This is a genomic window from Sphingomonas sp. (genome assembly GCF_050725575.1).
In the GTDB taxonomy this organism is placed as follows: Bacteria; Pseudomonadota; Alphaproteobacteria; order Sphingomonadales; family Sphingomonadaceae; genus Sphingomonas.
Map to the genome: position 1 here is coordinate 1 of NZ_JBOHHW010000032.1, position 56617 is coordinate 56617.

Below are 56617 nucleotides of genomic sequence, written 5' to 3' on the forward strand. Positions count from 1 at the left end.
GGGAGCGGGCCGGTACCGCTTTGAAATTCGCGTCTATCGCGAATCTTCAACCAGGCGCCTGGGCACCCGGATCAGCAGCTCAGGCGGCAACCGCCGTGGAGAGCTTCTTGCGGACGTCGCGCTTCAGGCGGCGCGCACGCAGCGACAGCTTGTCGTCGGTCGTCTTGACCAGCCAGTTGTCGAGGCCGCCGACATGCTCGACCGAACGCAGGCCATGCGTCGAGACGCGCAGCTTCACGCTGGTGCCCAGTGCTTCCGACATCAGAGTCACATTCTGCAGATTCGGCAGAAAGGTACGCTTGGTCTTGTTGTTGGCGTGGGAAACATTGTTCCCTACCAGCCGGCCCTTGCCGGTCAGCTCGCAAATCCGCGACATGATCGTATCCTGAAGGTCAGGGCCATGACGGCCCGGTAATCCCATGAAGGCGGCGCGGATACCCGAGACAGGGCAGTGCGTCAACCGATTCAGACTTTGGCGTGCAACCAACGGTGCGGATGCAACGTTTGGTTACGGTAACGATTCGATTGAGTCGATCTAGGAGAATGCCATGCGCGCGCTGTTGATCCTTGTTGGCCTTGCCGCCCTTGTCGTCGTCGGCTTGATGTCATTCGGCTTGCTGACATTCAAAGCCACCCCGGGTTCGCTGCCCACGGTCAAGCTCGAAGGCGGTTCTGCGCCGAAGGTCAAGGCCGATATGGCGACGATCTCGGTCGGGACGGAGAACAAGACGATCGACGTGCCGACGGTCGGCACCACCCAGAAGACGATCACCGTCCCGACGGTGAAGATGGATACGCCCGCAAGCAACGCTGCTGCCGAAGCGAAATAGGCCATAGCGGGCTGGTCCGGGCGCCGCCGGGCGGGCATAGGGCGATCATGTTCCCGATGCCTGCCCCGATGCGCGCCGCGCTCGATGTCGCACAATCTGCCGCTGGCGACGGCGAAGTCCCTGTTGGCGCGGCGGTCGTGCGCGCGGGCGAGGTGATTGCGGTTGCCGCCAATGCCCCGCGGACGCTTCACGATCCCACCGCTCATGCCGAAATTCGCGCGATTCGCGCTGCCGCGGCGCTGATCGGGTCGGACCGGTTGGAGGATTGCGATTTATGGGTGACGCTGGAGCCGTGTGCGATGTGCGCCGGGGCGATCGCTCATGCCCGGATCGCTCGGCTTTATTACGGTGCGGAAGATCCGAAAGGCGGCGCGGTAGCGCACGGCCCGCGCTTCTTCAGCCAGCCCACCTGCCACCACCGGCCCGAAATCTATGCGGGTATCGGTGAGGACGAGGCGGCGGCGCTGTTGAGGGATTTTTTCGCGGCGCGGCGTTAACGAAAAGGGCGGCGCTGCCAGGGCAGACGCCGCCCGATTCGCGCGATCGCCGGATGGGGCGGATCAGCGCAGATCGGTTTCCGGAATCGGCACAATCTTGATTTCGACCCGGCGGTTGGCGGCGCGGCCTTCTTCGGTATCGTTCGACGCGATCGGCTGCGATTCGCCGAAGCCGCGCGTGCCGATGCGCGCCGCCTGAACGCCGCGGGTGGTGAGATAATCGGCGACCGACACCGCACGCCGCTCCGACAGGCTCTGATTGTACACGTCGCTGCCGGTCGAATCGGTATGGCCGTACACATCGACATAGGTGCGGTTATAGTTGCCGAGCACCTGGCCGACCTGATCGAGCGTCTGGCGGAAGCTCGGCGCGACCACCGCGCTGTCGGTGGCGAAATTGATCCCCGACGGAATGTTGAGGATCAGATCGTCGCCCTGGCGGATCACCCGGACATCGGTCCCGGCGGTGCGGGCGCGCATCTCGCGCTCCTGCTTGTCCATATAGGCGCCAATGCCGGCGCCCGCGAGGCCGCCGATGCCGGCGCCAAGGATCTTCTCTGTCCGGTCGTTGCGTCCGCCGACCAGATCGCCGAGCAGATACCCGCCCAGCGCGCCGCCGATGCCGCCGATCGCCGCCTTTGACAGGCGCCGTTCGCCGGTCTCCGGGTCGGTGGTGCAGGCGCTGGTAGTCACCAGCGCGGCAAGGGTTGTGGCGAGCAACAACCTGGATTTGATCACGTAAATTCTCCCTTGAGGTCAGCCCGAAGCATTGGCCTGAATCAGGCTTCGTGCGACCGAACGGTCGGAATAACTCGTCCTGTCGCACGATTGTTCCGCATCCGATTTGAACGAAAGATGATCGCGCTGTTGTGAAACCGACAGATTCGCGTCAAAGGTATCGGAGCGTCATGGCACCGCTTCCCCCTTTTCCCTGGATCGACGTCGCGATCATCCTCGCGCTGATCGCGTTGAACGGCGTTTTCGCGATGTCGGAGCTGGCGATCGTCTCGGCGCGCAAGGCGCGGCTTGAGGCAATGGCGCGGACCGGGAAACGCGGCGCGCGGACCGCGCTGGCGCTCGCCGCCGATCCCGGCAAGATCCTGTCGACCACGCAGATCGGCATCACGCTGATAGGGATTCTCGCGGGCGCCTATTCCGGTGCGAGTCTGGGCGGACCGGTCGCGGCGCGCCTGCACTGGCTCGGCCTGTCCGCCGAAACGACCGAAACGATCGGTTTCGCACTGGTCATCACCATCACCACTTATGCCTCGCTGGTGATCGGCGAACTGGTGCCCAAGCAGATCGCACTGCGTGCGCCAGAGCCGATCGCGGCGTTGATGGCGGGGCCGGTACTGGCGCTGGCCTGGGGCACTGCGCCGATCGTGTGGCTGCTCGATTCGTCGAGCGGAATGCTCTTCCGCCTCATGGGCCTGAAGCGCGAGACCGAGGATCATGTCACGGCGGAGGAGCTTCACCTGATCGTCGCCGAGGCAAGCAAGTCCGGGGTGATTGAGGAGCATGAGCGCTCGATCATCTCGGGCGTGGTGCGGCTGGCCGACCGTCCGGTGCGCGAGGTGATGACGCCGCGCACCGATATCGACTGGATCGATGTCGGGCTCGACGCCGACGGTATCCGCGCCGCGCTGATGGAGGCATCGCACAGCCGCTTGCCGGTCGCCGAAGGATCGGTCGATGCGGTGATCGGCGTGGTCCAGGCGCGCGACGTGGCCATCGCGCTGCTCAGCGGCGCGCCGCTCGACCTGCGCGCCTTGATGCGACAGGCGCCGGTGATACTCGATCAGCTCGATGCGATGGATGCGCTGATTGCGCTGCGCGAAGCCGAAGTGCCGATGGCGCTGCTGCACGACGAATATGGCCATTTCGAAGGCATTGTGACGCCGGCCGACCTGCTCGCGGCGATCGCCGGTGAGTTCGCGTCGGACACTGACCCCGATGACAGCCCGTCGGTGGTCGAACGCGACGATGGCTCGCTACTCGTCGCGGGGCAGATGGCGGCTGATGCGCTGGCCGAACGGCTCGGCATCGACCTGCCCGAGGATCGCGATTATGCGACCGTCGCGGGCCTGGCGCTGGCGGTTTTCCGCCATTTGCCGGGCGAGGGCGAGAGCTTTGTCGAACAGGGCTGGAAGTTCGAGGTGGTCGATCTCGACGGGCGGCGGATCGACAAGCTGCTGGTCAGCGCGGCGAAGCGTAGAGGCTAAGGTACCTTTCGAGGGCTTGGCGCCGGACCGGCCCAGGCGTTCTTGTCCCGCTCTTTCTGATAGCCGCGAAGCGTCGGGCGCAAGCTCTTGTTTCGATCAGGACGGCTCCTGTTATCAATAACAGGAGCAAGACGCTGACGGATCCCTAACCGCCGAGCTTACCGAACTCCGCTTCATAGGCCGCACGGTCGCCAGCTGTCAGCAGTCTGGCCTGTTCGACCCAGCGGTCGCGGGCGATGCGGCCCTTGAACGTGCCGAGCTTGGCATCGAGCTCCTCGATGTCCGCCGGGCTCATCGCCGCGATCTGATCGACGCGAGTCACGCCCAGTTCGGCGAGCTGCGCGGCGAGCTTGGGACCCAGGCCCTTGAGCTGAGTGATGGCCCCGGCAAGCGTCGGTTCTACCGGCGTGTTCGCGACCATATCTGCCGCTAGCGATGCCGGGCTGGCATCGAAAGCGGCCGCTGCGACGATTGGTTCGTCGGCAAGCGGTGGAGGCGCTGGTGCGACAGGCGGCGGCGTCACCGTCTGAGGTGCGACCGGTTCAGGCATGGACGGCGCAACCGCGACCGGCGCGGCCGGCGCTGCGGTATCGACTGCCTCGCGATGCTCCTCGGTGACGGCCTGCGCTGCCCCGCGGTCGCGGTTACGCATGACACCCCACCAGATGCCGGCAAGCACGATCACCGCGAACACCGCGATGATGATCAGGTTCGTGGGAGTGATCATCGATTGGTCGGCCATGATTGATGCTCCATTGCTCTTTCGAGCCGATGCTAATTCAGCCCGATGCTAACTCAACCTGGCGGATAAATCATCATCCGACGCTGCGCTGGATCTCGCGCCAGCCGATATCGCTGCGGTTGAAACCGGTGGGAAAATCGATTGCCGCGACACCGCGATAGGCGGTTGCCTGCGCGGACGCGGCATCGGATCCGGTGCCGGTGACGGCCAGTACCCGTCCGCCCGATGCGACCAGCGTCTTGCCGTCGAGGCGCGTTCCGGCCTGGAAGACCTTGGCGCCGGCCGCCTCTGCCGCGTCGATGCCCTTGATCGCGCCGCCGCTCTCGGGCGTGCTGGGATAGCCATTGGCGGCCATCACCACGGTCAGTGCGGTGTCCACCGAAAATGGCGGCGTCGGATGGTTGGCCAGTCTCCCTTGCGCGACCGCCAGCATCAATTCGAGCAGGTCGCCCGCGAAGCGCATCATCAGCACCTGGCATTCGGGATCGCCAAAGCGGACATTATATTCGATCAGCTTGGGACCGTCGGTCGTCAGCATCAGCCCGGCATAGAGCACGCCCGAAAAGGGAGCGCCCATCGCTGCCATTGCCGCGATGGTCGGCGCGACGACCTCGTCGAGCGCGCGCCGTTCCAGTTGCGGTGTCAGCACCGGAGCCGGGCTGTACGCCCCCATGCCGCCGGTATTGGGACCGACATCGCCGTCACCGACGCGCTTGTGATCCTGTGCCGATCCGAATGGCACCATGGTCGTGCCGTCGGTCAGGACGAACAGGCTGACTTCCTCGCCCTCGAGAAATTCCTCGATCACCGCCTCGGCGCCCGACACGGAGAACAGGTCCATGATCGCGCCCTCGGCTTCTTCGCGGGTCGTCGCCACCGTCACGCCCTTGCCGGCGGCCAGGCCATCGGCCTTCACCACCACCGGAATGGTGAAATCGTCGAGCGCCGCCATCCCGCCTTCGCGCGACGTGACCTTGGCATAGGCGGCGGTCGGGATATTGGCGCGGGCGCACAGATCCTTGGTGAAGCCCTTTGACCCTTCGAGTTGCGCTGCCGCCTTGTCGGGGCCGAACACCGGCAAGCCCATAGTGCGGATATTGTCGGCAAGGCCGTCGACCAACGGCGCTTCCGGCCCGATCACCACAAAACCGATCGAATGGCGCAGACAGAAATCGATCACCGCGCGGTGATCGGCCGGGTCGAGCGCGACCAGCTCGGCATGCTCGGCGATGCCGGGATTTCCCGGCGCGGCATAGAGTTTCGTGAGCGCCGGCGATTGCGCCAGCCGCCATGCCAGCGCATGTTCACGGCCACCCGACCCAATCAACAGGACATTCATGGCCGACCCCATTTCCGACTTACCCACAACAGACATGGGGCGGCTCGTAGCCGAGGAGATCGCAGGCGACAACGCCGCGCCGGTCAGCGTCGGCGAATTGGCGATGAAGCTGAAGCGCGTGGTCGAGGGCGAGTTCGGCCATGTCCGGCTGCGCGGCGAGATTTCCGGCTACAAGCGCGTTGCCTCGGGCCATGCCTATCTCAGCCTGAAGGACGACAGCGCGGTGATCGATGGGGTGATCTGGAAGGGGCAGGTATCGGGCCTCGCTTTCCAGCCGCAGGACGGTGTCGAGGTGATCGCCACCGGTCGGATCACCACCTATCCGGGCCGGTCGAAATATCAGATCATCATCGAGCGCATGGAACTGGCCGGCGAGGGCGCGCTAATGGCGCTGCTCGAAAAGCTCAAGGCAAAGCTGGCGGACGAGGGGCTGTTCGACAGTGCATCGAAAAAGCCATTGCCGTTCCTGCCGCGTGTGATCGGCGTGGTCACCTCGCCGACCGGCGCGGTGATTCGCGATATCTTGCACCGGCTCGAAGATCGCTGCCCGACGCACGTCATCGTCTGGCCAGTCAAGGTGCAGGGCGATGGCGCGGCGGCTGAGGTTGCGGCGGCGCTGCACGGGTTTGATGCGATCGCGCCGGGTGGTCCGGTACCACGCCCCGACTTGGTGATCGTGGCGCGCGGCGGCGGGTCGATCGAGGATCTCTGGGCGTTCAACGAAGAAGTCGCGGTGCGCGCCATCGCCGCCTGCTCGATTCCGATCATCTCAGCCGTGGGACACGAGACGGATACGACGCTGGCCGATTTCGCCGCCGACCTGCGCGCGCCGACGCCGACGGCGGCGGCCGAAATGGCGGTGCCGGTGCTCGCCGATCTTAGGCTGACGCTCGATGGTCATGGCCAGCGGATGGAACGCTGCGCGCGGCGCTATCATGAGCGCGGCCGGGAGCGGCTCGATGCGCTGGTGCGGGTGCTGCCGAAGCGCGACGCGCTGCTCGGGCCGCAGCGGCAAAAGGCCGACGATATGGGCGCCCGGCTCGACCGCGGGCTGGAACGGCGCGTGACGCTGGCACGCGGCGCGCTCGACCGTGCCGGCGGGGCGTTGCGACTGTCGGTGCTGGAGCGCCAGCTGGCCGGCGCGCGTGACCGGCTCGACCGGACCTGGCGGCTGGTCGAATCGCTTAATCCCGACCGGCTGCTCGATCGCGGCTATGTCCGCGTCTCGGCGAAATTGTCCGGCGCGGTGCTGGCCAGCGCAGCAGCGGCCAGGACGGCCGGGGCCGTTACGCTCCATTTCCGGGACGGGGAAGTCGATGCGCGGGTTGAGCGCAGCGGCGGCAAGGCATATGTGAAGAACAATGACGCGCCCAAGCCCGACCAGCCGACCCTATTGTAACCGGACCCACGCACCATGTTGATGTCGAACAGCGATCGCCCCGCGCGGCTCCATTATATGGCCAATGGCTTTCGCGTGCTGGCCACCGGCGACCATGTCATCTGTGCAGTGTCGGGTGCGCGTATTCCGCTTGAGGACCTGCGCTACTGGAGCGTCGTCGCGCAGGAAGCCTATGCGACCGCCGAGATCGCGACCGAAGCGATGAGCCCGCCCAGATGAAGCGCATGCGGCGCTGGGCCGTGGGGGCGGCCGCGCTGATGCTGCTCGGAAGCTGCACCACGGCGCCAGAACGCGTCCAGCCGTTGCCGCCGTCGCCCCGGGCGGATAGGCCGACGCCACAGCAGCGTCTTAATCCGGGCCCGGTGACCTTCAGCTATAGCGGTCCACGCATGCAGGGCGCTGCGTTGATCGGCATCGCGCCGGCCGGCACCAGCCTGTTGACCTTCAACGGTGCTCAGGTGCCGGTGACTGCCGATGGCCGGTTCCTGATCGCCTTCGACCGCGACGCCGGCCCCTCGGCAACACTCGTCGCGACGCTCGAGGATGGCCGCCAGGTCAGCGATACACTGGTGGTCGCGCCGCGTGCATGGCTGATCGAACGGCTCAACACCTTGCCCCGCTTTCCCAAGCCCGAGCCGGAAATGGCGCGGCTGCGGCCGGCGGAACTCGCCCAGATCGCTGCCGCGCGCCGAATCCGATCCGATTCGTCAGGTTGGCGCCAGGCGTTTCTGTGGCCGGCAACCGGACGCATCACCGGCATGTTCGGGTCGCAGCGCGTCTATCGGGGTGAGGCCGGCGCCTATCATTCGGGCACCGATGTCGCCAAGCCGACCGGAACGCCGGTGCTGGCGCCCGCCGACGGCGTGGTGATCCTCGCCGCCGACCATCCCTTCACGCTGGAGGGCAATCTGCTGATGATCGATCATGGCATGGAGCTGAACTCGGCATTCCTCCATCTGTCGCGGATAGATGTCCGGATCGGCGAACGCGTCCGCCGCGGCCAGGTGATCGGCGCGGTCGGGATGAGCGGTCGCGCCACCGGCCCGCATCTTCACTGGGGCCTGAAATGGCGCGACGCACGCATCGACCCGCTGCTGCTTGCAGGACCCATGCCCCGCGCCGAATAGGGCGCGTAACAGCGGGATCAGGCCGCCTCCCGCGTTCAGATGACGCGCTTGACCCGAACTCCCGGCGAGCCACCGACCCGCAGCATATAGCTGCCGAGCGCCGCGCGTTTCACCACAACCTCGAGGCCGGCCTTCGGAAGGCGGTAGAACGGTTTGCTGTCGATCTGGCGCCAGACCGATCCATCGACCAGTCGGATCGTCCACCCGTTAATGTCCTCGCTTGCCGATGCGATCTTGGATTCGATCTGGGCGACCGCGTCGTCATCGTCGTCGCCGCCGAACAGCTTGATGCTCGGCAGGCTCAGCCCGAACAACGTGCGCTTCGCCTGGCGCACCTGCTCCTTGTCGACAATGACGAGCTCCTTCGACTTTTCGGCTGCGTCGAGTGTCGCGACTTCATTGTCGTAACAGGCCAAACGAGCCGCGGAGTCCTTGATTGCGCGGCAATCGACCAGTCGCTGAAAGGCCTGGGCACGGGCGGGCGGCTCTTTCTCCTTTGCCAGGGCCGGGCTGGTCACGAGTCCGATCAGCAGCGCGGTGTAAAACAGCTTCATCGTCTTTCTCCCCGGAAGTCATTCGGCCTTATCGTTCAATCTCCGGCATCCGCGCTATGTGGCAAGGACGCAACACCATTAAGTCAATTTGCCGCGTTTCAGGCAAATCCGTTTACAGCGCATTGCCGGAAAGGCACTCATCGCACCATCGCCCGATCTGACGAGAAAATCGCTCGCATATCGGGGACAGCCTCGCGGTCAGGGCCGCGGATGCGAAAGGAACAGGGACGTGAATAAATTTACCACCATCGCGAAGCTCAGGAACGGCGCGGCGCCGATCGTACTGGGCCTGGCGCTGATCTCCGGGCCAGCCTTTGCGCAGGCAGCCGATCCGCAGGCCGCGCAGCTTCCGGCGACCGCTGAAACCGACACCAGCACGCCGACGGACGACATCGTCGTTACCGGCTCGCGCATCCCGCAGCCGAACCTGGAAGGGGTCAGCCCCGTCACCCTCGTCAGCAGCCAGGACATCAAGCTCCAGGGCACGACGAGGATTGAGGATCTACTCAACTCGCTGCCATCGGTCTTCGCCAGCCAGGCCTCGACGATTGCAAACGGTTCCGACGGTACGGCATCGGTCGATCTTCGCGGGCTTGGTACCAACCGCACGCTCACTCTGGTCAATGGTCGACGCCTGCTGCCGGGCGATCCCAGTCCGACCAGCGGTTCCGCCGCTGACATCAACATCATTCCGGCTTCAATTCTGAAGCGCGTCGAAATTCTAACCGGCGGCGCATCCTCCACTTATGGTGCGGACGCGGTTGCGGGCGTCGTCAACTTCATCGTCGACACCGATTTCACGGGTGTTCGGATCGATGGCCAGTACAGCCTGTATCAACATAACAACCGGGATAAATTTATCAGCCCGCTACTCGATGCCAAGGGCTTCGACAATCCTAAGGGCAATGTCGCCGACGGCGGCACGATTGACGCAACGATTTCGATCGGCAGCAAGTTTGCCGATGATCGCGGCCATGCACTGGTCTATTTCGGCTATCGCAAGGCGAAGGCGATCACCCAGGACAAGCGCGACTATAGCGCCTGCGTGCTGCAGAATGGGGGTACTGGCAATCCGCGCTGCGGCGGCTCGTTGACCAACGCCAATGGCACGGTCGTGCTGTTCGACCCGAATCTCAACACTGCGTCGTCGACCGTCTATACGTTCCAGCCCGGTGGCGGGTTCGCCAACACGACGTCGCCGTATAACTTCGCGCCGACCAACCATTATCAGCGCCCCGACGAGCGCTATACGGCCGGCCTGTTCGCCAATTACGAAGTCAGCGAGGCGATCAAGCCTTATGTCGAGTTCATGTTCATGGACGATCGCACGGTTGCGCAAATCGCGCCGTCGGGCGATTTCGGCAACACGCTGACGATCAATTGCCCCATCGGGGGCGCTGGCGGCAATCCGCTCATGTCTGCCGCGCAGGCGGCCGTGATCTGCGCTGCCCCAAATCTGATCAACGGTTACCTTGGGAATTTCCCATTGGCTCAGTCGGCTCCCTATAACACCAATCCGGGTGCTGCGCCGCTCGTCTTCACCGATTCGAACGGCACGCAATATAATCAGGGCTTCATGCAGTTGCTGCGCCGCAACGTCGAGGGAGGCCCCCGCCAATCGGACCTGCAGCACACCAACTTCCGTGCCGTGATCGGCACGAAGGGCGATCTCGGCAAGAACTGGTCCTACGATACATATTATCAATATGGTCGGTCGAACTACACGCAGGTCTATTCGAACGAATTCTCGGTTGCCCGGCTCGGTCGTGCACTGAATGTCGTCGATGATCCGCGCACGCCGGGGGTTGTTGACCCGATCTGCCGCTCGGTACTCGATAACAGCGACCCGACCTGTGTTCCCTATAACGTCTTCGCTGGCGCTGGCGGAGCAAGCCCGGCTTCGGTCGCCTATCTCTCAGCGACCGGCTTCCAGAAGGGGCAGACCTCCGAACAGATTGCCAGTGCAACGGTCACCGGCCTGCTCGGCGATTATGGGATCAAATCTCCTTGGGCGAGCGACGGCGTTGCGATCAACCTTGGGGTTGAATATCGTAAGGAATCGCTGGAACTGCAGACTGACAACGCTTTCAGCACTGGCGATCTAACCGGTCAGGGAGGCAAGACGCTGTCAATTAATGGCAGCTTCCGCGTGATGGAGTTCTTTGGCGAAGCTCAGATTCCAATCGTTCACGATGGCTTCATTCACGACCTGTCGCTGAACACCGGCTATCGCTATTCGTCGTATAAGACGAGTTCGGACAACACCTATAAGACCAACACGTTCAAGATCGGGCTGGAATTCGCGCCGATCCGGGATATCCGGTTCCGTGGTGCGTTCAACCGTGCGGCCCGTGCTCCGAACATCCAGGAACTGTTCGCGACACCGACTGTCGGTCTGAATGGAGCTTCGGATCCCTGCTCCGGTCACACGATCACGGCGACGGAATATGGCTGCATTGCGCAGGGCCTGGCCGTCGGCGCCGGCACAGCTGCGAATCCTGCTGGACAGTATAATGGCTTGATTGGCGGCAACAGAGATCTGAGGCCTGAAATCGCTACCACCAAGACGCTTGGCCTGGTGTTTCAGCCGTCATTCTTGCCTAAATTCTCTCTGACGGTTGACTGGTTCGACATCAAGGTCGAGCAATCGATCAGCCCGCCTTCGCAGGATGCGGTTCTCAAGGATTGCGTTCTCAATGCAACAGCTACCTTCACCCCGCTTTCCTGCGGTTTTGTGAAGCGCGACGCAGCAGGTTCGATCTGGCTAACCCCGGACGGCTATGTGGATAGCATCCCCAACAATCGGGGCAACCTGAGAACAAGGGGTATTGAAGTCAGTTCTGCCTGGTCGACCGGTATCGGCAATCTGGGTAGCCTGAACCTCAGCATGAACGGCACCTATCTGCACAAATATACTCTCGATAATGGCGTGACCAAACTTTATGATTGCGCCGGCTATTATGGCCCGGTCTGCAGTTCTGGCGGAACTGTAAATAGCGGTGCGCCGCTGCCGAAATGGCGTCATAAGGCACGAGCCACTTTCAACTTCGCAGATGGTATCGGCATCTCCTTGCAGTGGCGGTACATCGGCAAGGTGCGAGCGGAAACGTTCTCGTCGAGCCAATCGCTTGGTAGCCCGAACCACTTCAATCCGGGTTCTGAGCTGAAGGCGATCAGCTACTTTGATCTGGCGACATCCTTCAATGTCGCGGACAAGTTCACCTTCCGTCTCGGCGTGAACAACATCCTCGACAAGCAGCCGCCCTACGTGACGAGCGGCAACGGCGGTGTCGACGGCACGAACCTGTGCCCGACTGGTCCCTGCAACGGCAACACCTATCCAGCGACCTACGACGCGTTGGGTCGTTACCTGTTCGCCGGTGTGACGCTCAACTTCTAAGTCACGTCATAAGACACATCCTGCGGGCCGGCAGATCCTGGATCTGCCGGCCCGTTTTTCGTCGACGCTTTCCCAAACGGGATTGCATTGGCACCGCAGGACGGTTCAAACAGTCAGGATGGCGAGCGCACCCCTGCTGGATTCTCATACGGTCGATATTCTGCGAAAGGCGATGAACGCGGCTCAGGCAGGCGACCTGCACGAGGCGCGGGCGATCGCCGAGGCTGGGCTTTCGTGCGATGGAGAACCCGTCGCGCTCAATGCCTTTCTTGGCATGCTCCGCGCGCGCGCTGGCGACATGTCGGGTGCGATTCGGCATCTGCGCGCGGCGCATGATCGTCGCCCGGGCGATACGACCATCGCGTGCAATCTGATCGCCGCGCTGCTCGACGTCGGCGATCAGGCGACGGCGCTTGACATCGCGACGCACGAGCTGGCGCTCGCCGATGCGACGTTAAGGATCGCGCGCTATCGTGGTTTTCTCTCACAATCGCTCGAATTATTCCCCGATGCGATCGACGCCTATGCCCATGTCGTTCGCTATGCCCCGCAGGATTTCGAAAGCTGGAATAATCTGGGAAATGCCCGGTCTGCGGTCGACGATCTTGAAGGCAGCGTGGTCGCGCTCCAGCGCGCGATGGATCTGAATCCGCTGGCGGCGCCGACGCGCCTCAATCTTGCGCTCGCGCTGCGAAAAGCCGGCAAAGCAGCCGAGTCCGAGACACTACTGCGTCGGACGGCGGAAGAATTCCCCGAAGACGCGCGAATCCTTTACGAGCTCTATGTTCAGTTCAAGATAGACGCTCGGCAGGAGGAGGCGCTGGAAGCGCTGGAACAGGCGATTACTCGCGATGCCGGAAATGCGGATCTGCAACTGAAGCTTGCAATCGAATGCGGGCTGGTGGAGCGCATCGAGGACGCCGAACGGGCCTTTCGCAATACTATCCGGCTCGATCCGCGGATCGTCGATGCCTATCTGGGCTTGGCGGTTCAATATGAACACACCAATAGAGAACATGAATTCGCGCCGTTGATTGCCCTAGCCGAGGCAAACGGAATTGACGAAGAGGTGCTGGCGTTTCTCCGCGCTTTGGAACATCGTCGCCAGTCGCGCTTCGAACAGGCGCTTGCCTGCCTGGCTCAGGTTCCGGCCAAGGTCGAGCCAGAACGGGTGGCCCATCTTCGCGGCACGATTCTCGACCGCCTTGGACGTGCGGATGAGGCTTTCGCGGCTTTTGTCGAAACCAACCAGCTGAACGAAGCCAACCCATCCGCGCCGGTGCAGCGCGCGGCGGAACTACGGGATCAGCTCCGGACGGAACTTGAATTGATGACACCGGCCTGGGTGAAGGCCTGGCCTGCCACGATTGCCAAGACGGATCGTCCCGATCCGACCTTCCTGGTCGGTTTTCCGCGATCGGGTACGACATTGCTCGACACGATATTGATGGGCCATCCCGACGTCATTGTGATGGAGGAGAAGCCCGCGCTGAATCATGTCGACAGGGAAGTCGGCGGTACTGCCGGAATCCCGGCATTGGACGAGCAGGACATTGCCGAAGCCCGACGGCGCTATTTCGAAGAAGTTGGTAAGGTTGTGCCGACCGACCCTTCCAGGCTGCTGATCGACAAGTCGCCTCTGTTCCTCAACAAGGCATTACTAATCCGGCGACTTTTCCCCAATGCGCGCTTCATCCTCGCGCTGCGGCATCCATGTGATGTGCTGCTCAGTTGTGTCATGAGCCACTTCCGTTTGAACTCGGCCATGTCCAATTTCCTCCGGCTGGAAGATGCGGCGGAGTTCTACGATCTCAATTTCCGGCATTGGGAACGCACGCGAGAACTGTTCCCGCTCAACATCCACACGATCGTCTACGAACGCCTGGTTGAGGACGTCGAAGCGGAAGTCCGGCCGTTATTCGATTTCCTGGGTCTCGACTGGCGCGGGGAAGTGCTCGACCATGTCGGCACCGCCAAGAGCCGCGGGCTGATCACCACCGCCAGCTACTCGCAAGTCACCGAGCCGATCTACAAGCGCGCCTCTGGACGATGGGAGCGGTATCGCCACCATCTCGAACCGATCCTGCCGACCCTGGCGCCTTGGGTCGAGAAATTCGGCTATTCGCTTTGAGCAATCCTGCCACTCTGGTGGCGGAGGCCGATCGGGCATCGGCCGCGCAAGATTTTCAGCGGGCGCAGGCGCTGCTGCGCGAGGCGGCGGATGTCGAGCCGGGTAACTTCGCTATCCTGATGCGCCTCGCCGGCGTGAGCCGCGCCATTGGCCAGCCACGTGTCGCACTCGATGCGGTGCACCGCGCGCTCGCGGTCGCGCCGCTTGACTTCGCAGGACTGCTGATGCGCGCCAGCCTGCTCGAACGGCTCGGCGATGCAGCTGCGGGTGAGGCCTGGAGCCATGCGCTCGCGCAAAGGCCTGACGGGCCCCTACCGCAGCAGTTCGCGGCAGTGGTCGCAGAAGGGGAACGCCGCTGTGCGGCATGGCTCGACGCGCGCGAGGCGCGATTGAAAGCGGCGATGGCCGGTGCCGAGCAGATAGCCGATATCGCAGAACGCAAGCGTATCGCGCGATTCCGCAGCAACGCACTTCGCCGCACGCAGCCCTTTCACAGCGAGCCGACGCATTTCCATTTTCCCGAACTGACCGAGCGTGAATTCCACCCTTCGGACCTGTTTTCCTGGATCGCCGATCTCGAGGCAGCGACCGATTCAATCGCCGCGGAGTTCGATACGGTCATGGGTGCCGAGCGCGCCGAACTGGTGCCTTATATCCAGTATCCTGATCATGCACCGATGCGGCAATGGCAGGCGTTGAACCATAATCCGGACTGGACCGCGATCCACCTGCTGCAGAATGGCCGGCGCATCGACGCCAATACACGCCATTGTCCGCAAACCATGGCGCTGCTCGATCGCATTCCGCAGCCGCGGATCGCCGGTTGCTCGCCCAATGCGATGTTCTCGCTGCTTGCGCCCGGAACCCGGATCCCGCCGCATACCGGCGTGGCCAACACCCGTCTCGTCTGTCATCTGCCGCTGATCGTTCCGGAAGGGTGCTGGTTCCGCGTCGGCGCGGAGACGCGCGCATGGCAGCGCGGTGAAGCATTTCTGTTCGACGACACGATCGAGCATGAGGCAATGAACCCAAGCGACCTTCTCCGTGTCGTATTCATCATCGATGCTTGGCATCCGGATCTGAGTACGGCGGAGAAGACGGCGGTCAAGGCGATGATGGAGGCTGAAGGCGCAGGAGCGACGGGCCTGTGACCTCCTGGTCAGGCGGGCCGTTCGCCGGGGATCTGAACGCGCTTGCCCAACATGCCCTCCAGGCACTGGACGACGGTAACGAAGCAGAATCGCTTCCTACCCTTGCTGCTGCCGCCGAACGTGTCCGCGACAACGCCCTGCTGTGGCAATGTACCGGCTTGTTATACCGGGCGTTGGATCGTCACAACGAGGCTGTCCTCGCCTTTGATCGCGCGGCGCGTCTTGCCCCCGCGGATGCGAAAATCGCCGAGGGCCGCGCGCAGATCGCACTTGAAGCCGGTTTTGACGCCGTGGCGTTGTTTGACCGCGCCCGCGCACTCAATCCCGGCAACGGCGGCGTCCATCTCGGCATGGCTGCGGCTCGATTCGCGGCGGGTGATAGCGCACGGGCCATCGCTGAACTCGATTCGCTGCTTGGCAGTAGCCCGGGTTGGGTGGAAGGGCATGCCAACCTCGCGCGATTGCGCACGATGATGGGTGAACGCGATATTGCCATGGTTTCGTTCGAGCGAGCTCTCGCCGACCACCCGCGGAATATGGCTTTATGGAAGTCGCTTGTCCTCACGCTGAGTGAGGGCGAGCAACATACAGCAGTATTGGATGTGATCCGTCGCGGCCGTGCGCAACTGGGCGACATTCCCTTCTTCGATACCAACGAAGCGATCGCGCTGTCAGAAGCCGGTGATGTCGTGCGTGCCGATGCGTTGTTCGCCCGTGCCTCCCTCGGCGAAGAAGAAGAAGTATTCGCGGTGCACCGCGTGCGTCATCTCCTGCGTACCGGTCGTGTTGGGCAGGCGCTCCCTCTGATCGACCGATGGACCGCACGCCCTGACGCAGTGTTGATCTGGCCCAATGCTGCCATCGCGTGGCGGATGGTCGATGACCCCCGCTGGCAATGGCTGGAAGGCGATGAGCGGCTGGTGTCGGTGATCGACCTAGGCGATCGTCTGCCAGATCTTGATCAACTGGCGGCCGCGCTGCGTGGCTTGCATCTCGCGCGAGCCCAGCCACTCGATCAGTCGGTGCGCGGCGGCACCCAGACTGACGGCCATCTGCTCCGGCGCTGCGATCCGGCGATCCAGGCGCTTCGCGCCGCTCTGATCGATGCGGTCGAGGCGCATATCGCCCGGCTTCCCCCAATTGATCCCGCACACCCTACGCTTCGCCATCGCCGCGACCGCGCGGTCCGTTTTTCGGGCGCTTGGTCCGTGCGCCTTGCCGGTGCAGGCCATCATGCGAACCATGTTCATCCGGCCGGCTGGCTTAGCTCCGCGCTGTATGTCGCATTGCCCGACGAGGCGGGGCGCGGCGGCGGAGACGCCGGTTGGCTGGCGCTCGGACAGCCGCAGGAGGCGCTCGGTCTCGACCTCTTGCCGCAGCGTATGGTTGAACCCCGGCCGGGGCGGCTGGTCCTGTTTCCCTCATGGATGTGGCACGGGACACGGCGCTTTGCGAAAGGGGAAAGGCTGACTGTCGCGTTCGATGTCGCCCCACCGCATTAAGCCGGGTTTTCATATATTGTTCGGCATGTCCGGTGTTAGAATAATCTGGGTTTTCACTTCGGTCTATTATAGCCTCAGGTCAGCCTTACAGCCTTGAAGGGACGGATAATGAATCGAATTGCGCTGGGAATATTAGCCAGCCTTGCACTGACGATGCCCGCAGTGGCCAAGGATCCCGCCCCGTCAACGACAAAGAAGGCTCCCGACCCGAATCAGGTAATTTGCGAGAAGCAGGAGGTTCTTGGTAGCCGTTTGGCGGTACGAAAAGTGTGCATGACGCGGAGCGAATGGGCGGCGCAGCGCCAGAGCGATCGTCAGCTAGTCGAGCGATCCCAACTCGGTTCGTGCCAGAAACAGTCCGGCTGCTGATGCTGCACAATCGGGTACCGGAATGCCGGAGCCCACCATGATGCGCGACAATTTTCGGTATCCACACCTCCCCGGCATCTTCCCGCGACCGCTAGCCGATCGCCAGCTCAAGCTTGCCATCGCCTTCATCGACCTTGACTGTCGCTCCGTCCTTCACCTCGCCACGTAGGATCAGGTCGGCGAGCGGATCCTGCAGGTAGCGCTGCACCGCCCGCTTCAGCGGTCGTGCGCCATAGACCGGATCATAGCCGACCCGTCCGAGCCACGCGCGGGCGGCATCGGTCAGGTCGAGTATTATCTTGCGATCGGCAAGCAGCTTGCCGATCCGGCTGACCTGGATATCGACGATCGGCGCCATCTCGCTCTGGCCGAGCCGGTGGAACAGGATGATCTCGTCGAGCCGGTTGAGAAATTCGGGGCGAAAATGGCCGCGAACGATCTCCATCACTTGCGGCTCGACGTCGCTCACCGGCTGACCATCGGCCAGGTTGGTAAGATATTGACTGCCCAGGTTCGAGGTCAGGATGATCAGCGTGTTGGAGAAATCGACCGTGCGGCCCTGGCCATCGGTCAGCCGGCCATCGTCCAGCACCTGCAACAGGATGTTGAATACATCGCCATGCGCTTTCTCGACTTCGTCGAACAGAATCACCTGATAGGGGCGTCGCCGAACCGATTCGGTTAGAACGCCGCCTTCTTCGTAACCAACATAGCCGGGAGGCGCGCCGATCAGCCGCGCGACAGCATGCTTCTCCATGAACTCGCTCATGTCGATGCGCACCATCGCCGAGGGATCGTCGAACAGGAATTCGGCGAGTGCCTTGGTCAGTTCGGTCTTGCCGACGCCGGTTGGCCCGAGGAACAGGAAGGATCCGAGCGGACGGTTCGCCTCCTGCAGCCCGGCGCGCGCACGGCGCACAGCGGTCGACACGGCATGGACCGCCTGTTGCTGGCCGATCACGCGTTTGCCGATCGCCTCTTCCATGCCGAGCAGTTTGGCGCGCTCGCCTTCGAGCATGCGGTCGACCGGGATGCCGGTCCAGCGGCTGACCACGGCGGCGATGTCGTCGGCTGTCACTTCCTCGCGCAGCATTGCGCCCTTGGTCGCGCCCGCTGCTTCATCGAGCTGGCGCTGCAGCTGCGGGATCGTGCCGTAGGACAGCTCGCCGGCCTTGGCGAGATCGCCGGCGCGCTGCGCCTGGTCGAGTTCGAGCCGTGCGGCGTCGAGCTTCTCCTTGATCTTCGCTTCGGCTGAGATCTTGTCCTTCTCAGCCTGCCAGCGCGTGGTCAGCTCGGTCGATTGCTGCTCGAGATTGGCGAGCTCGCCTTCGAGCGCTGCCAGCCGGTCGCGCGACGCGGCGTCGCTCTCGCGCTTCAACGCCTCGCGTTCGATCTTCAATTGGATGATGCGGCGGTCGAGCGTCTCGATCTCTTCCGGCTTGGATTCCACTTCCATACGGATGCGGCTGGCCGCTTCGTCCATCAGGTCGATCGCCTTGTCGGGCAGGAAGCGGTCCGTGATGTAGCGATTGCCCAGTGTCGCCGAGGCGACGATCGCCGCATCGGTGATGCGCACGCCGTGGTGGAGTTCGTATTTCTCCTTCAGCCCGCGCAGGATCGAGATTGTGTCCTCGACCGTCGGCTCGCCGACGAACACCGGCTGGAAACGCCGCTGCAGCGCGGGGTCCTTCTCGACATGCTTGCGATATTCGTCGAGCGTGGTCGCGCCGACACAGTGCAGCTCGCCGCGTGCCAATGCCGGCTTGAGCAGGTTCGACGCATCCATCGCGCCTTCGGATTTGCCCGCGCCGATCAGCGTGTGCATCTCGTCGATGAACAGCACGATGTCGCCCTCGGCCGACTTCACTTCGTCGAGTACGCCCTTCAGCCGCTCCTCGAACTCACCACGATATTTCGCACCGGCGATCAGGCTGCCCATGTCGAGCGACATCAGCCGGCGATCCTTCAGCGTGTCGGGCACATCGCCATTGGCGATGCGCAGCGCGAGGCCTTCGGCAATGGCGGTCTTGCCGACGCCGGGCTCGCCGATCAGCACCGGGTTGTTCTTGGTGCGGCGTGCGAGGATCTGGATCGTGCGGCGGATCTCCTCATCCCGGCCGATCACAGGGTCGAGTTTGCCGTCGCGCGCCGCCTGGGTCAGGTCGCGGGCGAACTTCTTCAGCGCGTCGAAACGGTCCTCGGCACCGGCGGAATCGGCGGTCCGTCCACCACGCACGGTGTTGATCGCGGTATTGAGTGCATCGGCGCGCACCCCGGCCGCCTGCAGCGCCTTGCCGGCGGCGGTGTTGAGCGACAAAGCAAGCGCGACCAGCAGCCGCTCGACGGTGACGAAGCTGTCGCCGGCCTTTGCGGCGATCTGCTCGGCTTGGTCGAGCACGCGCACCGCATCGTTGTCGAGGCCCGGCGTCTGTTGCGCGCCGCCACCCGACACGGCGGGAATCTTGGACAGTGCGAGGTCGGTTTCGCTGATCGCGCGCTTCGCGTCACCGGCGGCCGCGGTGATCAGTCCGGCCGCCATGCCCTGCTCATCCTCGAGCAGAGCTTTCAACAGATGCTCGGGCGCAATGCGCTGGTGGCTCATGCGGATCGCAACGGTCTGCGCCGATTGCAGGAAGCCCTTGGCGCGGTCGGTGAATTTTTCGAGGTTCATGTTGCTCCCATCTCCACTTGCTCGTGCGATATAGTGTTGCACTTATGCAACACAACCCGTCCGACCACCGCTTTGCCATAATGATTGGAGCGTAACGCGCCGCGCGCCGCAAGGTGTCTCAAATACGCCACGCAACCGGCATCGAACTGTCATCGCGTCTGCGTAATTGTGCAACGCACAACGACTAGGCGGCGGGCGACGCGCAGCTGCGCGCACCGCTCTGCCCAAGGGGATTTCATAATGCGTGTTCTCACCGCCTGCCTGCTCGCCGGCACCGCACTCGGCTGGCCGCTCGCCGCCACTGCTGCCGTCAGCGACGATGTCACCGCCGCGCCGGCTGCCTCTGCCCCCGATATCGCCCCTGCAGAACCGGACGCAAATGCCACTGAGGGCGACATCATCGTCATCGGTCGCGGCGAGACCCGCCAGGTGCAGCGTCTGGGTCAGGACGACATTGCGATCCTGACGCCGGGCACCAGCCCGCTCAAGGCGATCCAGAAGCTTCCCGGTGTGAACTTCCAGTCGGCCGATCCGTTCGGCGCCTATGAATGGTCGCAGCGCGTGTCGATCCGCGGCTTCAACCAGAACCAGATCGGCTTCACGCTTGACGGCATTCCGCTCGGCGACGGCACCTATGGCAACACCAATGGCCTGCATATCAGCCGCGCGATCAGCTCGGAGAATATCGGCGAGACGCGTGTGTCGCAGGGTTCGGGGTCGCTCGGGACTCAGGCGACCAACAATCTCGGCGGCACGATCGAATTCTTCTCGTCCGATCCGAAGCCGGATTTCGGCCTGTCGCTCAATGGCAGCTATGGCAGCAACAATACGGTCCATGCCTTTGGCCGCCTCGATACCGGCGAACTCGGCGACAATGGACCCAGCGCTTATGTGTCGTACAGCCATCTCGACACCGGCAAGTGGAAAGGCCGCGGCGCCCAGCGCCAGAACCAGGTCAATGCGAAGTTCGTCGCGCCGGTCACACCCGACCTGCGCCTTGTCGGCACGTTCAACTATTCCGAACGCCGCGAGGAAGATTATCAGGACATGTCGCTCGATATGATCAAGCGGCTTGGCTATCGCTGGGATAATATCACCGGCCAGTTTCCGCTCGCCATACGGGTCGCAGATGTTGCGAACAATATCGACAATGTAAACAACACGACGGGTGCGCCGGGAGCCGACGGCAAGTCGGACATCACCGGGCTTGCCCCGTCCAATCCGGCCGCGGGCAAGGTTTTCCCGACACCATTCGGCTCCATCGACGATGCCTATTACGACGCGGCGGGCCTGCGGAACGACTATGTCGCTTCGTTAGGTATCGAGACCCGCAAGGATGCGAAGGTCCATGGCCAGCTCAAGGCCTATTATCACGACAATCGCGGCCAGGGCATCTGGTTCACGCCTTATGTCCCATCGCCCTCGGGCGTGCCGATCTCGGTACGGACGACCGAATACAACATGCACCGCAAGGGCGTGTTCGGATCGCTCGGCACGGATCTCGGTGCTTTCGGCGACATCACCGTGGGCGGTTGGTATGAGCGCAACGATCTGCGTCAGGCGCGCCGTTATTACGGGCTCGACAGCCGCCTCGCGCCGACGCGCAACGCACTTGAGTTTCAAAGCGGCGCGTTCGCGACCGATTGGGACCTGCGCTATAAGACCGATACCGTACAATATTATGTCGAGGACAAGATCGCGATCGGCGATCTGACCATCAACCTCGGCTGGAAGGGCTTTGACGTTCGCGGCAGCTCGGACGCGATCAAGGCCGGCCCGCTTGCGACCGGTAAGGTCAAGACCACCGACTGGTTCCAGCCGCATGCCGGTTTCACTTACAAGCTGGGTGAGCGCGCCGAGCTGTTTGGCGGCTTCACTCAGGTGACCCGCGCATTCGTCGCGGCTGCCACCAATGGACCACTCGCCACCAGCCAGAACGGCTTCCAGAATCTCGGCAATCTCAAGCCTGAATCGTCGGACACCTATGAACTCGGCGTGCGTGGTCGGTCGGGCATCTTCACCGGGTCGCTCAGCGGCTATTATATCGATTTCCGCAATCGCTTGCTCGCCTTTGCCAATGGCGCGGGAATCCTCGGCAATCCGGCGATCCTGCAGAATGTCGGCGGGGTGCGCTCCTACGGCATCGAGGCGACCGGCCAGGTCAAGCTGCCGGGCGGGTTCGGCGCATTCGCCTCCTATGCCTATAACAACTCGACCTATCGCAACGACGTCTTCAACGCCGATGGTTCACTGGTCGGCGGCGTGGGCATCAAGGGCAAGACCGTGGTCGATGCGCCCAAGCATATCGCCTCGGGCGAGCTGACCTATGACAGCAACCTGTTCTTCGGTCGGCTTGGCGCGAACTATATGAGCAAGCGCTACTTCTCCTACAGCAACGACCAGTCGGTGTCGGCGCGGGTGTTGTTCGATGCGACGGTCGGCGTGCGGCTGAAGGTCGCCGGGGACCGCCAGGTCGAGCTGCAGCTCAACGGCACCAATCTGCTCGACAAGGACTATATCGCGACGATCGGTTCGAACGGTTTTGTCCAGAAGGGCGACAGCCAGACGCTGCTGGTTGGTGCGCCGCGTCAGGTGTTCGTGACGCTCAAGACCGGGCTCTGACCCACTGCCTCAACCCCTCCCCTTGCGGGAGGGGTTGAGAAGCGTTCTGCCTGCTGTACCGTGCCCGCAAATCATAAAAGCGGGGAGGACAGCGATGCGCAAAGTCTTGAAGAACGGTGCGCTTGGTCTCGCCGCGCTGCTTGTGCTGGTTGCGATCGGGCTCGCGGTGTGGGAGCCACTTCTCGCTGAAACGCCGGCACCGCCGCCGCCGCACAGCTATGACAGCGTCATCGCGCGCGACACATTCGGCGTGCCACATATCTTCGGCAAGACCGATGCGGATGTCGCCTATGGCGTCGCCTATGCTCATGCCGAGGATGATTTCGCGACCCTGCAGGAAGCGGTCGCGATGTCGCGCGGGCGGCTTGGCGCGATGCTTGGCGCGGACGGCGCGAAGGTCGATTATGCGCTGCATCTGCTCGGCGCGCGCGCGACGGTCGATCGCGATTATGCGAAGCAGCCCGCCGATGTCCGCGCGCTGCTCGACGGCTATGCCTCCGGGCTGAACCGCTATGCCGAGCGCCATCCGGACGAAGTGCGCCTGTCGCGGCTCTTCCCGGTCGATGGACGCGACATCGCCACTGGCTTCGTGCTCAGGACCCCATTCTTCTTCGGGCTCGATCAGGTACTGGGCGCCTTGTCCGGCGATACGCCCTTGCCGAAGGAAAGTGCCGGGCCAACGCCGGATTCACCGGATCCCACAGCGGTTCCTGCGGACACGCCAAGTGCCGGGGAGGAAAATCCGAACGGCTCGAATGCGTTCATTGTCGCGCCCAAGCGCTCGGCCGACGGCGTCACACGCCTGGTGTCGAACTCGCATCAGCCCTGGCGCGGGCCGGTCACCTGGTACGAGCTTGTGGTGCATTCCGGACAGGGCTGGAACTTCGCCGGTGCGACCTTTCCCGGCGTGCCGTTCCCGGTGCTTGGGCATAATGAGACGCTGGGATGGACCAACACCGTCAACCGGCCCGACCTGACCGACGTCTACAAGCTGGTGCTCGATTCTGCCGGCACGCATTACCGCTTCGACGGGAAGTGGCTGCCGCTGCAGCGCGCGCGGGTGTGGTTACATGTGAAGGTCGGACCGTTCGTGCTGCCGATCCCGAAGCTGGTGTACCGCGCGGTGCAGGGGCCGGTTATCGTCAACAAGAGCGGCGCGTTCGCGACGCGCTATGCCGGCGCCGATCAGGTGCGGATGATCGAGGAATATTACCGCCTGACCAGAGCGCGGGACTTTACCGAGTGGCAAAAGGCGCTGGCGATCCAGGGCGTGCCGGCGACCAATTTCCTCTATGGCGACGCCAAAGGGAACATCGCCTATTTCTACAATGCGAGCTTTCCCAACCGCAAGCCGGGCTATGATTATGCCACTGTCCTGCCGGGCGATACGTCGCGCGACCTGATGGCCGGGACGGTGCCCTGGGCGCAGGTGCCGCGCAACGTGAACCCGGCATCGGGCTTTCTGATCAACGCCAACAACACGCCCTACCAGGCCGCGGGGGCGGGGTCCGAGATCCGTCCGGGCGACTATTCGCCCCTGCTCGGGATCGAGACCGATACGACCAATCGCGGTACGCGCGCGATCGAGCTGATGGGCGCGGACGGATCGATCAGCCGCGCCGATCTGGAACGGATCAAGTTCGACACCGGCGTGAGCCGGCTCAGTTGGGCGGCGAAATGGTACGCCGATCTCGCAGCGGTCGATCCGAAGGGCGATCGCGCGATTATGGACGCCAGGGCGCTCATGGCGAAATGGGACTGGAATTTCGACGGCGAAGGCCCTGCTGATGCGCTGGCCGCGATCCTGCTGCGTGCCGGGCAGAAATGGCATTATCGCCGCGCCCCGCGGCTCGATCCGCGCGAGGAGCTGGGTAAAGCCGCGGCCTATCTGACGACGCATTTTGGCCGGCTCGATCCGCCGCTCGGCACCGTGCTCAGGCTGCGCCAGGGCAAGGTCGATCTGCCGCTTGACGGCGCGCCCGACGTGTTGCGCGCCGCATCGACCTGGGACGAAGCGCCAGATGGCCGGCTGGTGGTCAATCATGGCGACAGTTTCGTGATGTTCATCGAATGGGACAAGGCGGGACGTGTGCGCTCCGACTCGATCCAGCCCTATGGCGCGGCAACCACGCGGCCCAATTCGCCGCATTATGCCGATCAGGCGCCGTTGTTCGTGGCGCACAAGCTCAAGCCGGTGCACTTCGCCCCGGCATCGCTGCGTGGCAATGTCGAACGGGTCTATCGACCCTGACCGGAATGGATCGAAACGATGGGCCCTTGCGATTGCGCCGGATCGTTTGGGTGTTATAGTGTTACACAACGGTCTTAAGCCAAGGATTTCTCCCCAATGACTGCCAAGATTTTCGCGCTTTCCGGCGTAGCGCTGCTCGCGCTCGCAACTCCCGCGCTCGCGGCTCCCCAGGCGGCTTCAACCGCCGCCAAGCCTGCGCCGGTCGCCGATCTCGTCAAGCAGGTCGATATTCCGTACGAGGAATTCACGCTCAAGAACGGCCTTCGCGTCATCGTCCATACCGACCGCAAGGCGCCGGTCGTCGCGGTGTCGGTGTGGTACGATGTCGGGTCGAAGCATGAGCCTAAGGGCAAGACTGGCTTTGCCCATCTGTTCGAGCATCTGATGTTCAACGGCAGCGAGAATGCCCCGGGCGATTTCTTCGAGCCGCTGAAACAGGTCGGCGCGACCGACTATAACGGCACCACCTGGTACGACCGGACCAATTATTTCGAGACGGTGCCGACCCCGGCGCTGGAACGTGCGCTGTTCCTCGAAAGCGACCGGATGGGCTATCTGCTCGGCGCGATCACCCAGCGCGTGCTCGATGTGCAGCGCGGCGTGGTACAGAATGAAAAGCGCCAGGGCGACAATCAGCCTTACGGCCTGGTCGACTATGCCAAGACCGCGGCATTATTCTCCCCCGACCATCCTTATGGCCATGACACGATCGGTTCGATGGCCGATCTCGACGCCGCCAGCCTGGAGGATGTGAAGAACTGGTTCCGCGATCATTATGGCGCGAGCAACGCGATCGTCGTGCTGGCCGGCGATGTCGATGTCGCAACCGCCAAGCCGCTGATCGAGAAGTATTTCGGCGCGATCCCGGCGGGGCAGAAGACCGTCCGTCCCGCGGCGCCAGTCCCGGCCCTGGCCGCGCCCAAGATCGAGGTGATGAAGGACCGGGTCGCGACCACCCGCATCATGCGCACCTGGGTCGTTCCTGGTCTCGACAGCACGGATGCGACCGCGCTCGATGTCGCCGCCGGCGTGCTCGGCGGACTCGCCAGCTCGCGGCTCGACAATGCGCTGGTGCGCAAGGAGAAGCTTGCGGTCGCGGTGACGGCGGGCAACCAGACTTTTGCCCAGGTCGGCATGTTCGAAGTCAGCGCCGATGTCCGGCCCGGAGTTGATCCGGGGCTCGTTGCCAAGCGGCTTGACGAGATCGTGGCCGATTTCATCAAGAACGGTCCGACTGCCGATGAGGTGCAGCGCGTTGCGACCGGTGAAGTGAGCGACCGTATCGAAGGGCTGGAATCGGTCGGCGGGTTCGGCGGCAAGGCCGTCGCGCTGGCCCAGGGCGCGCTCTATTCGGATGATCCGGGTTTCTACAAGAAACAGCTCGCGACGCTGGCCAATGAGACGCCCGCCAATGTGAAGGCAGTGACCGCGAAATGGCTGTCGCGGCCGGTCTATGCGCTGACGATCGAACCCGGCGCCCGCGCCGCCTATGACGAGGCCAAGGCAGCCGAGGAAAAGCCCGAGGTTGCCGACGCTGCGCCGTTCAAGGGCACGCGCGGCGAGATGCCCGCCGTCGGCACGATCGCCGATCTCGATTTCCCCAAGGTCGAGCGCGCCAAGCTCAAGAATGGCATCGAGCTGATCTATGCGCAGCGCAATGCAGTGCCGATCACCCGCGCCGTGATCAGTTTCGACGCCGGCGTCGCCGCTGATCCCGCGACCAAGCTCGGCACTCAGCAGCTAACTCTCGGTATGCTCGATGAAGGCACCACGACCAAAGATTCGATCGCGATCGCTGAAGCGCGAGAACGGCTCGGCGCGGAGATCGGCACAGGAGCGAGCCTCGACCGGACCTTTTTGTCGCTGTCGACGCCGAGCACCAATCTCGGGCCGTCGCTCGACCTGTTCGCCGATGTGACGCTCAACCCGGCCTTTGCGCCCGCCGAAGTGGCGCGGCTGAAGAACCAGCAGCTCGCCGGAATCGCGTCGGAACTGACCAATCCCGGCGGCCTGGCCGGCCGCGCGCTGCCCAAGCTCATCTATGGCCCGGCCTCGCCCTATGCGAAGTCGGCGGGGCGCGGCGATCCAGTCGCGGTTGCGGCGCTGACGCGTGCCGATCTGGTGGCGTTCCAGCATGCGTGGCTGCGCCCCGAAAAGGCGAAGATCTTCGTCGTGAGCGATCGCCCGCTGGCCGAGGTGAAGGCGGCGCTCGATCAGCGCTTCGGCAACTGGAAGGGAATCGGCACCGCCGGGGTGAAGGACTTCAGCAAGGCATCGGCGCCGTCGGCACCGAAGATCCTGCTCATCGACCGCCCCGATTCGCCGCAGTCGCTGATCCTCGGCGCTGCGCCCAACAGCCTCAAGGGCACCGCCGAGCTGTTGCCGGTGATCACTGCCAATGATGCGCTCGGTGGCAGCTTCCTGTCGCGGATCAACATGGACCTGCGCGAGGACAAGCACTGGACTTACGGCGCGTCGGGCAATTTCAGCCGGTCGCAGAATGCCGCGCCCTATATCGTCTCGGCACCGGTCCAGGCCGACAAGACCGGCCCGTCGATCGCGGCGATCCGGCAGCAGGTCGGTGATTTCCTGACCACCAGGGGGCTGACCAAGGCGGAGTTCGATCGCACCATCATCGGCAAGACTCGGGAACTGGCCGGCAACTTCGAAACGTCGGGCGACGTGCTCAGCGCGATGCAGACCAATGACCTCTACAAGCGTCCCGACGATTATTACGCGACCATCACGCAAAAATATCGTGCGCTGACGCAAGCCGAACTTGACGCTGCGGCACGCGCGACAATTGACCCCAAGAGCTTCATCTGGGTGGTCGTCGGCGATGCCAAGATGGTCCGCCCCCAGCTTGACAGCCTCGGGCTGCCGGTGGAGGTGGTGCCCGCCGCGTCCATTGCGGGCGTGAAGTGATCCGATACCAACCAGTTCCGAGTTGAGGGAGAGACGTAATGGCCGATGTCGATGGCACCTGGGATACCGTTGTAAAGTCGCCGCTTGGCGATCAGAAAGCCACGCTCGTCGTGAAGAGTGACGGCAATAGCTGGACCGGCAGCAACACCGGCGCGATGGGTTCGGTCGACATCACCGATGGCGGTGTCGACGGCAACACCATCACCTGGAAGATGAGCATCGTCGTGCCGATGCCGATGACGCTCGATTGCACCGCCACGGTCGATGGCGACACGATCACGGGCAATGTCGGCGCAGGCGCGTTCGGCAGCTTCCCGCTGACGGGAACGCGCGCCGCCTGATCGGCCGCTTGCTGAGGTGAATGAAGGGCTCGCCACCACTGTGGCGGGCCCTTTTTCATGGACGCGGTTTCGATCCGGGCTGACCGGTCCATGCCGTTGGCGTCCGGCTCCTGTTACGTCCTGTTGTCGCCTGTGTTCGGCGTTATTTTTTCGCACCTGTTATCGTTGGATCGGAATCTGGATATCGGATTGTTTTCAACGGCTTGATGGTGCCGCTCCTGTTATTGGAAAACAGGACGGAACAGGAGCCATAACGGGAGCCGTTTTGATCGAAACAGGCGCTTGCGCCCAACGCTTCGCGGCCATGAGAAAGAGCGGAACGAGTGCGCCTGACCGACGTCTCATCCGGCTGTCGCCATGTCATATCCCGCAGCTTTGTTGAATCGCCGCTGGGCAGAGAATGCCTGAGTCCCAGACCTTAATCGCGCAAGAGCCGCGTGACATGGCCCATCTTGCGGCCGGGGCGGGTTTCCTTGCCGTAGAGATGCAAATGCGCACCCGGCTCGGCGAGGATGTCGGCCCAGCGATCGGCATCATGACCGATCAGATTGTCCATCACGACCCGCGGCGCGGCCAGGCCCGTATCGCCGAGCGGCAAGCCGCAGATCGCGCGGATATGATTCTCGAACTGCGAGCAATTGGCGCCTTCGATCGTCCAGTGCCCCGAATTGTGCACGCGCGGCGCCATTTCGTTGAACACCGGGCCGTCCGTACCGGCGAAGAATTCGCAGGCGAGGATGCCGACATAGCGGAGCGCCTCGGCAATACGGCCGGCAAGCGCTGCGGCCTCGTCCCACTGCGCGGCGATCTCGGCCGGGGCGGGCAGGGTCGAGCGCGCAAGGACGCCGTCCTTATGCTCGTTCCAGGGCGGCGGATAGCTGACGGTCGATCCGTCAGGGCTACGCGCGAGCAGGATCGAGAATTCATGGCTGAAGGTGACGAAACCTTCGAGGATCGCGGGCCGCTGGCCGATCGCTTCCCATGCCGCTTCGGCGTCGTCCGGCGTGCCGATCCGCACCTGGCCCTTGCCGTCATAGCCGAGCCGCAGCGTCTTGAGGATCGCCGGCGTGCCGATCGTGCCGATCGCGGCCTTCAGTTCGTCGAGCGTCGCGACCGCAGCCCAGGGCGCCGTGCGGCCGCCGATTGTGTCGACGAACGCCTTTTCGGTCGCGCGGTCCTGCGCGATGCCGAGCGCGGCGGGTGCGGGGTGGACCGGCACTTTGCCGGCGAGATATTCGACCGGTTCGAGCGCGATATTCTCGAACTCATAGGTCACCACGTCGCAGGCGGCGGCGAATTCGTCGAGTATGATGCGGCTGTGATAATCGGCGCGGGTAAAGCTCGACGCGGTCTGCGCCGCGACGCTTTCGGCATCGGGGGCGAGCACGCGGGTGTTGTAGCCGAGCTGCGCTGCGGCCACCGCGAGCATCCGGCCAAGCTGGCCGCCGCCAAGAATGCCGATGGTGGAACCGGGGGGCAGGACCGTCATACCGGGTCAGTCGCCACGCCATCGGTCTGCGCCGCGCGCCACGCCTGGAGCCGTTCGCTCAAGCTGGTATCGCCGAGTGCGAGGATCGATGCCGCGAGCAGGCCGGCATTGATCGCGCCGGCCTTGCCAATCGCCAGCGTGCCGACCGGGACGCCGCCGGGCATCTGGACGATCGAGTAAAGGCTGTCCACGCCCTTCAGCGCGGCGCTTTCGACCGGCACGCCAAGCACCGGCAAATGCGTCATTGATGCCGCCATGCCCGGCAGATGCGCCGCCCCGCCCGCGCCGGCGATGATGACTTTCAGGCCGCGGCCAGCGGCGCTGGTGGCATAGTCGTAGAGCCGTTTCGGGGTGCGATGGGCGGACACGACCTTGGTTTCGTGCGACACGCCGAGTTGGGTCAGAATGTCGGCGGCATGGCGCATCGTCTCCCAATCGGACGTGCTGCCCATGATGATGCCGATGCGTGGCGTATCCGCCATATCCATGCCCCGTCCCAAAGGAGCGGCCTGACTAGCGGCGGGATCGGGGGAGGGCAACCGTGCAGGATATAGGATGTACGTCACCCCGGACCTGTTCCGGGCCCACTTCTCCACCGGAGGCGCGGCGCGCGTTGCGCGGTGGACCCCGGAACAAGTCCGGGGTGACGGATAAGGCTACCGCTCGCTCAGATAATAGCGGTCCGTCGCGTTCAGATCGGCATCGAGCTCATAGACGATCGGCTGGCCAGTCGGAATTTCCAGCGAGGTGATCTCGTCGTCGGGAATGTTCGACAGATGCTTGACCAGCGCGCGGAGTGAATTGCCATGGGCGGAGATCAGCACGCGCTGCCCGGCCTTGAGCGCCGGGGCGATGCGTCCCTCCCAATAAGGCAGGACGCGCGCGATCGTATCCTTCAGGCTCTCGGTCGAGGGGATCGCGATGCCGGCATAGCGGCGATCCTGCGACAGGTCATACTCGCTGCCCGTCTCCAGCACCGGCGGCGGAATGTCGAAGCTGCGGCGCCAGATATGGACTTGCTCATCGCCGTGCAACGCTGCGGTCTCGGCCTTGTTGAGGCCGGTCAGCCCGCCATAATGCCGCTCGTTGAGACGCCAGTCCTTCTCGACCGGCAACCAGAGCCGGCCCATTTCCTCAAGCGCGAGGTTGAGCGTCTTAATCGCGCGGGTCTGCAGCGAGGTGAAGGTCTGGTCGAAATCCAGGCCCTTTTCGGCCATCAGCCGCCCCGCCGCGCGCGCCTCCTCGGCGCCCTTTTCGGTCACATCGACGTCCCACCAGCCGGTGAAGCGGTTTTCGAGGTTCCACGACGACTGGCCGTGGCGGATCAGGACGAGAGTGGGCATGGCATTCCTTACAGGGCGTCACCCCGAACGCGGTTCAGCGTGACGGCGTCAATGGGTCAGAGCGTGTCGATCACCTCAGCGAGCACTTCAAGGCAGCTATGCGCCAGCTTCTTGCTGCGTTCGGCCGACCAGCCGAATTCGGCATCGGCATTGGCGTCATGGTCCTTGAACGGCATTTCCAGCGTCATGCCGAGCGCGCCGAAGCGTTCGGCGACCTGATTGGTCGACATGCTCAGATTGGCCTGGCCGGGTGCCGCTTTGCCATAGCCGAGCTCGGTCTGGAAATCGGGCGTGTTGACCGCGAGGCGGCGGCCGAAATCGTAGAATTTCTCGCCCAGCGCGTCGGTCCAGGACGGAATCCCCTCGAACCCGGCAATGAAATTCGCGGCGATCGCTTCGTCGCCGTGCACGTCCATCGCGAAATCGACACCGCTCGCGTCCATGGCGTTGCGGACGCACAGCACTTCGGGGCTGCGCTCGAGCGACGGCTCATGCCATTCGCGGTTGAGGTTCACGCCCACCGCATTGGTGCGCAGATGGCCGCGGAACGTCCCGTCGGGGTTCATGTTGGGCACGACATGGAAGGTCGCCTTGGACAGCAGCTCGGCGGTCACCGGGTCGGTCGTGTCGGTCAGACGCTCCAGCGCGCCTTCCATCCACCATTCGGCCATCGATTCGCCGGGATGCTGGCGGGCATAGAGCCACGCCTGTTTCGGACCGCGCCCGATCGTCAGGCAATCGATCGCCCGGCCATCGATCGTGGTGCCGAGCTGGCGATGAATCATGCCGGGCTTGAGGGCCATGCGCGCGATCAGCGCGTCGTGCTGCTCCATCGTATAGGGCGCGAAATAGGCGAACCAGACCAGGTCGGTCTCGCCGGTCCAGTCGAATTCGAGCACGCCGCCCGCATAGCGCGTCACGTGCTGGCGCCAGCTCGTGCGGTCAGTCGAGACGCGCACCTTATAGTCGGGCCAGCCAAGCGGGTAGGCCGAATCGCCGGCGTTGAGGATGCGGAAGCTGAGCTTGCGACCCTTCGCCCCGGCAACGCGGAAATAGAACCATTGGTAGAAATCGGACTGGTGATCACGCACGATCTCCAGGTCGATTCGGTCCCCGTCGATGGCGAGGGTCTTGATGTTGCCGCCATCAAAGGCGGCGTTGATGGCGATGCTGGCCGGGATCGGCGTTGGGGTCGAGCTCATTTGACCGTGATAGTGCGACCCGATTCCCCCGGAAAGCCCCGGAACAGCGCATTGGCCAATTTACCCGCCGCGACATTCGCCTGCGCATCGACCGCGCGCACGTCCGCGCCGGTCTGAGCGCGGCCTTCCCAGATCACCGTGCCGTCGCTGCGCCGACGAATCTGCACCGACAATTCTGTCAGCACGATCTCGCGCGTCTTTGGCTTGCCGATCGGGAAGGAAATGCCACCGCCCAGGCTGACGCCGCCGCCGCGATAGCCGCCGCTGCCGACCCCGCCGCCCAGGCCGATCGAGACCGGAGAGCGCGCCGGCCCGACATCCTGCGCGGTGCGCGCGAAGCCGACCACCGCAAGATATTGCGCGGTGGCGCCCTGTGCCGGGGTGGTGAAGCCGGCCTGGAGCAGCTCGGTTTCCACTGCCGCGGCATAGGTCTTGAACTCGATGCTGGCCGAGCTGCCGCCGGCGAGCGGTTCGACCGCAAGCGATCCGTGCTCGAGCGGGGCGCCGAGATGGAAGCGCGTGACCTCAACCGGGCCGCTCGCCGTCGTCGTGGTACAGGCGCCCAGGGAGGATGCCGCCAGCGCGATCGCCAGTCCATATGCCACGTTCTTCATGTGCGAGCCTCTTATGCCGATTGTTGCATGTGTGTAACGCTTCGCCGCCCCTTGCCGGTTCCCCCGCCAGTTTCCCGGCCGGTTCGCCTTGACTTGGACGGCAGCCGACTATAGGCGCTCACGTCTTTCCGGCACCACCAGAATCGAAGAAGTTTCGACATGAAGATTCGCAATTCCCTGAAGTCCCTCAAGGACCGTCATCGCGACAACCGCGTGATCCGTCGTCGCGGGCGCACCTACGTCATCAACAAGACGAATCGCCGCTTCAAGGCCCGCCAGGGCTAATTGGCCGAACGTTTGAAGAACGGCACCGGCCCGCTCCCCACCCGGCCACCCACAGAATATACTGGATGGGTGGCCGGGTGGGGGAGTGGGCCGGTGCCGTCTGAACATTGAAGGGCCCGGCCGTCGTCGTCTTCGACGTCGGCAACGTCCTTTACGATTGGAATCCGCGGATTCCTTACGGGCGCCTGATCAAGGATGATCGGGCGCTCGATGCGTTCCTGCGCGATGTCGCGACCAAGGAATGGCATTTCCAGCATGACGCCGGCCGCCCCTTTGCGGAGACTTCGGCCGAGCTGAGCGCGCAATATCCCCATTATGCCGACATGATCGCGCTGTGGGGGCCGCACTTTCATGAACAGATTCCGCACATGCTGCCGGGCATGCAGGCGCTGGTCGAGGAACTCGATGCGGCGGGCGTGCCGCTTTATGCGATCACCAATTTCTCCGGCGAGTTCTGGCCGCCGTTCCGCGACCGCGAGGCGGCGATCTTCGACCGGTTCCGCGACATCGTCGTGTCGGGTGACGAAAAGCTGACCAAGCCCGACGCCGCGATCTATTATCTCGCGCTGGAGCGATTCGGCCTCAGTGCCGAGGAGACGGTGTTCGTCGACGATCGCGAGGAGAATGTGGTCGGCGCAACCGATGTCGGGATGGGCGGATTGCTGTTCACTGACGCGACCACGCTGCGCGCCGATCTGGTGAGGCTCGGCCTGCTCGGCTGAGGGGGATTCTCCCTGATCTCCCTGTTAATGGCCCGAACTATTTTATTTTGACCGTTCCGGCGGCTTTTTGGCCAAATTATTGACCATTTATCAGTGGCTTGGATTGATTCTCCCTGTTATCGATTAACAAGGAGAATCCGCCCGATAACAGGGAGATTCCGCTCCCTGTTATTTTCCTGGAACAGGGAGATGCTGCGGGGAAACAGGGAGTGTGCTTCACAGGCATTTCCATGATGAGAAAGAGCGCACCAACGCTCCTTGAGTGCCGGCGGGTGTGACGCTGGCATAACCCGGATGGAACTTGAATCGATCTTAATGCAGATCGCCGAAGGTGGCGGTTCTTGCCCGCCTCACTCGGTCGTCGCAGGAATCGTCCAGCCCTCATAGGTGAGGCCGTAGCCGCCCTCGATCTTGCGAAGCGTGCCGCTTAACGTCCTGAGAGCCTCATCATCCGATGTTCCGTGACAGTCCATCATGATAACCGGTACTCCCTCGTTGACGGTGATTTCTCCGATTTCCCAGCCAGTCCACACCATATCCAGCTGAAAACCCTCAGTAAGCACCCTCCGCCCGGTGAACCGGACCGTTATTGGACGACTGGCCGCGGGATTGTCGCCGGCTTCACGTAAAGCGCAGACGATGGCTGCGTCCGATTCACGTAAAGCATAGAGGCGAGGGTGAGTCATACCTTCACCGATTACCTGGTTGGAACGCATCAGTCACCGGACCAACCGCCCGCCCTTAGTCGGTATAACCCTTCAACTCATCGCCGATGATGCGCACGACGTGCAGCACATTGGTCGATCCGGGCGTGCGGAACGGCACGCCGGCGATCACGATCACGCGGTCGCCCGCCTTGGCGATATTGTGGCGCAGCGCCATGCGCTTGGCCTTGGCCACCATGTCCTCGAACGATTCGACGTCGCGGGTGTGCACCGCATGCGTGCCCCATAACAGGCCGAGCCGCCGCGCCGTCTCCACCTTGGGGGTCAGCACCATCAGCGGCACCGAGGGCCGCTCGCGCGCGACGCGGCGAGCCGTCGAGCCGGAGGTGGTGAAACAGATGATCGCCGCCACGCCGACCGTCGCGGCGATGTTCTTCGCCGCCTCGGCCAGCGCGTCGGCGGTGGTCGGATCGGGCCGGGTGACGGTGAAATGGATGCGGTCGCCGTGCATCGGATCGCCTTCCACCGCGACGCCGATCGAATTCATCATCGCGACCGATTCGACCGGCCAGGCGCCGGCGGCGCTTTCCGCCGACAGCATGATCGCATCGGCGCCGTCATAGATCGCGGTCGCCACGTCGGACACTTCGGCGCGGGTCGGCGAGGGCGAGGTGATCATCGATTCGAGCATCTGGGTGGCGACCACCACCGGCCGGCCGAGCCGCCGCGACACTTCGACGATACGCTTCTGCAGCGGCGGGACCGATTCGGGCGGCAATTCGACGCCGAGATCGCCGCGCGCGACCATTACGCCGTCGCACTGCTCGACAATCTCCTCCAGCCGGTCGATCGCCGACGGCTTCTCGATCTTGGCGAGCAAGGCCGCCTTGCCCTGGATCAGCAGCCGCGCCTCGGCCAGATCCTCGGGCCGCTGGACGAAGCTCAGCGCGATCCAGTCGACCCCCTGGTCGATCGCAAAGGCCAGGTCGCTGCGGTCCTTCGGGGTCAGCGCCGCCATCGGCACGACCACGTCGGGCACGTTCAGTCCCTTGTTGTTGGACAGCGCGCCGCCGACCTCGACCCGGGTGATGATCTGGTCGGGATCATGCTCGATCACGCGCAGCACCAGCTTGCCGTCATCGAGCAGCAGCCGCGCACCGGGTTCGATCGCGGCGAAAATCTCCTTGTGCGGCAATTCGACGCGGGTCGCATCGCCCGGCGTCTTGTCGCGGTCGAGCGTGAAGATCGCGCCCTTGACCAGTTCGGTGCGCCCGCCCTCGAACTTGCCGACGCGCAGCTTCGGGCCCTGCAGATCGGCCAGGATCGTGGTCGGGCGGCCATATTTCTTTTCGAGGCTGCGGATCGACTTGATCACTTCGATCTTCGATTCCTGATCGCCGTGGCTCATGTTGATGCGAAAGGCGTCGGCGCCGGCCTCGAACAGCTTGCCGATCATCTCGACGCTGTTGCTGGCGGGGCCAAGCGTCGCGAGGACGCGCACCTTGCGCGAACGGGGGCTGATGGCCTTGGTCATTGCTTCGCGTCCTCGGGGCTTTGCGGGCCTTGGCTCTAAAGCCTATCTCCGCCCGATCAACCGGGAGAATGACAAATGTCGCAACTAAACGAGATTGACGATGCCGAGGCTGCCGTAGCGTTCCGTCGCCTGGTCGCGCATCTGCGCCACCGCGATGACGCGCAGAATGTCGATCTGATGGGGCTGGCCGGATTTTGCCGCAACTGCCTGTCCGACTGGGTAGAGGAAGCCAGCGAAGGGCGGCTGAGCAAGGATGAGGCGCGCGAGGCGATCTACGGCATGCCCTATGCGCAGTGGAAGGCCGGGCATCAGGCCGAGGCGACGCCCGAGCAGCTTGAGCGGATGCGGCTCAGCGTCGCAAAAAATGCCGGCGGGGAGAGTTGATTGCGCGGCAAACACGGTTAGGGCTGACCCGCACGGCCAATCGATACGGACCGGACAATCAAGGGGTCAGGGGATGACAATGCACGGGATGCTGGTTTCGGCGATTGCGCTCGCCATGGGCGTGGCCACCACGGCGCAGGCACAGACCACGCCGCCGGCATCCAAAACGATCTTCATCCATGCCGGCCATGTCATCGACCGTCCCGGCCAGCCCGCGCGCGGCGCGACCACCATCGTGGTGCGCGACGGCAAGGTGATCGAGCTGCGCGACGGGTTTGCCGCGCCGGACACGGACGCCAGCGTGATCGACCTCAAGGATCGCTATGTCCTGCCCGGGCTGATCGACATGCACGTGCATCTGTGGGGCATTGGCGGCGACCCGATGCGCGCGCGGCTCGGCGAGCTCAATCGCGACGACAGCGACGACCTGATCGAGGCCGAGAAGAATATGCGCGTCACGCTGGAGGCGGGGTTCACCACGGTGCGCGATCTGGGCGGCAATCCGCGCGGCATCCGCGCCCTGCGCGACGGGGTCGAGGCGGGCGCGGTCGCCGGGCCGACGATCGTCAATGCCGGGCAGATGATCTCGGTCACCGGCGGGCATGGCGATGGCAGCAATGGCCTGGCCGAGGAGTTCGCCGAAGCGGTCCATGCGCATCAGATCAACACCTGCGACGGCCCCGATGATTGCCGCCGCGCGGTGCGTGCGCAGATTTCGCTCGGCGCGCAGGTGATCAAGTTCGCGGCGACCGGCGGCGTGCTGTCGAATGTCGCGGGCGGGCTCGGGCGGCAGATGACGCCCGAGGAAATGAAGGCGATCGTCGACACCGCGCACGCGTTCGGCCGCAAGGCCACCGCGCATTCGCATGCCCGCGAAGGGACCGAGGCCGCGCTTGAGGCGGGGGTCGATTCGATCGAGCACGGCACCTTCCTGGAGGAATCGACGATTCGGCTGTTCAAGCAGCACAATGCCTGGCTGGTCCCGACCATGATCGCGCCGATCTCGGCGCTAGCGCAGGCACGCGGCGGGCAATTGCCGCCGGCGACGATCGCCAAGGCCGAAGCGGCGGCCGCCGCGGCGGCCGCGAGCCACCGGCGCGCCTTTGCCGCCGGGGTGAAGGTCGCATTCGGCACGGATACCGGCGTGTCGCGCCACGGCGAGAATGCGAAGGAATTCGCGCTGATGGTCAAGGCCGGGCTGACCCCTGCCGCGGCGATCCGCGCCGCGACGATCGATGCCGCAGACCTGCTCGGGCGCAAGGACACGCTCGGCTCGCTCGAGCCGGGCAAATTCGCCGACATCATCGCGGTGACCGACGATCCGCTGGCCGATGTGACCCGGCTGGAGCAAGTCGATTTCGTCATGCGCCACGGCGTCGCGGTGAAGGTCGGCGGGGTTCGCCAGGCTTTTCCACCGAATTGATCGCAGCGCCGGTTGAGCCGCGCCCGGCGATGGCTTAGAGGCCCCGCCTCATCTCATTTCATCCTACCGGAGCATTTCCACTCATGAGCGACATTATCGCCGCCGACCAGCTACGCCTTCTGATTGAACGTATCGAGCGCCTCGAAGAGGAAAAGAAGGGCATCGCCGACGACATCAAGGACGTTTACGGCGAAGCCAAGTCGACCGGCTACGACACCAAGACGATGCGCCAGATCGTCCGTTTGCGCCGCATGGAAAAGCATCACCGCGACGAGGCCGAAGCATTGCTCGAGACCTACAAGATCGCGCTCGGTCTGGCATAAGGCGGGCCATAGACCGGGGCGGAACATCAGGGAGAGCCGATCATGATCCTCACCACCACCAGCCTGCTCGATGGCAAGACCGTGACGCGCTATCACGGCATCGTGTCGGCCGAGGTCATTGTCGGCGCCAATGTGTTTCGCGATCTGTTTGCCGGCGTGCGCGATTTCGTCGGCGGGCGATCGGGCGCCTATGAAAAGCCGCTGCGTTCGTCGCGCGAAACCGCGTTCCGGGAACTGGAAGCGGAAGCGCGCGACAAGGGCGCCAATGCGATCATCGGCATCGATGTCGATTATCAGGTGATCGGCAAGTCGGGATCGATGCTGATGGTGTCGGTGACCGGCACCGCGGTGACGGTCAGCGACGCCTGATCTTATCCCCGACTTGTCGAGCAAGGCTATTTTCCACTAGTCCGTGAGGACATTCAGCGCGGCCGTGACCCGGAAACGGCCCGAACGACGATCAGGACGACCATGGCAGGCCATTCCAAGTTCAAGAATATCATGCACCGCAAGGGTGCGCAGGATAAGAAGCGCAGCTCGCTTTTCTCCAAGCTGAGCCGCGAAATCACCGTCGCGGCGAAGATGGGCCTGCCCGATCCGGACATGAACCCGCGCCTGCGCATGGCGGTCAACGCGGCCAAGGCGGCGTCGCTGCCCAAGGACAATATCCAGCGTTCGATCGACAAGGCGAGCCGCAGCGATGCGGAGACTTATGAAGAGATCCGCTACGAAGGGTTCGGCCCGGGCGGCGTGTCGCTGATCATCGAGGCGCTGACCGACAACCGCAACCGCACCGCGACCAATGTGCGCACCGCAGTGTCGAAGAATGGCGGCAATCTCGGTGCGTCGGGATCGGTCAGCCACGGCTTCGACCGGATGGGCCTGATCAACTATCCCGCCGGCGCCGGCGACGCCGACACGGTGTTCGAAGCCGCACTCGAGGCGGGTGCCGAGGATGTGTCGTCGACCGAGGACGGGCATGAGATCTGGACCGCGAACGATTCGCTGCACGAAGTGGTGAAGGCGATCACCCCGGTGCTTGGCGAGCCGGAAGGCGCGAAGCTCGCTTGGCGGCCGCAGACCATGGTCGAGGTCGGTGAGGGCGATGCGGGACTGTTGTTCAAGCTGATCGACACGCTTGACGATGACGACGACGTCCAGACGGTGTGGGGCAATTACGAAGTCTCCGACGAGGTGATGGAGAAGCTGGGTTGAACTTAATCCTCCCCGGCACGGGGAGGGGGATCACCCGCTTTCTTGAAGCGGGTGGTGGAGGAGGTGTGCCGAGCAGCGTAGCGCTTGCGGAGAGCCCCCTCCACCATTTGCCGGAAGAGGCAAATAGTCCCCCTCCCCGTGCCGGGGAGGATTAAATATGATCATCCTCGGCTTCGACCCCGGGCTCGGCACGACCGGCTGGGGCCTGATCCGCGCCGAGGGCAATCGCTTGTCGCATCTCGCCAATGGCCGGCTGAAGACCGACAGCGCCGCGCCGTTGCCGCGCCGGCTCGCGCATCTCGATGCGATGGTCGCCGCGCTGATCGCGGACCATGCGCCCGACGGCGCCGCAGCCGAGGAAGTGTTCGTCAACGTCAACCCGCAATCGACCCTGAAGCTTGCCCATGCGCGCGGCGTCGTGCTGTGCGCGGCGGCGCGCGGCGGGGTCGAGGTCGGCGAATATGCCGCGCGCCTGGTCAAGAAGGCGGTGGTCGGCACCGGCACCGCGGAAAAGGCGCAGGTCCATGCAATGGTCGGCCGGTTGCTGCCCGGGGTGAAGATCGATGGCCCCGACGCCGCCGACGCGCTCGCGGTGGCGATCTGCCACGCGCATCATCTCGCGTCGGCGCGGCGTATTCCTGATCCGTCAAAATAAGCGCCGTCGCTCCCGCGAAAGCGGGGATGACGGGGAGAGCAAAATCAACCTATGGTTGAACCATGATCGCGCATCTCAAGGGCCGCCTCGACGCAACCGGTATCGACCATGCGGTGGTCGATGTCGGCGGCGTCGGCTATCTGGTCGGTGCCTCCACCCGGACGCTGGCGAGTATCGGCCCGGTCGGCGAAGCGGTGATGTTGCATACCGAAATGCTCGTGGCGGAGGATTTCATCCGCCTGGTCGGCTTCGCCACCGCAAGCGAGCGCGACTGGTTCCGCTTGCTGACCGGCGTTCAGGGCGTCGGCGCGCGCGTCGCGCTGGCAATCCTTTCCGCACTCGATCCGGCGGAGCTGAGCCGTGCGATCGCCGCGCAGGACAAGGCAATGGTCGCGCGCGCCAACGGCGTCGGGCCGAAGCTTGCCGAACGCATCGTGCGCGAATTGAAGGACAAGATCGGCGGTGTCGCGATCGGCGGCGCGTCGCCGATCGTGCCGAGTGGCGCTGGCGCGGATGCGGTGTCGGCGATGCTCAATCTCGGTTTCCGCCCGGCCGAAGCCAATGCCGCGGTCGCCTCGGCGGAAGAGGAACTGGGTATCGGGGCAACGCTCGATGCGCTGGTTCGCCTGGCGCTGCGCAAGGCGGCGAAGTGAGGCGGAACCTTGTCGTGCCGTATCGATTATGGCGTGTCATGAAGCTGCGTTTCATCATCGCCGGAATGCTCGCGCTGGTCGCCGCGCCGTGCTTTGCCGACACGCCCGCATCGACGCCGGCGCCGTCCGTGACGCTGCCCGCGCTTGGCGCCGACTGGATGCCCGATCCCGACCCGAGCGACGCGGTCACTGACCCCGATCTCTGGCCGCGCGGCAATGCTACCGCGGCGGGTCTCGACGACATGATCCATGATGAACGGCTGTCGGCGCATCTGACGAGCAATGAGCGTTCGGGGGGTGGGCGTATCCTGCGGTCGGTAACCGGCGGATATCTGGTCGTCCCGCTGCTCAGAATTCACCTTCCGCACCGCTGATCGCGGGACGTTCGCCGCGCATCGGCGATTGCCGCGGATGTGGTTGCGATGCCGGTTGTCAGCGTTATGCGACAGGCATAGCCTCCCGCGCTCCACAGGCGGAGACGACGCATGAAGCGACTCGTATTGGCGGCAACCAGCATGTTGCTGATCCTTCCCGATTTGGCGCTTGCCGTTCAGACGGCGCCCGAGCGAAGGCCCGCGCCGCCGCAGACGAGGCCCGCCCCGCCGAGCCGGCCGCATGTGCAACCGCCCCGCCCGGGCGCCGGCGGCCCGCAAATCCAGCCGGTACGGCCCGGCCGTCCCGGACCCGGCAATGGTGGGCCGCAGATCCAGCCGCCCCGTCCCGGCCGGCCCGGCCCCGGCAATGGCGGCCCGCAGATTCAACCGCCGCGTCCCGCCCCGGGCAATGGCGGGCCGCAAATCCAGCCACCCCGGCCCGGGCGTCCCGGCCATGTCAGGCCACCGCGCCCGCCACACCGCCCCGGCGCGGGACGCCCGCCGCATTTCCGGCCGATCCATGGGCCCGGATTCCAGTATCCGCGCGGCTATCGCTATCGCCGCTGGGCGATCGGCCTGTTGCTGCCGCGCCTGTTCCTGTCGACCCGCTATTATTACAGCGACTGGTACGGGCTCGGCGTCGGCGCGCCGCCGCCGGGCTATCGCTGGGTCCGCTACGGCCCGGACCTGCTGCTGGTGCAGACGCGCACCGGGCGTATCGCCGATGTGATCTATGGTGCTTTTTATTGAGGCAGGCGGATCGGCATCGATCGCAAAGAGGGGGCGGCCGGCACATATGCCGGCCGCCCTTTTTCGTCAGGCGCCGACCTTCTTCGCCAGACCGGCCGCGATATCCTTTGCGGTTGCGTTGTCCGCGCTCGCCAGGGTGATGATGACGAACTTGTCCTCGCCGATAAAGACATTCAGCTGATTGATGCCGGGCACAAAGAATGCCTTTTTGCCGAGGCCGGCAATATCCTCGACCGGCTTGTCGGAAAATGCCTTGATCGAGGCCGCGGTGGCGTTTTTGGCGGCGTTCATCGCGCCGTCGCTATTGTCCGCGATCGGCGACCAGCGTGCCATGAAGCTCGCTCGCCCGCCGCCCGCCAGCGTGTAAGTGCATTCCGAAGTCGCGGCGCTGCTCCCGTCGGCCTCATGCACCAGGCTGAGCTGGGCTTCGGTGACCTGGGCGCCGAGCGCGGCGCCGACCGCCGCCTTGTCGAGCAGGGCACAGGCGTCGGTCGCGTTCCAGTTGGCGGGCGGCTTAGTGCCGCCGCCGGTGCTGCCGCTCGCGCTGGTCTCCGCGGTGGCGGTGCCGTTGGCCGTGCCGCCCCCCGGGGGTGCATCGCAGCTGGCAAGCAGCATTGTGCCGCACAGGCTCACAAGCACCATGGTCATGTCGATCGGCTTCATACCGTCTCTCCCCTTATCCGCTGCGGTGGTGCGCCCAAGAGATGCAGCGGGGCGAACCTAGGCCGGGGCGCTTGTCGACGAAAGCGATTTGCCGTCGCGCTCGACAGCGGGGCGTGCCTCCCGCTACGACCGCGTTCGTGACCGATGCCGACCGTTTCCTGACGCCCGAGCGCAAGCCCGAGGATATCGACGCCGCGCTGCGCCCCAAGTCGCTTGACGAATTTGTCGGGCAAAAGGCGGCGCGCGAGAATCTGCGCGTGTTCATTGCCGCCGCGAAATCGCGCGGCGATGCGCTTGACCATGTGCTGTTCTTCGGGCCGCCCGGCCTGGGCAAGACGACGCTGGCGCAGATCGTCGCGCGCGAAATGGGCGTCGGGTTCCGCGCCACGTCCGGCCCGGTGATCGCCAAATCGGGCGATCTCGCCGCGTTGCTGACCAATCTCGAGGATGGCGATGTGCTGTTCATCGATGAGATTCACCGGCTGGCTCCGGCGGTCGAGGAAGTGCTCTATCCGGCGATGGAGGACCGTGCGCTCGACCTGATGATCGGCGAGGGGCCAAGCGCGCGCAGCGTGCGGATCGACTTGCCGCGCTTCACCTTGGTCGGGGCGACGACGCGCCAGGGACTGCTCACCACGCCGCTGCGCGACCGGTTCGGCATTCCGGTGCGGCTCAATTTCTACACTGTCGATGAGCTCGAACGGGTGGTCGCGCGCGCCGCGTCGCTGCTTGACCTGCATGTTTCGGGTGATGGCGCGCATGAAATCGCGCGCCGCTCGCGCGGTACGCCGCGGATCGCCGGGCGGCTGCTGCGCCGGGTGCGCGATTTCGCCAATGTCGCGGGCACGCCAGTGGTCGATGCGCGGGCGGCCGACGCGGCGCTCAACCGGCTTGAAGTGGATTCGCTTGGGCTCGATGCGATGGACCGGCGCTATCTGATGATGATCGCCGATGTCTATCGTGGCGGTCCGGTCGGGGTGGAGACACTGGCGGCGGGCCTGTCCGAGCCGCGCGACACGATCGAGGAAGTGATCGAGCCCTATCTGATTCAGCTCGGCCTGATCGCGCGGACGGCACGGGGACGGTGCCTGAATGCGGGCGGATGGAAGCATCTCGGGCTCAACCCGCCGGCCAATTCGCAGGACGGATTGTTCGACTAGCTGGTCCTCCCCGTGCCTGGGAGGAATCGCGCGCTGAATTGTGGCTCCCCGCGTAACAATCTGATAGCGCTGGGGCCATGCCGACTGCCGCCAACTCCGCCCGTGAAATCCTGGTTCGATTGCACGACGTGATGGCGTCGCGCACGGCGGCGCAGGCGAAGCTCAATTCGGTCGTCGGAATCGTTGGCGAGGCGATGACCAGCGAGGTATGTTCGATCTATCTGCTGCGCGACGGTGTGCTTGAACTCTATGCCACCCGCGGCCTGGCGCAGGAGGCGGTGCATGTCACCAAGCTCGCGCTCGGCGAAGGACTGGTCGGCACGATCGCCGAGCAGGTCGAGACGCTCAATCTCGACGAAGCGGCCAGCCATCCCGATTTCGCCTACAAGCCGGAAACGGGCGAGGAAAAATTCCACAGCTTTGCCGGCGTGCCGATCATCCGCCGCGAACGCGCGGTCGGCGTGCTGTGCGTCCAGCATGCCGATCCGCACAAATATGATGATGTCGAGATCGAGGCGCTGCAGACCGTCGCGATGGTGCTGAGCGAGCTGATCGCCAATGCCGATCTGGTCGATGCCGCTGGTGCCGCGACGCTGCGGCCGCAATCGACCGCGGCGATGCGCATCGACGGGCTCAAGCTGGTCGAGGGCATGGGCAGCGGCTACGCCGTGTTCCACCAGCCGCGCATCACCATCGAACATACCGTCGCTGAGGATATCGATGCAGAGCGCCACCGCGTCTATGCCGCGTTCGACAAGATGCGCGAGCAGATCGAGCGCATCGCCAGTCAGGCCGAATTCGGCGTCGGCGGCGAACATGACGAGGTACTGCAGACCTACAAGATGTTCGCCTATGACGAGGGCTGGAGCCGGCGCATCAACGAGGCGATCGATTCCGGCCTGACCGCGGAAGCGGCGATCGAGCGCGTCCAGCAGCGCACCCGCCAGCGCATGCGCCAAATCGACGATCCGCTGCTTGCCGACCGGATGCACGATCTGGAGGATCTGTCGAACCGGCTGCTGCGCATCGTCTCGGGCCAGATGGGCACCGCGGCGCAAGGCGGGCTCCGGCAGGACACGATCCTGATCGCGCGCAATCTCGGGCCCGCCGAGCTGCTTGAATATGACCGCCGCCGGCTGAAGGGCGTGATCCTTGAGGAAGGCTCGCTGACCGCGCATGTCACGATCGTCGCGCGGGCGATGGGCGTGCCGGTGCTTGGCCGGGTCAAGGGCGTGCGGCGCTCGATCGCCGAGGGTGACATGCTGCTGCTCGACGTGACCGCGGCGAATGTCTTCGCGCGGCCGTCGCCGGCGATGGAGGAAGCGTTCGAGGCAAAGCTGCAGCTGCGCCAGAAACGCCGCGCCGTGTTTGCCGCGTTAAAATCGGAATTGCCCATCACCACCGACGGCCACCGTGTGACGGTGATGGTCAATGCCGGCCTGCGTGACGATGTCGCGGCGCTTGACATGACCGGGGCCGACGGCATCGGCCTGTTCCGGACCGAGTTCCAGTTCCTCGTCTCCGCCACGCTGCCGCAACGCGAACGCCAGCAGCGGCTCTACCGCGAAGTGCTCGACGCAGCGGGTGACCGGCCGGTGATCTTCCGCACCGTCGATATCGGCGGCGACAAGGCGCTGCCCTATCTGACCCAGGAGGATGCCGAGGAAGAGAATCCGGCGATGGGCTGGCGCGCTTTGCGGCTTGCGCTCGAACGCGACGGGCTGATGAAGGTACAGGCGCGCGCGTTGCTTGAGGCGGCGGCGGGGCGGACGCTCAACGTGATGTTCCCGATGGTGTCCGAGCCATGGGAATATGAAGAGGCGCGCGCCCTGTTCGAGACGCAGCGCGACTGGTTCGCGCAGCGTGGTCGCAAATTACCCAACGAGATTAATTACGGCGCGATGCTTGAAGTGCCAGCGCTTGCCGAGCAGCTCGACATTTTGCTGCCCAAGCTCGATTTCCTGTCGATCGGCACCAATGACCTGACTCAGTTCCTGTTCGCCGCCGATCGCGCTAATCCCAAGCTGGCCGAACGCTATGACTGGCTCAGCCCGGCGATCCTGCGCTTCCTCGCCCGGCTCGTCCCGCCGACCAGCGAGGCGGGCGTGCCGCTTGGCGTGTGCGGCGAAATGGGCGGGCGGCCGCTTGAGGCGATGGCGCTGATCGGGCTCGGCATTGACCGACTGTCGATCACCCCGGCGGCGGTCGGACCGATCAAGGCGATGGTCCGCTCGCTCGACCGTGCGGCGCTGATGGCGCACATGAAAATCCTTTTAGCGGCGCCGCCGCGCGACATGCGCGGCGCGTTGACCGCCTGGGCGGTGAAAAGCGGCGTCGAACTGGCATGATTGTGTGACAGACCGGGTAGCCGGGGCGTTGACACTGCCGCAACCCTTTGTGAGACACGTCTGCAATCGCAGGAAAAACCATCGGGGCCGCACTTTCCTGCCGGAGACAATCATGACCGACGTCGAACCCGGCGAGGAAGCCACACTTTTCCCCAAAACGGCGGGGGAAAGGCTGCGTGACGCGCGCGAGGGCCAGGGCCTGTCGCTGGCCGAAATCGCGTCGCGCACCCGCATCCCGATCCGGCAGCTCGAGGCGATCGAGACGAGCAATTTCTCCGCCCTGCCCTCGGTCACCTATTCGGTCGGTTTCGCCAAGGCCTATGCCCGCGCCGTCGGCCTCGACGAAGTCGCGATCGCGCGCGAAGTTCGCGGCCAGAATGACGAAGGCGTGCGGCGCACCGAATATGAAGCCTATGAGATCAACGATCCGTCGCGCAACCCGACCGGCGGGGTCGTGATCATTAGCGTAGCGCTGACGGCGTTGCTGATCCTCGCGGTCGGGCTGTGGTACGGCACGACCTGGTTCCGCGGTGAGGATTCGGCCCCGCTGGCCACGGTGGTCGAAAACGAGGTTGTGCCGGTGCCGGTGGCCGAGCCGACACCGGCCGCTCCGGCCGGCGGTCAGGTCACGCTGGTGGCGACCGACGAAGTCTGGTTGCGCGTCTATGACGCGACCAAGAAGACCCTGTTCGAAAACACCATGAAAGCGGGCGACCGTTATGACGTGCCGGCCGATGCCAATGGCCCGATGATCAATATCGGCCGGCCCGACAAGTTGCAGGTGCTGCTCAACGGGTCGCAACTGCCACCGCTGGGCGACGGCAGGGTGGCGATCAAGGATATCGGGATCAGCGCCGCCGTGCTCAACGCGCGGGTCAACGGCGTGTCGGTGCCGACACCGCCCACGGCAACGCCGTCGAACGATACAACGCCGGCAACCGCGTCGCGGCGCCGCACCGAACCGCGCTCGGCGGTGCCGGGAGCGGTTCCGACACCCGCGGCAACGCTTGCGCCGCTCCTCCCTCCCGCATCGGCCGCCTCGCCCGCGACCGCTCCTTAAGGCTGGCGACAGGATGACGATGTCAGCTATACCGCCCCATTCACTGCACCGGGGGGTGTCATGCGTAACTATCTGAAGACGGCAATATTATTGATCGGGGTGGCGACCATTCCGGGCAGCGCCGTCGCGCAATCGGCGGTCGAGAACCGCGTCGAGCGGCTCGAAGGACAGATGCGCGCGGTTCAGCGCAAAGTCTTTCCGCCCCAGGGCCAGGGCGGCAACAACCAGATGATTCAGCCCGATATCGCGCCGAACGACCTGTCGACGCCTTCGACCGGCGCGCCGTCGGGCAGCGCGATCAGCGACCTGACCGCGCGGGTCGATGCACTCGAATCGCAACTGAGCGGCCTGACCGGCCAGATCGAACAGCTTCAGTTCAAGGGCCGGCAGCTCGATGAGGGCTTTGCCGCCTATAAACGCGCGACCGATGCGCGGTTGACGGCACTTGAGGGTAATGCCGCCCCGACCGATACCGCAACGATCGACACGCCGCCGGTCGCCGCGGTGACCCCGAAACCGACGACGCCCAGGCCGGGTGCAAGCAAGCCCGTGACGCCGCCGGCCGCGACGCCTGCGGCGGCCACGAAGGATCCGGCGCGCGCGCAACGCGTCGCGGCGATCGAGAAGCCGGCGACCGACGATGCCGGCGAGGACCTGTACAATTACGGCTATCGGCTGTGGGAGGCGAAATTCTATCCCGAGGCCGAGGTGCAGTTCAAAACGCTGATCAAGGATTATCCGCAGCATCGTCGCATCAGCCGGGCGCAGAACATGCTTGGCCGCTCCTTGCTCGACGGTGGTAAGCCCAACCTCGCGATCCTCGCTTTCTACGACAATTACCGCAAGATGCCGAAGGGCGACCGCGCGCATGAGAGCCTGTTCTACCTCGCCCAGGCGCTGGTGAAGCTCAACAAGCCGGCGGCCGAAGTCTGCAAGGTCTATGACGAGCTCGAGGATGTCTATCCCGACAAATTGTCGCCGCAGATGAAGGCCGATGTCACGCGCGGACGTGTCACCTCCAAATGCAAATGAGGTGACGGCGACTGCCGACTGGATCGCGCGCGCCGCGCACGATCTGGCGGCGGCGCTGCGGCGGCCGGTCGAGGGTGACGATCGCATCGCGCTCGCCGTATCGGGCGGGCCGGACAGCATGGCGATGCTGGCGCTGCTTCATGCAGCCTTTCCGGGACAGGTCATCGCCGCGACGGTCGATCACGGCCTCCGGCCCGAGGGCGCGGCCGAAGCGGCGATGGTGGCGGATTATTGTGCCGGGCGCGGCATCCCGCATGCCGTTCTGACGCTCGCCACCGCGATCGGCCCGGCCAATATCCAGGCCGCGGCGCGCGATGCCCGCTATCTGGTACTGCGCGGTTGGGCGGCGGGAGCCGGCGCGACGATGCTCGCCACCGCACATCATGCCGACGATCAGGCGGAAACCTTCCTGATGCGTGCCGCGCGCGGGTCCGGCCTGGCCGGGCTGGCGGCAATTCGCCCGGCCCAGCCGATCGGCGATGGCGGTATGCTGGCCCGCCCCTTTCTCGGCTGGCGCCGCGCCGAACTGCGCAGTGTTGCCGAAGCCTGGTCGCTGCCCTTTGTCGATGACCCGAGCAATGCCAATGCGCGTTTCGACCGGGCGCGCTTTCGCGCCCTGTTGCGCGACGCGCCATGGCTCGATGCCGGGCAGATCGCGCTGTCGGCGGGCTATCTCGCCGAAGCCGATCACGATCTGCGCGCGCTCGAGGAGTGGCTCTGGGCAAGCCGGGCGCAGTCGAATGACGACGATGACCTGCGCATCGATGTCGGCGCCCTGCCGCGTGAGGTTCGCCGCCGTCTGGCGCGAATCGCCATTGCCAGGGTTCGCGACAAGATGGGTATCACCACGCCGAAATGGTCGCCCGCGACCAATATCGAGGCGTTGCTCGATGCCCTGGACGATGGCAAATCGGCAACCCAAGCGGGCGTCATGGCCTCTGCAAGGGGCCAAATCTGGCGATTCCGCCCGGCTCCGGCGCGCCGATTACACCGATAAACCCGACTCCTGCGCTTGTTCCATTGCCATTAACCTCGCACCGCCTATCTTATGATCTCGAAAGGTATGCGCAGCGATGAACGATAACGAGAAACAACCCGGCCCCGACAATGGTGGTCCCAACCCGTGGATGAAGAGCCTGCTCATCTGGGGCGGCATCCTGGTCGCGCTGGCGTTGTTTGTGATGACGATCGACACCCGCAGCCAGCCGGCCGCCGGCAGTGCGATCGCTTATTCCACGTTCCTCGACAAGGTCGAGGAAGGTACGGTGAAGGAGGTCAATGTCGCGGGCGACGTGATTTCCGGCACGCTGCGCGACGATACGCGCTTCCGCACCTATGCGATGGCCGATCCGCAGCTGACCGACAAGCTGCGCGCCAAGAATGTCGTGATCACCGCCAAGCCTGAGGAAGGTCCGGCGATCTGGCAGGTCATCCTGATCCAGTCGCTGCCGTTCCTGCTGTTCCTCGGCATCGCTTTCTTCGTGCTGCGCCAGATGCAGAAGAATAGCGGTTCGGGCGCAATGGGTTTCGGCAAGTCGCGTGCGAAAATGCTGACGCAGAAGGAAGGCCGCGTGACCTTCGACGACGTCGCCGGCATCGACGAAGCGCGCGAGGAGCTGCAGGAGATTGTCGAGTTCCTCAAGGACCCGACCAAGTTCGCTCGGCTCGGTGGCAAGATCCCCAAGGGCGCGCTGCTGGTCGGCTCGCCTGGTACCGGCAAGACCTTGCTCGCTCGCGCGATCGCGGGTGAGGCGGGTGTGCCCTTCTTCACCATTTCCGGGTCGGACTTTGTCGAAATGTTCGTCGGCGTCGGCGCAAGCCGCGTGCGCGACATGTTCGAGCAGGCCAAGAAATCGGCGCCGTGCATCGTCTTCATCGACGAAATCGACGCAGTCGGCCGCCATCGCGGCGCCGGCCTCGGCAATGGCAATGACGAACGCGAACAGACGCTCAACCAGCTGCTGGTCGAGATGGACGGGTTCGAGGCGAGCGAAGGCATCATCATCGTCGCGGCGACCAACCGCCCCGACGTGCTTGACCCCGCCTTGCTGCGGCCGGGCCGCTTCGACCGCCGCGTGACGGTGCCGCTGCCCGATATCGAGGGCCGGGTGAAGATCCTCGAAGTCCATATGAAGAAGGTCCCGCTGGCCCCCGATGTCGATTCGCGCACGCTCGCGCGCGGCACGCCGGGCATGTCGGGCGCCGATCTCGCCAACCTCGTCAACGAGGCGGCGCTGATGGCAGCGCGGCTCGGCAAGCGCCTGGTCGCGATGGCGCAGTTCGAGGTCGCCAAGGACCGCGTGATCATGGGCACCGAGTGGAAATCGCTCGTCATGACCGATGATGAAAAGCGCATGACTGCCTATCATGAGGCGGGCCACGCGCTGGTGCGCGTCCATGAACTGGCGTCGGACCCGATCCACAAGGCGACGATCATTCCGCGCGGCGGTGCCCTGGGCATGGTCGTGTCGATGCCGGAGCGCGACAATTACTCCTATCACCGCGACAAGATGTATGCCGATCTGGCGTCCGTCATGGGCGGCCGCGTCGCCGAGGAAGTGATCTTCGGTCACGACAAGGTGTCGTCGGGCGCGTCGAGCGACATCAAACAGGCGACCAAGCTCGCCCGCGCGATGGTCACGCAATGGGGCATGTCCGAGACGATCGGCCCGCTGCAATATGAAGAGCAGCAGGGCGAGACGTTCCTCGGCTATTCGCAGACTCAGCGGCACAACATGTCGAATGAAACGGCGTTGGCGATCGACGGCGAGATTCGCCGGCTGGTCGAGGGCGGGCACAAGCGCGCGACCGAGCTCATCACCAAGCATGTCGATCAGCTCCACGCTATCGCGGGGGCGCTGCTCGAGTTCGAGACGCTGACCGGAGAGGAGATCAAGGCATTGGTCGCGGGCAACCAGATCGACCGTGACAGCGGCCCCAAGGCACCGTCGGTGCCGGTCGGCGGCACCTCGATCCCCAAGACGCGGCGCCCCAAGGGGCCGTTCGGGAATCCCAGTCCCGTCGGCGCCTGACCGGCGTCGGCACGGTGTGACGAAATAGCCCCTTTCCGGCCCAGGCCGGGAAGGGGTTTTTCGTGGCTTAGCGTTTCATCCAGCCGCGCTGGATCGCGGGAATGACTGACAAGAGTTACCTAAAATCTTCTGGCTCTAGCCCGAAACGGTGCTGACGATCGCCGCGAAGAACAGGAATGCCGCGACATAGGCGGAGACGACCAGCGCCCCTGTCCGCCACAGCGCGCCCGACCGGGTGAGCCCGTAGGCGCCCTTAAGCTGCTTGTACATGTGCAGTGGCGGGCCGAACAGGATGACCAGGACAATCAACGCCGTTGGCAGGCCGATAGCATTGGCGATGCTCAGCCCGACCATGCCCAGCGTCATCGCCGACAGCGAATAGATCGCGAAGATCGCATGGTCGTAGGGCCCGACATCGCGGCGGAACGCGAACAACAGCCAGATGAACGGCAGTGAGATCGGAATCAGCGCCCAGCTATATTTATAGGCGCTTGACTGCACCTTGTAGAAGAACAACCCGGGTTCCTTGGCCGCTTTTTTGACTCGCGTGTCGAGCCATCCATTGCCTGTTTTGGCCAGTTGGATGGTCGTCACCGGGTCGGCCAGCTTTCCCTCGGTGATGGTGTTTGCGATGGTCAGGCCTTTGATGTCGCCACGTACATCCTCCAGCCGTTCGTCGATCCGTTCGGTGTTGCCGCCGCGCGCGACCGCCGCCGCGCGTTGCTCGACCAGTCGCGCCTCGCGCTTCTTTTCCTTGTCGATCTCGGCGCGCACCTCAGCCTTGTCGAGTTCAGTGCCATTATGGTTCACCGTGCCGTGCCCGAGCGGCCCGCCGATCGTGCCGAACGTCGCGACCATCAGGAAGACCGAGAACAGAAACAGCGCTAGCGGCGAGACGAATCGCGCCCGCTCGCCGGCGATATACCGGCGCGTGAGCGATCCGGGCCGCCCGAACAGCATCGGCAGCGTGCGCCAGATCTTGCCCTCGAAATGGAACACGCCGTGCAGCAGGTCGTGGAACAGCGAGTGGAGATTGCGGTGCACATGCGCATTCTGGCCGCACTGGTGACAATGCTCGCCAATCAGCGTCGTCCCGCAATTGAGGCACGAGCCGTGCGCGGCCCCGTCATGCGCGCCGGTCGCTCCCGGATCGATGGCGTGCCCGGCCAGTGCACCGGTAGCGATGTCGCCGACTGCTTCGATTTCCCCCGTCATGGCGCAGCGAATAGCATCACGGCCGGCAAAGGCGATAGGGGTTTGGTCCAGCGTGACGGGCGTGATAGCGGTGCCCCCATGGCTGATAATGCGCCCATATTCGACCCTGTCTCGCTGATCGCCGAGATGGGCATTCGCGCCCGCCGAGCTGCGCGCACTGTTGCCGCGTTGCCGAGCGCGACCAAGGCGCGCGCACTCGATGCGGCGGCGGACCGGCTGCGCGGGGCGACGGCGGAGATTCTGGCCGCGAATGCGCTCGACATGGCGCACGGACGGGAAATCGGCCTGTCGGAGGCGATGCTCGATCGGCTGATGCTCGATGCGGGCAGGATCGACTCGATGGCGGCGGGCGTGGCGGCGATCGCCGGTCTGCGCGACCCGGTCGGCGCGCTGATCGATGAAAGCCGGCGGCCCAATGGCCTGGTGCTGCGCCGCGTACGCGTGCCGATCGGCGTGATCGGCATCATCTATGAAAGCCGTCCCAACGTCACCGCCGATGCGGCGGCACTGTGCGTGAAGGCGGGCAATGCCGTCATCCTGCGCGGTGGATCGGAAGCGGCGCACAGCAATCGTGCGATCCATACCGCCTTCGTCGCCGGCCTGGCCGAGGCCGGGCTGCCCGTCGATATCGCGCAGCTTGTGCCGACCACCGATCGCGCCGCGGTCGGCGCGATGCTCACCGCCGAGGGGGTGATCGACCTGGTCGTCCCGCGCGGCGGAAAGAGCCTGGTCGCACGCGTCCAGGCCGAAGCGCGCGTGCCGGTGCTCGCGCATCTAGACGGCATCAACCATGTCTTCGTCCATGCCGCCGCCGATCCGGCGATGGCGGAAAAGATCGTGGTCGATGCCAAGATGCGCCGCACCGGTATTTGCGGCGCGATGGAAACCTTGCTGATCGACCGCGACTATTCCGGCGCGGCCCGCCTGACGGCGGCGCTCGCGGCGGCGGGTTGCGAGGTGCGCGGCGACCCGGCGGTGCGCGCACTCGATGCATCGGTCGCGGCGGCCGAAGCGGCGGACTGGGACACCGAATATCTCGATGCGATCGTTTCGGTGGCGATCGTCGACGGCGTTGACGGCGCGATGGCGCATATCGCCACGCATGGCTCGCACCATACCGACGCGATCGTCACCGCGGACGAGTCGGTCGCGGACCGGTTCATCGCGGGCGTCGATTCGGCGATCGTGCTGTGGAACGCCTCGACTCAGTTCGCCGATGGCGGCGAATTCGGCCTGGGCGCGGAAATCGGGATCGCCACGGGCCGCCTGCATGCCCGCGGCCCGGTCGCGCTCGAAGGACTGACGACCTATAAATGGGTGGTGCGCGGCACGGGGCAGGTGCGGGGTTGATCGCCTGTATCGAATGTATACATTAAATACATGGGCAAGACTTCAGTCGTCACCACCCGCCTCGATGAAGAAACGCTGGCATTGGTCGACAAGATCGCCGCGGCGCAGGGACGCAGCCGCGCCTGGTTTGCGGCCGAGGCGATCAAGCGGGCGGCCGAGAGTGAGGCCGAATTTCTCGCCTTTGTGCAGGCGGGCATCGAGTCGGCCGATCGCGGGGAATTGACGCCTCAGGATCAGGTGTTCGCCGATCTCAGGCAGCGAAGGCGGCAGCGCAGCGCCACATGAACGCCGAATGGTCCGATCTCGCGATCGTCGATCTCGAGGCGATCGACGATTATTGGATGGTCTATTCCGAAGCCGCGGCGGAAGACGTGACTGACAGGACCGAACAAGCGGCACAGTTTTTGACGACGATGCCGAAGGCCGGCCCCGCGCTGCGGCGAGAGGAGGTCCGGAAATGGCGGGTTGGCTCGACCCCCTATGTCTTGATCTATCGCGTGCTGGCTGAAAGGATCCAAGTCCTGCGCATCCATCATGGCCGCCAGGACTGGAAACGCGATTGACCCGTATCGGCCTGCTTGGCGGCTCCTTCAATCCGGCGCATCGCGGTCACCGCGCGATCAGCCTGGCTGCGCTCGATGCGCTTGGGCTCGACGAAGTGTGGTGGCTGGTTTCGCCCGGCAATCCGCTCAAGGACAAGGCTCGCGACATGGCGCCTTTGGCTGTCCGCCTTGCCTCGGCGCGGGCGATGGCACGACATGCGCCGATCCGGCCGAGTGATATCGAGACGCGGCTCGGCACGCGCTACACCGCTGACACGCTGCGCAAACTGGTCCGGCTTTACCCGAAAAAGCGCTTCATCTGGCTGATGGGTGGGGACAATCTCGCGCAATTCGACCAGTGGCGCGACTGGCGTGGCATCGCGCGTGAGGTTCCGATTGCGGTCATTGCGCGTCCGGGGTATGAGCATGCTGCCCGCGCGGCTCCCGCGATGGGTTGGTTGCGGCGCTTCATCCGGCCCGCATACCAGGCAAAGAGCTGGACGACGTGGAGAATGCCGGCACTCGTGCTGTTGCGATTCCGCCCTGACCCCACCTCGGCGACCGGCCTGCGCAAGACCGATCCCGCCTGGCAACGGCGTTTTCTGCCGCAATCCGGATCAACACGCTCATCATAGGAATCGTTTTGGCTTCAACTTCACCCGCCATTCGCGCGACCGACCCGGAAGAGGTCGAGGCACTGCACAAGCTGGTTCTGGCTTCGCTCGACGACGATCAGGCGGTCGATACGATCTCCATCCCGCTCGCCGGCAAATCGTCGATCGCCGATCATATGGTGATCGCGAGCGGTCGCTCGACGCGCCAGGTCGCCTCGATGGCGTCCAAGCTCGCCGAGAAAATCAAGGGCGAACTCGGCCGCACCACGCGGATCGAGGGTCTGCCGACCGCCGATTGGGTGCTGATCGACGCCGGCGATGTGATCGTCCATCTGTTCCGCCCCGAAGTGCGCAGCTTCTACAATCTCGAACGGATGTGGGCGTTCGGCGACGCACCCCCGGTGCCGACTGCGCCGGCGCTTGATGCCGACGTCGAAACTGATTCCGACGATTAGGCCTTGCTGCTCCATATCGTCGCACGGGGTCGCATCGGGAAGAGCCCCGAAGCGGAACTGGTCGCGCGCTATCTGAAGCGATTGTCCTGGCCGACCAGGGTGACCGAGCTGCCGGATATGGGGGGCAAGCTGCCGGCACTTGAGTCACAAACCAGGATCGTCATGCTTGACGAGACCGGCGACGTATTGCCCTCGCGGGTTTTTGCCGAGAAGCTCGGGCGTTGGCGCGACGATGGCGTGCGTGAGGTGCGTTTCATGATTGGCGCGGCTGACGGCTTCGATGACGCCGACCGCGCCGGCGCCGATTTGCTGCTCTCGTTCGGCCGCGCGACCTGGCCGCATATGCTCGCCCGCGCCATGCTCGCCGAACAATTATGGCGTGCGACCAGCATCCTTGCCAATCATCCCTATCACCGCGAAGGATAGGCGGCATGCGGAGGGGCGCGAAGCTTTGGGGATTGATCGCGGGGGCAGGCGCGCTCGGCCTGGTCGCCCAATCGCTGCCGGCGCAGGATCAACGCCAGCGCCTCGCCGAGGCCAAGGCCCAGTCCGAGGCGGCGGCGCAGCGCTCCGCCCGGCTTGAGGCGCAGGCCGCGCATGAGCAGGATCAGGCGCGTCAGGCACGCGCGCAGGAGGCCGCCGTTGCGGCGCGCATTCAGCAGGCCGAGGCCGATATCGCGGCGGGACAGGCGCGACTCGAGATCATCCGCCGCCAGCTCGCGGAGCAGCGCGCGCGGCTTGCGCAGCGCCAGGGGCCGGTCGTCCGGCTGGTCGCGGCGCTGCAGTCGCTGGCGCGGCGTCCCGCGCTGATCAGCATCGTTCAGCCGGGTTCGGTCGGCGATATCGTCCATGTCCGTGCGGTCCTGTCGAGCACGCTGCCGGTGATTCATGCCCGTACCGCCGATGTCCGGGCCGATCTGGCGCGCACGCGCCGGCTTCAGGCCAGTGCCGCGCTGGCGACTCAGGCGCTGGCCGGCAGCCGCACCCGGCTCGAGGAACAACGGCTCGCCTTGACCCGGCTCGAGGCCGAGCACCGGCTGCGCTCGCGCGCGCTCGGGCGCGACGCGTTGTTCGAATCGGATCGTGCGATCGCGCTGGGCGAGCGCGCCCGCGATATCGTCGACCTGATGGGCACGCTGGGCAATCAGGCGGCGGTGCGCGAGAGCCTCGAATCGCTTCCCGGCCCGCTGCCGCGCCCGCCGCGGCCGGGCGAGACCGCGTCGCCGGTCGATACCGTGTCCTGGTCGCACGCGTCGCCGCCCTATCGCTTGCCGGTGGTGGGCAAGATCGTCACCGGCCTGGGTGAATTGTCGGATGCCGGCGTGCGCTCGCGCGGGCTGACCATCGCAGCCGCAGCCGACGCGACCGTGGTGGCACCGGCAGCGGGGCGAGTCGCTTATGCCGGTCCCTTCCGGGGTTATGGCACGATCGTCATCCTCGAT

The 56617-nt window shown here is 64.6% G+C and carries 54 protein-coding genes (1 of these 54 cut by a window edge); 38 read left to right on the forward strand and 16 right to left on the reverse strand.

What is annotated here, in order from left to right; all coding sequences use genetic code 11:
- Window positions 1-79 precede the first annotated feature (79 nt).
- On the reverse strand, window positions 80-376 hold the full coding sequence (gene rpmB / locus ACRECS_RS18605; RefSeq protein ID WP_034160912.1) for a 50S ribosomal protein L28: 297 nt from the start codon (window positions 374-376) through the stop codon (window positions 80-82).
- A gap of 172 nt (window positions 377-548) precedes the next feature.
- Between rpmB and ACRECS_RS18610 the strand changes: the two genes are divergently transcribed.
- Both ACRECS_RS18610 and ACRECS_RS18615 read left to right on the forward strand, forming a co-directional pair.
- Window positions 549-830: a hypothetical protein gene (locus ACRECS_RS18610; protein WP_431584436.1), complete on the forward strand. Its 282-nt coding sequence runs from the start codon at window positions 549-551 to the stop codon at window positions 828-830.
- A 47-nt stretch (window positions 831-877) separates the two neighbouring features.
- On the forward strand, window positions 878-1327 hold the full coding sequence (locus ACRECS_RS18615) for a nucleoside deaminase (protein ID WP_431584437.1): 450 nt from the start codon (window positions 878-880) through the stop codon (window positions 1325-1327).
- Window positions 1328-1390: 63 nt separating this feature from the next.
- Here ACRECS_RS18615 and ACRECS_RS18620 read toward each other — a convergent pair whose 3' ends face one another.
- Window positions 1391-2062 (reverse strand): OmpA family protein, encoded by a 672-nt coding sequence (locus ACRECS_RS18620; protein ID WP_431584489.1) that lies wholly within the window; start codon window positions 2060-2062, stop codon window positions 1391-1393.
- A gap of 173 nt (window positions 2063-2235) precedes the next feature.
- Here ACRECS_RS18620 and ACRECS_RS18625 point away from each other — a divergent pair, with 173 nt between their 5' ends.
- A complete protein-coding gene (locus ACRECS_RS18625) occupies window positions 2236-3549 on the forward strand; it encodes a hemolysin family protein (protein ID WP_431584438.1) in 1314 nt (437 codons plus the stop codon).
- Between the two features lie 145 nt (window positions 3550-3694).
- Here the strand turns inward: ACRECS_RS18625 and ACRECS_RS18630 are convergent, their stop codons facing one another.
- Both ACRECS_RS18630 and purD read right to left on the reverse strand, forming a co-directional pair.
- Entirely contained in the window at window positions 3695-4291 is a 597-nt protein-coding gene (locus ACRECS_RS18630) for a helix-hairpin-helix domain-containing protein (protein ID WP_431584439.1), read from the reverse strand.
- Window positions 4292-4364: 73 nt separating this feature from the next.
- Complete coding sequence (gene purD, locus ACRECS_RS18635) at window positions 4365-5630, reverse strand: phosphoribosylamine--glycine ligase (protein WP_431584440.1); 1266 nt, start codon at window positions 5628-5630, stop codon at window positions 4365-4367.
- Here purD and xseA point away from each other — a divergent pair.
- Genes xseA through ACRECS_RS18650 form a run of 3 tightly spaced genes read left to right on the forward strand, consistent with a single transcriptional unit; the run spans window position 5629 to window position 8156 of the window.
- Window positions 5629-7029, forward strand: a complete 1401-nt coding sequence (gene xseA, locus ACRECS_RS18640; protein WP_431584441.1) for an exodeoxyribonuclease VII large subunit — start codon at window positions 5629-5631, stop codon at window positions 7027-7029. The two genes, purD and xseA, sit on opposite strands and share 2 nt — an antisense overlap.
- A gap of 15 nt (window positions 7030-7044) precedes the next feature.
- Window positions 7045-7248, forward strand: a complete 204-nt coding sequence (locus ACRECS_RS18645) for a DUF2093 domain-containing protein (protein WP_431584442.1) — start codon at window positions 7045-7047, stop codon at window positions 7246-7248.
- 5 nt (window positions 7249-7253) lie between these two features.
- A complete protein-coding gene (locus ACRECS_RS18650) occupies window positions 7254-8156 on the forward strand; it encodes a M23 family metallopeptidase (protein ID WP_431584490.1) in 903 nt (300 codons plus the stop codon).
- A 35-nt stretch (window positions 8157-8191) separates the two neighbouring features.
- Here the strand turns inward: ACRECS_RS18650 and ACRECS_RS18655 are convergent, their stop codons facing one another.
- Window positions 8192-8710: a hypothetical protein gene (locus ACRECS_RS18655; RefSeq protein WP_431584443.1), complete on the reverse strand. Its 519-nt coding sequence runs from the start codon at window positions 8708-8710 to the stop codon at window positions 8192-8194.
- Window positions 8711-8798: 88 nt separating this feature from the next.
- Here ACRECS_RS18655 and ACRECS_RS18660 point away from each other — a divergent pair, with 88 nt between their 5' ends.
- A complete protein-coding gene (locus tag ACRECS_RS18660; RefSeq protein WP_431584444.1) occupies window positions 8799-12110 on the forward strand; it encodes a TonB-dependent receptor domain-containing protein in 3312 nt (1103 codons plus the stop codon).
- A gap of 1 nt (window position 12111) precedes the next feature.
- On the opposite strand, the gene ACRECS_RS18665 is transcribed toward ACRECS_RS18660, so the two are convergent.
- Window positions 12112-12540 (reverse strand): hypothetical protein, encoded by a 429-nt coding sequence (locus ACRECS_RS18665; protein ID WP_431584445.1) that lies wholly within the window; start codon window positions 12538-12540, stop codon window positions 12112-12114.
- A gap of 186 nt (window positions 12541-12726) precedes the next feature.
- Here ACRECS_RS18665 and ACRECS_RS18670 point away from each other — a divergent pair, with 186 nt between their 5' ends.
- From ACRECS_RS18670 to ACRECS_RS18680, 3 genes are read left to right on the forward strand one after another with little or no spacing between them, the layout of a single operon-like run.
- Entirely contained in the window at window positions 12727-14241 is a 1515-nt protein-coding gene (locus ACRECS_RS18670; RefSeq protein ID WP_431584446.1) for a tetratricopeptide repeat-containing sulfotransferase family protein, read from the forward strand.
- Window positions 14238-15392: an aspartyl/asparaginyl beta-hydroxylase domain-containing protein gene (locus tag ACRECS_RS18675; protein ID WP_431584447.1), complete on the forward strand. Its 1155-nt coding sequence runs from the start codon at window positions 14238-14240 to the stop codon at window positions 15390-15392. Before ACRECS_RS18670 ends, ACRECS_RS18675 begins: the two co-directional genes overlap by 4 nt.
- The gene (locus ACRECS_RS18680; RefSeq protein ID WP_431584448.1) at window positions 15389-16894 is read left to right on the forward strand and encodes a putative 2OG-Fe(II) oxygenase; all 1506 of its coding nucleotides are present in this window, start codon (window positions 15389-15391) and stop codon (window positions 16892-16894) included. The genes ACRECS_RS18675 and ACRECS_RS18680 overlap by 4 nt, the downstream gene beginning before the upstream one ends.
- 460 nt (window positions 16895-17354) lie before the next feature.
- On the opposite strand, the gene clpB is transcribed toward ACRECS_RS18680, so the two are convergent.
- Window positions 17355-19934 (reverse strand): ATP-dependent chaperone ClpB, encoded by a 2580-nt coding sequence (gene clpB / locus ACRECS_RS18685; protein WP_431584449.1) that lies wholly within the window; start codon window positions 19932-19934, stop codon window positions 17355-17357.
- 240 nt (window positions 19935-20174) lie between these two features.
- On the opposite strand from clpB, the gene ACRECS_RS18690 reads away from it, so the two are divergent.
- From ACRECS_RS18690 to ACRECS_RS18705, 4 genes are all read left to right on the forward strand, one after another.
- Complete coding sequence (locus tag ACRECS_RS18690) at window positions 20175-22556, forward strand: TonB-dependent receptor domain-containing protein (RefSeq protein WP_431584450.1); 2382 nt, start codon at window positions 20175-20177, stop codon at window positions 22554-22556.
- A 94-nt stretch (window positions 22557-22650) separates the two neighbouring features.
- A complete protein-coding gene (locus tag ACRECS_RS18695; protein ID WP_431584451.1) occupies window positions 22651-24807 on the forward strand; it encodes a penicillin acylase family protein in 2157 nt (718 codons plus the stop codon).
- A 96-nt stretch (window positions 24808-24903) separates the two neighbouring features.
- Window positions 24904-27732 (forward strand): M16 family metallopeptidase, encoded by a 2829-nt coding sequence (locus ACRECS_RS18700; RefSeq protein ID WP_431584452.1) that lies wholly within the window; start codon window positions 24904-24906, stop codon window positions 27730-27732.
- Between the two features lie 38 nt (window positions 27733-27770).
- Window positions 27771-28073, forward strand: coding sequence for a hypothetical protein (locus tag ACRECS_RS18705; protein ID WP_431584453.1), 303 nt, complete (start codon window positions 27771-27773; stop codon window positions 28071-28073).
- Window positions 28074-28491: 418 nt separating this feature from the next.
- On the opposite strand, the gene ACRECS_RS18710 is transcribed toward ACRECS_RS18705, so the two are convergent.
- The 5 genes from ACRECS_RS18710 to ACRECS_RS18730 form a co-directional block, all read right to left on the reverse strand.
- Entirely contained in the window at window positions 28492-29562 is a 1071-nt protein-coding gene (locus tag ACRECS_RS18710; RefSeq protein ID WP_431584454.1) for a 5-(carboxyamino)imidazole ribonucleotide synthase, read from the reverse strand.
- On the reverse strand, window positions 29559-30044 hold the full coding sequence (gene purE / locus ACRECS_RS18715; protein WP_431584455.1) for a 5-(carboxyamino)imidazole ribonucleotide mutase: 486 nt from the start codon (window positions 30042-30044) through the stop codon (window positions 29559-29561). Before purE ends, ACRECS_RS18710 begins: the two co-directional genes overlap by 4 nt.
- Before the next feature lie 174 nt (window positions 30045-30218).
- Window positions 30219-30905, reverse strand: coding sequence for a 2,3-diphosphoglycerate-dependent phosphoglycerate mutase (gene gpmA, locus ACRECS_RS18720; RefSeq protein ID WP_431584456.1), 687 nt, complete (start codon window positions 30903-30905; stop codon window positions 30219-30221).
- A gap of 56 nt (window positions 30906-30961) precedes the next feature.
- Window positions 30962-32107 carry a M14 family metallopeptidase gene (locus ACRECS_RS18725; RefSeq protein WP_431584457.1) on the reverse strand — a complete coding sequence of 382 codons (1146 nt, stop codon included), beginning with the start codon at window positions 32105-32107 and terminating at the stop codon, window positions 30962-30964.
- On the reverse strand, window positions 32104-32721 hold the full coding sequence (locus ACRECS_RS18730; protein ID WP_431584458.1) for a DUF4136 domain-containing protein: 618 nt from the start codon (window positions 32719-32721) through the stop codon (window positions 32104-32106). Before ACRECS_RS18730 ends, ACRECS_RS18725 begins: the two co-directional genes overlap by 4 nt.
- Before the next feature lie 159 nt (window positions 32722-32880).
- On the opposite strand from ACRECS_RS18730, the gene ykgO reads away from it, so the two are divergent.
- Window positions 32881-33006, forward strand: a complete 126-nt coding sequence (gene ykgO / locus ACRECS_RS18735; RefSeq protein WP_003046794.1) for a type B 50S ribosomal protein L36 — start codon at window positions 32881-32883, stop codon at window positions 33004-33006.
- 107 nt (window positions 33007-33113) lie between these two features.
- Window positions 33114-33728 (forward strand): HAD family hydrolase, encoded by a 615-nt coding sequence (locus ACRECS_RS18740; RefSeq protein WP_431584459.1) that lies wholly within the window; start codon window positions 33114-33116, stop codon window positions 33726-33728.
- A gap of 350 nt (window positions 33729-34078) precedes the next feature.
- On the opposite strand, the gene ACRECS_RS18745 is transcribed toward ACRECS_RS18740, so the two are convergent.
- The gene (locus ACRECS_RS18745; protein ID WP_431584460.1) at window positions 34079-34414 is read right to left on the reverse strand and encodes a hypothetical protein; all 336 of its coding nucleotides are present in this window, start codon (window positions 34412-34414) and stop codon (window positions 34079-34081) included.
- Between the two features lie 55 nt (window positions 34415-34469).
- On the reverse strand, window positions 34470-35927 hold the full coding sequence (pyk, locus tag ACRECS_RS18750; RefSeq protein WP_431584461.1) for a pyruvate kinase: 1458 nt from the start codon (window positions 35925-35927) through the stop codon (window positions 34470-34472).
- 75 nt (window positions 35928-36002) lie between these two features.
- On the opposite strand from pyk, the gene ACRECS_RS18755 reads away from it, so the two are divergent.
- The 9 genes from ACRECS_RS18755 to ACRECS_RS18795 all read left to right on the forward strand — a co-directional run bounded on the left by ACRECS_RS18755 (window position 36003) and on the right by ACRECS_RS18795 (window position 41704).
- Window positions 36003-36311, forward strand: a complete 309-nt coding sequence (locus ACRECS_RS18755) for a DUF1244 domain-containing protein (protein ID WP_431584462.1) — start codon at window positions 36003-36005, stop codon at window positions 36309-36311.
- Between the two features lie 79 nt (window positions 36312-36390).
- Complete coding sequence (locus ACRECS_RS18760) at window positions 36391-37734, forward strand: amidohydrolase family protein (RefSeq protein ID WP_431584463.1); 1344 nt, start codon at window positions 36391-36393, stop codon at window positions 37732-37734.
- 83 nt (window positions 37735-37817) lie between these two features.
- Complete coding sequence (locus ACRECS_RS18765) at window positions 37818-38057, forward strand: DUF2312 domain-containing protein (protein WP_431584464.1); 240 nt, start codon at window positions 37818-37820, stop codon at window positions 38055-38057.
- Window positions 38058-38099: 42 nt separating this feature from the next.
- The gene (locus tag ACRECS_RS18770) at window positions 38100-38426 is read left to right on the forward strand and encodes a heavy metal-binding domain-containing protein (RefSeq protein WP_431584465.1); all 327 of its coding nucleotides are present in this window, start codon (window positions 38100-38102) and stop codon (window positions 38424-38426) included.
- A 102-nt stretch (window positions 38427-38528) separates the two neighbouring features.
- Window positions 38529-39272, forward strand: coding sequence for a YebC/PmpR family DNA-binding transcriptional regulator (locus ACRECS_RS18775; protein ID WP_431584466.1), 744 nt, complete (start codon window positions 38529-38531; stop codon window positions 39270-39272).
- Window positions 39273-39429: 157 nt separating this feature from the next.
- A complete protein-coding gene (ruvC, locus tag ACRECS_RS18780; protein ID WP_431584467.1) occupies window positions 39430-39927 on the forward strand; it encodes a crossover junction endodeoxyribonuclease RuvC in 498 nt (165 codons plus the stop codon).
- A gap of 62 nt (window positions 39928-39989) precedes the next feature.
- A complete protein-coding gene (ruvA, locus tag ACRECS_RS18785) occupies window positions 39990-40580 on the forward strand; it encodes a Holliday junction branch migration protein RuvA (protein WP_431584468.1) in 591 nt (196 codons plus the stop codon).
- 38 nt (window positions 40581-40618) lie between these two features.
- Window positions 40619-40954: a hypothetical protein gene (locus ACRECS_RS18790; RefSeq protein ID WP_431584469.1), complete on the forward strand. Its 336-nt coding sequence runs from the start codon at window positions 40619-40621 to the stop codon at window positions 40952-40954.
- Between the two features lie 111 nt (window positions 40955-41065).
- Complete coding sequence (locus tag ACRECS_RS18795) at window positions 41066-41704, forward strand: RcnB family protein (RefSeq protein ID WP_431584470.1); 639 nt, start codon at window positions 41066-41068, stop codon at window positions 41702-41704.
- A gap of 66 nt (window positions 41705-41770) precedes the next feature.
- Here the strand turns inward: ACRECS_RS18795 and ACRECS_RS18800 are convergent, their stop codons facing one another.
- Window positions 41771-42367, reverse strand: a complete 597-nt coding sequence (locus ACRECS_RS18800) for a hypothetical protein (RefSeq protein ID WP_431584471.1) — start codon at window positions 42365-42367, stop codon at window positions 41771-41773.
- A 137-nt stretch (window positions 42368-42504) separates the two neighbouring features.
- On the opposite strand from ACRECS_RS18800, the gene ruvB reads away from it, so the two are divergent.
- The 6 genes from ruvB to ftsH all read left to right on the forward strand — a co-directional run bounded on the left by ruvB (window position 42505) and on the right by ftsH (window position 50999).
- The gene (gene ruvB, locus ACRECS_RS18805) at window positions 42505-43527 is read left to right on the forward strand and encodes a Holliday junction branch migration DNA helicase RuvB (protein WP_431584491.1); all 1023 of its coding nucleotides are present in this window, start codon (window positions 42505-42507) and stop codon (window positions 43525-43527) included.
- Window positions 43528-43604: 77 nt separating this feature from the next.
- Window positions 43605-45875 (forward strand): phosphoenolpyruvate--protein phosphotransferase, encoded by a 2271-nt coding sequence (ptsP, locus tag ACRECS_RS18810; RefSeq protein WP_431584472.1) that lies wholly within the window; start codon window positions 43605-43607, stop codon window positions 45873-45875.
- A 112-nt stretch (window positions 45876-45987) separates the two neighbouring features.
- The gene (locus ACRECS_RS18815; RefSeq protein WP_431584473.1) at window positions 45988-46935 is read left to right on the forward strand and encodes a helix-turn-helix domain-containing protein; all 948 of its coding nucleotides are present in this window, start codon (window positions 45988-45990) and stop codon (window positions 46933-46935) included.
- 60 nt (window positions 46936-46995) lie between these two features.
- The gene (locus ACRECS_RS18820) at window positions 46996-47967 is read left to right on the forward strand and encodes a hypothetical protein (RefSeq protein ID WP_431584474.1); all 972 of its coding nucleotides are present in this window, start codon (window positions 46996-46998) and stop codon (window positions 47965-47967) included.
- A gap of 1 nt (window position 47968) precedes the next feature.
- Window positions 47969-48964, forward strand: a complete 996-nt coding sequence (tilS, locus tag ACRECS_RS18825; RefSeq protein ID WP_431584475.1) for a tRNA lysidine(34) synthetase TilS — start codon at window positions 47969-47971, stop codon at window positions 48962-48964.
- A 76-nt stretch (window positions 48965-49040) separates the two neighbouring features.
- Entirely contained in the window at window positions 49041-50999 is a 1959-nt protein-coding gene (gene ftsH / locus ACRECS_RS18830) for an ATP-dependent zinc metalloprotease FtsH (protein ID WP_431584476.1), read from the forward strand.
- Between the two features lie 135 nt (window positions 51000-51134).
- On the opposite strand, the gene ACRECS_RS18835 is transcribed toward ftsH, so the two are convergent.
- On the reverse strand, window positions 51135-52214 hold the full coding sequence (locus ACRECS_RS18835) for a DUF3667 domain-containing protein (protein ID WP_431584477.1): 1080 nt from the start codon (window positions 52212-52214) through the stop codon (window positions 51135-51137).
- Between the two features lie 78 nt (window positions 52215-52292).
- On the opposite strand from ACRECS_RS18835, the gene ACRECS_RS18840 reads away from it, so the two are divergent.
- The 7 genes in view from ACRECS_RS18840 to ACRECS_RS18870 are tightly spaced (at most 30 nt apart) and all read left to right on the forward strand, a layout consistent with a single transcriptional unit that may run on beyond the window.
- The gene (locus tag ACRECS_RS18840) at window positions 52293-53564 is read left to right on the forward strand and encodes a glutamate-5-semialdehyde dehydrogenase (protein WP_431584478.1); all 1272 of its coding nucleotides are present in this window, start codon (window positions 52293-52295) and stop codon (window positions 53562-53564) included.
- Between the two features lie 30 nt (window positions 53565-53594).
- Entirely contained in the window at window positions 53595-53849 is a 255-nt protein-coding gene (locus ACRECS_RS18845) for a CopG family ribbon-helix-helix protein (RefSeq protein ID WP_431584479.1), read from the forward strand.
- Window positions 53846-54127, forward strand: coding sequence for a type II toxin-antitoxin system RelE/ParE family toxin (locus ACRECS_RS18850; RefSeq protein ID WP_431584480.1), 282 nt, complete (start codon window positions 53846-53848; stop codon window positions 54125-54127). The genes ACRECS_RS18845 and ACRECS_RS18850 overlap by 4 nt, the downstream gene beginning before the upstream one ends.
- Window positions 54124-54741, forward strand: coding sequence for a nicotinate-nucleotide adenylyltransferase (locus ACRECS_RS18855; RefSeq protein ID WP_431584481.1), 618 nt, complete (start codon window positions 54124-54126; stop codon window positions 54739-54741). Before ACRECS_RS18850 ends, ACRECS_RS18855 begins: the two co-directional genes overlap by 4 nt.
- Before the next feature lie 8 nt (window positions 54742-54749).
- On the forward strand, window positions 54750-55175 hold the full coding sequence (gene rsfS, locus ACRECS_RS18860) for a ribosome silencing factor (RefSeq protein ID WP_431584482.1): 426 nt from the start codon (window positions 54750-54752) through the stop codon (window positions 55173-55175).
- Window positions 55176-55178: 3 nt separating this feature from the next.
- The gene (locus ACRECS_RS18865) at window positions 55179-55601 is read left to right on the forward strand and encodes a 23S rRNA (pseudouridine(1915)-N(3))-methyltransferase RlmH (RefSeq protein WP_431584483.1); all 423 of its coding nucleotides are present in this window, start codon (window positions 55179-55181) and stop codon (window positions 55599-55601) included.
- Window positions 55602-55606: 5 nt separating this feature from the next.
- Window positions 55607-56617 carry the 5' portion of a murein hydrolase activator EnvC family protein gene (locus ACRECS_RS18870; RefSeq protein ID WP_431584484.1) on the forward strand. The gene runs 177 nt beyond the window's last position, so only the first 1011 of its 1188 coding nucleotides appear in the window; the start codon lies at window positions 55607-55609; its stop codon lies beyond the right edge, outside the window.

Coding starts and splice junctions, on each gene's coding strand:
- rpmB (WP_034160912.1), bottom strand. CDS start 376: ATGTCGCGGATTTGCGAGCTGACCGGCAAGGGCCGGCTGGTAGGGAAC.
- ACRECS_RS18610 (WP_431584436.1), top strand. CDS start 549: ATGCGCGCGCTGTTGATCCTTGTTGGCCTTGCCGCCCTTGTCGTCGTC.
- ACRECS_RS18615 (WP_431584437.1), top strand. CDS start 878: ATGTTCCCGATGCCTGCCCCGATGCGCGCCGCGCTCGATGTCGCACAA.
- ACRECS_RS18625 (WP_431584438.1), top strand. CDS start 2,236: ATGGCACCGCTTCCCCCTTTTCCCTGGATCGACGTCGCGATCATCCTC.
- ACRECS_RS18630 (WP_431584439.1), bottom strand. CDS start 4,291: ATGGCCGACCAATCGATGATCACTCCCACGAACCTGATCATCATCGCG.
- xseA (WP_431584441.1), top strand. CDS start 5,629: ATGGCCGACCCCATTTCCGACTTACCCACAACAGACATGGGGCGGCTC.
- purD (WP_431584440.1), bottom strand. CDS start 5,630: ATGAATGTCCTGTTGATTGGGTCGGGTGGCCGTGAACATGCGCTGGCA.
- ACRECS_RS18645 (WP_431584442.1), top strand. CDS start 7,045: ATGTTGATGTCGAACAGCGATCGCCCCGCGCGGCTCCATTATATGGCC.
- ACRECS_RS18650 (WP_431584490.1), top strand. CDS start 7,254: ATGCGGCGCTGGGCCGTGGGGGCGGCCGCGCTGATGCTGCTCGGAAGC.
- ACRECS_RS18655 (WP_431584443.1), bottom strand. CDS start 8,710: ATGAAGCTGTTTTACACCGCGCTGCTGATCGGACTCGTGACCAGCCCG.
- clpB (WP_431584449.1), bottom strand. CDS start 19,934: ATGAACCTCGAAAAATTCACCGACCGCGCCAAGGGCTTCCTGCAATCG.
- ACRECS_RS18690 (WP_431584450.1), top strand. CDS start 20,175: ATGCGTGTTCTCACCGCCTGCCTGCTCGCCGGCACCGCACTCGGCTGG.
- ACRECS_RS18695 (WP_431584451.1), top strand. CDS start 22,651: ATGCGCAAAGTCTTGAAGAACGGTGCGCTTGGTCTCGCCGCGCTGCTT.
- ACRECS_RS18700 (WP_431584452.1), top strand. CDS start 24,904: ATGACTGCCAAGATTTTCGCGCTTTCCGGCGTAGCGCTGCTCGCGCTC.
- ACRECS_RS18705 (WP_431584453.1), top strand. CDS start 27,771: ATGGCCGATGTCGATGGCACCTGGGATACCGTTGTAAAGTCGCCGCTT.
- ACRECS_RS18710 (WP_431584454.1), bottom strand. CDS start 29,562: ATGACGGTCCTGCCCCCCGGTTCCACCATCGGCATTCTTGGCGGCGGC.
- purE (WP_431584455.1), bottom strand. CDS start 30,044: ATGGCGGATACGCCACGCATCGGCATCATCATGGGCAGCACGTCCGAT.
- gpmA (WP_431584456.1), bottom strand. CDS start 30,905: ATGCCCACTCTCGTCCTGATCCGCCACGGCCAGTCGTCGTGGAACCTC.
- ACRECS_RS18725 (WP_431584457.1), bottom strand. CDS start 32,107: ATGAGCTCGACCCCAACGCCGATCCCGGCCAGCATCGCCATCAACGCC.
- ACRECS_RS18730 (WP_431584458.1), bottom strand. CDS start 32,721: ATGAAGAACGTGGCATATGGACTGGCGATCGCGCTGGCGGCATCCTCC.
- ykgO (WP_003046794.1), top strand. CDS start 32,881: ATGAAGATTCGCAATTCCCTGAAGTCCCTCAAGGACCGTCATCGCGAC.
- ACRECS_RS18745 (WP_431584460.1), bottom strand. CDS start 34,414: ATGACTCACCCTCGCCTCTATGCTTTACGTGAATCGGACGCAGCCATC.
- pyk (WP_431584461.1), bottom strand. CDS start 35,927: ATGACCAAGGCCATCAGCCCCCGTTCGCGCAAGGTGCGCGTCCTCGCG.
- ACRECS_RS18755 (WP_431584462.1), top strand. CDS start 36,003: ATGTCGCAACTAAACGAGATTGACGATGCCGAGGCTGCCGTAGCGTTC.
- ACRECS_RS18760 (WP_431584463.1), top strand. CDS start 36,391: ATGCACGGGATGCTGGTTTCGGCGATTGCGCTCGCCATGGGCGTGGCC.
- ACRECS_RS18765 (WP_431584464.1), top strand. CDS start 37,818: ATGAGCGACATTATCGCCGCCGACCAGCTACGCCTTCTGATTGAACGT.
- ACRECS_RS18770 (WP_431584465.1), top strand. CDS start 38,100: ATGATCCTCACCACCACCAGCCTGCTCGATGGCAAGACCGTGACGCGC.
- ACRECS_RS18775 (WP_431584466.1), top strand. CDS start 38,529: ATGGCAGGCCATTCCAAGTTCAAGAATATCATGCACCGCAAGGGTGCG.
- ruvC (WP_431584467.1), top strand. CDS start 39,430: ATGATCATCCTCGGCTTCGACCCCGGGCTCGGCACGACCGGCTGGGGC.
- ruvA (WP_431584468.1), top strand. CDS start 39,990: ATGATCGCGCATCTCAAGGGCCGCCTCGACGCAACCGGTATCGACCAT.
- ACRECS_RS18790 (WP_431584469.1), top strand. CDS start 40,619: ATGAAGCTGCGTTTCATCATCGCCGGAATGCTCGCGCTGGTCGCCGCG.
- ACRECS_RS18795 (WP_431584470.1), top strand. CDS start 41,066: ATGAAGCGACTCGTATTGGCGGCAACCAGCATGTTGCTGATCCTTCCC.
- ACRECS_RS18800 (WP_431584471.1), bottom strand. CDS start 42,367: ATGAAGCCGATCGACATGACCATGGTGCTTGTGAGCCTGTGCGGCACA.
- ptsP (WP_431584472.1), top strand. CDS start 43,605: ATGCCGACTGCCGCCAACTCCGCCCGTGAAATCCTGGTTCGATTGCAC.
- ACRECS_RS18815 (WP_431584473.1), top strand. CDS start 45,988: ATGACCGACGTCGAACCCGGCGAGGAAGCCACACTTTTCCCCAAAACG.
- ACRECS_RS18820 (WP_431584474.1), top strand. CDS start 46,996: ATGCGTAACTATCTGAAGACGGCAATATTATTGATCGGGGTGGCGACC.
- ftsH (WP_431584476.1), top strand. CDS start 49,041: ATGAACGATAACGAGAAACAACCCGGCCCCGACAATGGTGGTCCCAAC.
- ACRECS_RS18835 (WP_431584477.1), bottom strand. CDS start 52,214: ATGACGGGGGAAATCGAAGCAGTCGGCGACATCGCTACCGGTGCACTG.
- ACRECS_RS18840 (WP_431584478.1), top strand. CDS start 52,293: ATGGCTGATAATGCGCCCATATTCGACCCTGTCTCGCTGATCGCCGAG.
- ACRECS_RS18845 (WP_431584479.1), top strand. CDS start 53,595: ATGGGCAAGACTTCAGTCGTCACCACCCGCCTCGATGAAGAAACGCTG.
- ACRECS_RS18850 (WP_431584480.1), top strand. CDS start 53,846: ATGAACGCCGAATGGTCCGATCTCGCGATCGTCGATCTCGAGGCGATC.